General features: G+C 70.9%; 56 protein-coding genes (1 of these 56 cut by a window edge). 35 read left to right on the top strand and 21 right to left on the bottom strand.

What is annotated here, in order from left to right:
- The 5 genes from ACZ3OF_RS34370 to ACZ3OF_RS34350 all read right to left on the bottom strand — a co-directional run.
- A protein-coding gene (locus tag ACZ3OF_RS34370) for a Fur family transcriptional regulator (RefSeq protein WP_361676420.1) crosses the window boundary here: on the bottom strand, positions 1 to 379 show its 5' portion. It extends 59 nt beyond the left edge of the window; 379 of the gene's 438 nt are visible here — the first part of the coding sequence; the start codon lies at positions 377 to 379; its stop codon lies off the left edge, out of view.
- A 66-nt stretch (positions 380 to 445) separates the two neighbouring features.
- Positions 446 to 1,018 carry a heme-binding beta-barrel domain-containing protein gene (locus ACZ3OF_RS34365; protein ID WP_361436856.1) on the bottom strand — a complete coding sequence of 191 codons (573 nt, stop codon included), beginning with the start codon at positions 1,016 to 1,018 and terminating at the stop codon, positions 446 to 448.
- A gap of 226 nt (positions 1,019 to 1,244) precedes the next feature.
- Positions 1,245 to 2,213 carry a hypothetical protein gene (locus tag ACZ3OF_RS34360; RefSeq protein WP_361676417.1) on the bottom strand — a complete coding sequence of 323 codons (969 nt, stop codon included), beginning with the start codon at positions 2,211 to 2,213 and terminating at the stop codon, positions 1,245 to 1,247.
- Positions 2,210 to 2,992, bottom strand: a complete 783-nt coding sequence (locus ACZ3OF_RS34355; protein WP_361676414.1) for a hypothetical protein — start codon at positions 2,990 to 2,992, stop codon at positions 2,210 to 2,212. The genes ACZ3OF_RS34360 and ACZ3OF_RS34355 overlap by 4 nt, the downstream gene beginning before the upstream one ends.
- A gap of 17 nt (positions 2,993 to 3,009) precedes the next feature.
- Positions 3,010 to 3,768 carry a hypothetical protein gene (locus ACZ3OF_RS34350; RefSeq protein ID WP_467308749.1) on the bottom strand — a complete coding sequence of 253 codons (759 nt, stop codon included), beginning with the start codon at positions 3,766 to 3,768 and terminating at the stop codon, positions 3,010 to 3,012.
- A 105-nt stretch (positions 3,769 to 3,873) separates the two neighbouring features.
- Between ACZ3OF_RS34350 and ACZ3OF_RS34345 the strand changes: the two genes are divergently transcribed.
- On the top strand, positions 3,874 to 4,236 hold the full coding sequence (locus ACZ3OF_RS34345; protein WP_137994334.1) for a DsrE family protein: 363 nt from the start codon (positions 3,874 to 3,876) through the stop codon (positions 4,234 to 4,236).
- 12 nt (positions 4,237 to 4,248) lie between these two features.
- On the opposite strand, the gene ACZ3OF_RS34340 is transcribed toward ACZ3OF_RS34345, so the two are convergent.
- The 7 genes from ACZ3OF_RS34340 to ACZ3OF_RS34310 form a co-directional block, all read right to left on the bottom strand.
- Complete coding sequence (locus ACZ3OF_RS34340) at positions 4,249 to 4,512, bottom strand: DUF3099 domain-containing protein (protein WP_361676408.1); 264 nt, start codon at positions 4,510 to 4,512, stop codon at positions 4,249 to 4,251.
- Positions 4,513 to 4,607: 95 nt separating this feature from the next.
- Entirely contained in the window at positions 4,608 to 4,895 is a 288-nt protein-coding gene (locus ACZ3OF_RS34335; RefSeq protein ID WP_361676405.1) for a DUF1416 domain-containing protein, read from the bottom strand.
- Positions 4,896 to 4,929: 34 nt separating this feature from the next.
- Positions 4,930 to 5,769 (bottom strand): sulfurtransferase, encoded by an 840-nt coding sequence (locus tag ACZ3OF_RS34330; RefSeq protein WP_361436838.1) that lies wholly within the window; start codon positions 5,767 to 5,769, stop codon positions 4,930 to 4,932.
- 555 nt (positions 5,770 to 6,324) lie between these two features.
- Positions 6,325 to 7,014: an LmeA family phospholipid-binding protein gene (locus tag ACZ3OF_RS34325; RefSeq protein WP_361676402.1), complete on the bottom strand. Its 690-nt coding sequence runs from the start codon at positions 7,012 to 7,014 to the stop codon at positions 6,325 to 6,327.
- A 79-nt stretch (positions 7,015 to 7,093) separates the two neighbouring features.
- Complete coding sequence (locus tag ACZ3OF_RS34320; protein WP_467308743.1) at positions 7,094 to 8,164, bottom strand: hypothetical protein; 1,071 nt, start codon at positions 8,162 to 8,164, stop codon at positions 7,094 to 7,096.
- 10 nt (positions 8,165 to 8,174) lie between these two features.
- Entirely contained in the window at positions 8,175 to 8,429 is a 255-nt protein-coding gene (locus tag ACZ3OF_RS34315) for a MoaD/ThiS family protein (RefSeq protein WP_315896192.1), read from the bottom strand.
- 45 nt (positions 8,430 to 8,474) lie between these two features.
- Positions 8,475 to 9,278 (bottom strand): alpha/beta hydrolase, encoded by an 804-nt coding sequence (locus ACZ3OF_RS34310; RefSeq protein WP_467308740.1) that lies wholly within the window; start codon positions 9,276 to 9,278, stop codon positions 8,475 to 8,477.
- A gap of 231 nt (positions 9,279 to 9,509) precedes the next feature.
- On the opposite strand from ACZ3OF_RS34310, the gene ACZ3OF_RS34305 reads away from it, so the two are divergent.
- From ACZ3OF_RS34305 to ACZ3OF_RS34285, 5 genes are all read left to right on the top strand, one after another.
- Positions 9,510 to 10,307: a response regulator transcription factor gene (locus ACZ3OF_RS34305; protein ID WP_361676393.1), complete on the top strand. Its 798-nt coding sequence runs from the start codon at positions 9,510 to 9,512 to the stop codon at positions 10,305 to 10,307.
- 24 nt (positions 10,308 to 10,331) lie between these two features.
- Positions 10,332 to 11,357 carry a LacI family DNA-binding transcriptional regulator gene (locus ACZ3OF_RS34300; protein WP_361676390.1) on the top strand — a complete coding sequence of 342 codons (1,026 nt, stop codon included), beginning with the start codon at positions 10,332 to 10,334 and terminating at the stop codon, positions 11,355 to 11,357.
- Between the two features lie 129 nt (positions 11,358 to 11,486).
- The gene (locus ACZ3OF_RS34295) at positions 11,487 to 12,551 is read left to right on the top strand and encodes a S1C family serine protease (protein WP_361676387.1); all 1,065 of its coding nucleotides are present in this window, start codon (positions 11,487 to 11,489) and stop codon (positions 12,549 to 12,551) included.
- Between the two features lie 20 nt (positions 12,552 to 12,571).
- On the top strand, positions 12,572 to 13,297 hold the full coding sequence (locus tag ACZ3OF_RS34290; protein WP_361676384.1) for a response regulator transcription factor: 726 nt from the start codon (positions 12,572 to 12,574) through the stop codon (positions 13,295 to 13,297).
- Positions 13,294 to 14,718, top strand: a complete 1,425-nt coding sequence (locus ACZ3OF_RS34285; protein ID WP_361676381.1) for a sensor histidine kinase — start codon at positions 13,294 to 13,296, stop codon at positions 14,716 to 14,718. The genes ACZ3OF_RS34290 and ACZ3OF_RS34285 overlap by 4 nt, the downstream gene beginning before the upstream one ends.
- Here ACZ3OF_RS34285 and ACZ3OF_RS34280 read toward each other — a convergent pair.
- Complete coding sequence (locus tag ACZ3OF_RS34280) at positions 14,683 to 15,549, bottom strand: phosphatidylinositol-specific phospholipase C (protein ID WP_361676378.1); 867 nt, start codon at positions 15,547 to 15,549, stop codon at positions 14,683 to 14,685. The two genes, ACZ3OF_RS34285 and ACZ3OF_RS34280, sit on opposite strands and share 36 nt — an antisense overlap.
- A 110-nt stretch (positions 15,550 to 15,659) precedes the next feature.
- Entirely contained in the window at positions 15,660 to 17,474 is a 1,815-nt protein-coding gene (locus ACZ3OF_RS34275) for a bifunctional metallophosphatase/5'-nucleotidase (RefSeq protein WP_467308735.1), read from the bottom strand.
- Positions 17,475 to 17,608: 134 nt separating this feature from the next.
- On the opposite strand from ACZ3OF_RS34275, the gene mshD reads away from it, so the two are divergent.
- The 16 genes from mshD to pstB all read left to right on the top strand — a co-directional run bounded on the left by mshD (position 17,609) and on the right by pstB (position 36,128).
- Positions 17,609 to 18,535, top strand: coding sequence for a mycothiol synthase (mshD, locus tag ACZ3OF_RS34270; RefSeq protein WP_361676371.1), 927 nt, complete (start codon positions 17,609 to 17,611; stop codon positions 18,533 to 18,535).
- A 122-nt stretch (positions 18,536 to 18,657) separates the two neighbouring features.
- Positions 18,658 to 19,041 carry a GntR family transcriptional regulator gene (locus tag ACZ3OF_RS34265; protein ID WP_352191354.1) on the top strand — a complete coding sequence of 128 codons (384 nt, stop codon included), beginning with the start codon at positions 18,658 to 18,660 and terminating at the stop codon, positions 19,039 to 19,041.
- On the top strand, positions 19,038 to 19,901 hold the full coding sequence (locus ACZ3OF_RS34260; RefSeq protein ID WP_361676368.1) for an ABC transporter ATP-binding protein: 864 nt from the start codon (positions 19,038 to 19,040) through the stop codon (positions 19,899 to 19,901). Before ACZ3OF_RS34265 ends, ACZ3OF_RS34260 begins: the two co-directional genes overlap by 4 nt.
- Positions 19,898 to 20,866 carry an ABC transporter permease gene (locus tag ACZ3OF_RS34255; RefSeq protein ID WP_361676365.1) on the top strand — a complete coding sequence of 323 codons (969 nt, stop codon included), beginning with the start codon at positions 19,898 to 19,900 and terminating at the stop codon, positions 20,864 to 20,866. Before ACZ3OF_RS34260 ends, ACZ3OF_RS34255 begins: the two co-directional genes overlap by 4 nt.
- Before the next feature lie 482 nt (positions 20,867 to 21,348).
- Positions 21,349 to 23,487: an AfsR/SARP family transcriptional regulator gene (locus tag ACZ3OF_RS34250; RefSeq protein WP_361676362.1), complete on the top strand. Its 2,139-nt coding sequence runs from the start codon at positions 21,349 to 21,351 to the stop codon at positions 23,485 to 23,487.
- 105 nt (positions 23,488 to 23,592) lie between these two features.
- On the top strand, positions 23,593 to 24,951 hold the full coding sequence (locus tag ACZ3OF_RS34245; protein WP_361676359.1) for an iron-containing redox enzyme family protein: 1,359 nt from the start codon (positions 23,593 to 23,595) through the stop codon (positions 24,949 to 24,951).
- A complete protein-coding gene (locus tag ACZ3OF_RS34240; protein ID WP_361676356.1) occupies positions 24,948 to 25,316 on the top strand; it encodes a Rieske (2Fe-2S) protein in 369 nt (122 codons plus the stop codon). Before ACZ3OF_RS34245 ends, ACZ3OF_RS34240 begins: the two co-directional genes overlap by 4 nt.
- Entirely contained in the window at positions 25,313 to 26,422 is a 1,110-nt protein-coding gene (locus ACZ3OF_RS34235) for a 50S ribosomal protein L11 methyltransferase (protein WP_467308729.1), read from the top strand. The genes ACZ3OF_RS34240 and ACZ3OF_RS34235 overlap by 4 nt, the downstream gene beginning before the upstream one ends.
- Entirely contained in the window at positions 26,422 to 27,780 is a 1,359-nt protein-coding gene (locus tag ACZ3OF_RS34230; protein WP_361676350.1) for an APC family permease, read from the top strand. The genes ACZ3OF_RS34235 and ACZ3OF_RS34230 overlap by 1 nt, the downstream gene beginning before the upstream one ends.
- A gap of 312 nt (positions 27,781 to 28,092) precedes the next feature.
- Positions 28,093 to 30,408: an RNA degradosome polyphosphate kinase gene (locus tag ACZ3OF_RS34225; RefSeq protein WP_361676348.1), complete on the top strand. Its 2,316-nt coding sequence runs from the start codon at positions 28,093 to 28,095 to the stop codon at positions 30,406 to 30,408.
- Positions 30,395 to 31,414 (top strand): CHAD domain-containing protein, encoded by a 1,020-nt coding sequence (locus ACZ3OF_RS34220; protein ID WP_361676345.1) that lies wholly within the window; start codon positions 30,395 to 30,397, stop codon positions 31,412 to 31,414. Before ACZ3OF_RS34225 ends, ACZ3OF_RS34220 begins: the two co-directional genes overlap by 14 nt.
- Positions 31,411 to 31,797, top strand: a complete 387-nt coding sequence (locus ACZ3OF_RS34215; protein WP_361676342.1) for an NUDIX hydrolase — start codon at positions 31,411 to 31,413, stop codon at positions 31,795 to 31,797. Before ACZ3OF_RS34220 ends, ACZ3OF_RS34215 begins: the two co-directional genes overlap by 4 nt.
- A gap of 229 nt (positions 31,798 to 32,026) precedes the next feature.
- Positions 32,027 to 33,163: a phosphate ABC transporter substrate-binding protein PstS gene (gene pstS / locus ACZ3OF_RS34210; protein ID WP_361676339.1), complete on the top strand. Its 1,137-nt coding sequence runs from the start codon at positions 32,027 to 32,029 to the stop codon at positions 33,161 to 33,163.
- 108 nt (positions 33,164 to 33,271) lie between these two features.
- Positions 33,272 to 34,249: a phosphate ABC transporter permease subunit PstC gene (gene pstC, locus ACZ3OF_RS34205; protein WP_361436768.1), complete on the top strand. Its 978-nt coding sequence runs from the start codon at positions 33,272 to 33,274 to the stop codon at positions 34,247 to 34,249.
- On the top strand, positions 34,246 to 35,325 hold the full coding sequence (pstA, locus tag ACZ3OF_RS34200; RefSeq protein WP_361676336.1) for a phosphate ABC transporter permease PstA: 1,080 nt from the start codon (positions 34,246 to 34,248) through the stop codon (positions 35,323 to 35,325). The genes pstC and pstA overlap by 4 nt, the downstream gene beginning before the upstream one ends.
- A 26-nt stretch (positions 35,326 to 35,351) precedes the next feature.
- Positions 35,352 to 36,128 carry a phosphate ABC transporter ATP-binding protein PstB gene (gene pstB, locus ACZ3OF_RS34195; RefSeq protein WP_352191341.1) on the top strand — a complete coding sequence of 259 codons (777 nt, stop codon included), beginning with the start codon at positions 35,352 to 35,354 and terminating at the stop codon, positions 36,126 to 36,128.
- A 330-nt stretch (positions 36,129 to 36,458) separates the two neighbouring features.
- Here pstB and ACZ3OF_RS34190 read toward each other — a convergent pair whose 3' ends face one another.
- Positions 36,459 to 37,457 carry an inorganic phosphate transporter gene (locus ACZ3OF_RS34190; protein WP_361676333.1) on the bottom strand — a complete coding sequence of 333 codons (999 nt, stop codon included), beginning with the start codon at positions 37,455 to 37,457 and terminating at the stop codon, positions 36,459 to 36,461.
- Positions 37,458 to 37,463: 6 nt separating this feature from the next.
- Complete coding sequence (locus ACZ3OF_RS34185; RefSeq protein WP_361676330.1) at positions 37,464 to 38,084, bottom strand: DUF47 domain-containing protein; 621 nt, start codon at positions 38,082 to 38,084, stop codon at positions 37,464 to 37,466.
- 193 nt (positions 38,085 to 38,277) lie between these two features.
- Here ACZ3OF_RS34185 and ACZ3OF_RS34180 point away from each other — a divergent pair, with 193 nt between their 5' ends.
- Positions 38,278 to 38,628, top strand: a complete 351-nt coding sequence (locus ACZ3OF_RS34180) for a metal-sensitive transcriptional regulator (RefSeq protein WP_361599185.1) — start codon at positions 38,278 to 38,280, stop codon at positions 38,626 to 38,628.
- Positions 38,629 to 38,661: 33 nt separating this feature from the next.
- Here the strand turns inward: ACZ3OF_RS34180 and ACZ3OF_RS34175 are convergent, their stop codons facing one another.
- The 4 genes from ACZ3OF_RS34175 to ACZ3OF_RS34160 form a co-directional block, all read right to left on the bottom strand.
- Positions 38,662 to 38,844 (bottom strand): hypothetical protein, encoded by a 183-nt coding sequence (locus tag ACZ3OF_RS34175; RefSeq protein ID WP_361676327.1) that lies wholly within the window; start codon positions 38,842 to 38,844, stop codon positions 38,662 to 38,664.
- A 110-nt stretch (positions 38,845 to 38,954) separates the two neighbouring features.
- Positions 38,955 to 39,761 carry an SCO4651 family lipoprotein gene (locus ACZ3OF_RS34170; protein ID WP_361676760.1) on the bottom strand — a complete coding sequence of 269 codons (807 nt, stop codon included), beginning with the start codon at positions 39,759 to 39,761 and terminating at the stop codon, positions 38,955 to 38,957.
- Between the two features lie 365 nt (positions 39,762 to 40,126).
- Positions 40,127 to 40,843 carry a phosphatase PAP2 family protein gene (locus ACZ3OF_RS34165; RefSeq protein ID WP_467308720.1) on the bottom strand — a complete coding sequence of 239 codons (717 nt, stop codon included), beginning with the start codon at positions 40,841 to 40,843 and terminating at the stop codon, positions 40,127 to 40,129.
- 193 nt (positions 40,844 to 41,036) lie between these two features.
- On the bottom strand, positions 41,037 to 42,065 hold the full coding sequence (locus ACZ3OF_RS34160; protein WP_467308718.1) for a C40 family peptidase: 1,029 nt from the start codon (positions 42,063 to 42,065) through the stop codon (positions 41,037 to 41,039).
- A gap of 488 nt (positions 42,066 to 42,553) precedes the next feature.
- Between ACZ3OF_RS34160 and ACZ3OF_RS34155 the strand changes: the two genes are divergently transcribed.
- The 7 genes from ACZ3OF_RS34155 to ACZ3OF_RS34125 all read left to right on the top strand — a co-directional run bounded on the left by ACZ3OF_RS34155 (position 42,554) and on the right by ACZ3OF_RS34125 (position 50,341).
- Complete coding sequence (locus ACZ3OF_RS34155; RefSeq protein ID WP_467308717.1) at positions 42,554 to 42,991, top strand: hypothetical protein; 438 nt, start codon at positions 42,554 to 42,556, stop codon at positions 42,989 to 42,991.
- 278 nt (positions 42,992 to 43,269) lie between these two features.
- Entirely contained in the window at positions 43,270 to 43,578 is a 309-nt protein-coding gene (locus ACZ3OF_RS34150; RefSeq protein WP_260230621.1) for a hypothetical protein, read from the top strand.
- Positions 43,579 to 43,640: 62 nt separating this feature from the next.
- A complete protein-coding gene (locus ACZ3OF_RS34145; RefSeq protein WP_467308793.1) occupies positions 43,641 to 44,480 on the top strand; it encodes a DUF8175 domain-containg protein in 840 nt (279 codons plus the stop codon).
- Between the two features lie 34 nt (positions 44,481 to 44,514).
- On the top strand, positions 44,515 to 45,828 hold the full coding sequence (locus ACZ3OF_RS34140) for a hypothetical protein (RefSeq protein ID WP_467308715.1): 1,314 nt from the start codon (positions 44,515 to 44,517) through the stop codon (positions 45,826 to 45,828).
- Complete coding sequence (locus ACZ3OF_RS34135; RefSeq protein WP_361676312.1) at positions 45,825 to 47,378, top strand: SCO6880 family protein; 1,554 nt, start codon at positions 45,825 to 45,827, stop codon at positions 47,376 to 47,378. Before ACZ3OF_RS34140 ends, ACZ3OF_RS34135 begins: the two co-directional genes overlap by 4 nt.
- A 36-nt stretch (positions 47,379 to 47,414) precedes the next feature.
- A complete protein-coding gene (locus ACZ3OF_RS34130) occupies positions 47,415 to 48,818 on the top strand; it encodes an ATP-binding protein (RefSeq protein ID WP_361676309.1) in 1,404 nt (467 codons plus the stop codon).
- Positions 48,819 to 48,820: 2 nt separating this feature from the next.
- Positions 48,821 to 50,341 carry a type VI secretion protein gene (locus ACZ3OF_RS34125; protein ID WP_467308712.1) on the top strand — a complete coding sequence of 507 codons (1,521 nt, stop codon included), beginning with the start codon at positions 48,821 to 48,823 and terminating at the stop codon, positions 50,339 to 50,341.
- A gap of 53 nt (positions 50,342 to 50,394) precedes the next feature.
- On the opposite strand, the gene ACZ3OF_RS34120 is transcribed toward ACZ3OF_RS34125, so the two are convergent.
- Positions 50,395 to 50,955 carry a GNAT family N-acetyltransferase gene (locus tag ACZ3OF_RS34120; protein ID WP_361676305.1) on the bottom strand — a complete coding sequence of 187 codons (561 nt, stop codon included), beginning with the start codon at positions 50,953 to 50,955 and terminating at the stop codon, positions 50,395 to 50,397.
- A gap of 134 nt (positions 50,956 to 51,089) precedes the next feature.
- Between ACZ3OF_RS34120 and ACZ3OF_RS34115 the strand changes: the two genes are divergently transcribed.
- From ACZ3OF_RS34115 to ACZ3OF_RS34095, 5 genes are all read left to right on the top strand, one after another.
- The gene (locus tag ACZ3OF_RS34115; RefSeq protein WP_361676302.1) at positions 51,090 to 52,010 is read left to right on the top strand and encodes an ABC transporter ATP-binding protein; all 921 of its coding nucleotides are present in this window, start codon (positions 51,090 to 51,092) and stop codon (positions 52,008 to 52,010) included.
- Positions 52,007 to 52,834 (top strand): ABC transporter permease, encoded by an 828-nt coding sequence (locus ACZ3OF_RS34110; protein ID WP_361676299.1) that lies wholly within the window; start codon positions 52,007 to 52,009, stop codon positions 52,832 to 52,834. The genes ACZ3OF_RS34115 and ACZ3OF_RS34110 overlap by 4 nt, the downstream gene beginning before the upstream one ends.
- Positions 52,835 to 52,861: 27 nt before the next feature.
- On the top strand, positions 52,862 to 54,115 hold the full coding sequence (locus ACZ3OF_RS34105) for a sensor histidine kinase (RefSeq protein WP_467308791.1): 1,254 nt from the start codon (positions 52,862 to 52,864) through the stop codon (positions 54,113 to 54,115).
- A complete protein-coding gene (locus ACZ3OF_RS34100) occupies positions 54,112 to 54,780 on the top strand; it encodes a response regulator transcription factor (RefSeq protein ID WP_361676296.1) in 669 nt (222 codons plus the stop codon). The genes ACZ3OF_RS34105 and ACZ3OF_RS34100 overlap by 4 nt, the downstream gene beginning before the upstream one ends.
- Positions 54,781 to 54,957: 177 nt before the next feature.
- Positions 54,958 to 55,497 carry an RICIN domain-containing protein gene (locus ACZ3OF_RS34095; RefSeq protein ID WP_361676293.1) on the top strand — a complete coding sequence of 180 codons (540 nt, stop codon included), beginning with the start codon at positions 54,958 to 54,960 and terminating at the stop codon, positions 55,495 to 55,497.
- Positions 55,498 to 56,008: the final 511 nt, after the last annotated feature.

Below are 56,008 nucleotides of genomic sequence, written 5' to 3'. Positions count from 1 at the left end.
AGTGCTTCATGTCCGTGTCGAAGCCGAAGGTCTCGCGCAGCTTCCCGGTGAACTCGGCGGCCACGTCCACATCCGCCTCGATGACCTCCGTACAGTCCCGGCAGACCAGGTGGAGGTGGTGGTGCCGGTCGGCGAGGTGGTACGTCGGCGCCCCGTGCCCGAGATGGGCGTGCGACACCAGCCCGAGCTCCTCCAGGAGCTCCAGGGTCCGGTACACGGTGGAGATGTTCACACCGGAGGCCGTCTTGCGGACCTCGCCCAGGATGTCGTCGGGCGTCGCGTGCTCCAGCGTGTCCACTGCCTCCAGGACAAGCTGGCGCTGAGGCGTCAGCCGATAGCCGCGCTGCCGCAGGTCGCTCTTCCAGTCGGTGCTCACCACGCCCCCCAGTGTAGGAGGGCGTGGGCGCACACGGCTGGGTCTCGTGAGCCCTGCTCGAAAGATGGCCTACTTGAAGAAGGCGATGCCGTCGTCCGGCAGGTCGCCGAGGTTGCGCGCCATCTCCGCGACCTCCTCGGGCGTCACGACCTTCTTCAGGTGCGCGGACATGTACGGGCGGAGCGGGACCTCGGGGGTCGCCTTCTCGCCCACCCACATCAGGTCGCCCTTGACGTAGCCGTAGAGCCGCTTGCCACCGCTGTACGCGCCGGCCGCCGCCGTACGGGCCACGGCGTCCGTCACCAGGTCGATCTGCGGCTTCTTGTCGGCGAGCTCGCCGTACCAGATCTCCACGATGCCCTGGTCGCGGACCATGACGGTCTCGACCTTGCGGTCCTTGTCGATCCGCCAGTAGCCGCTCTCGCTCTCCAGCGGGCGGACCTGGTTGCCCTCGTTGTCCAGGACCCACGAGTGCGAGTGGTACTCGATGAAGTCACGGCCGTCGTGGCTGAAGGTCACGGACTGACCGAAGTTGCACTTCTCGGCGCCGGGGAAGTCGGCGACGCCCGCGCCTTCCCACGTTCCGAGGAGGAACGCGAGGGGGACGAGGTCCGGGTTGAGGTCGGACGGGATCTCGATCATGAGCAGCTCTGTCGTTCCGTAGAGGTGATTAGCGCTGGCCCTGGTACAGCTTCTTCACGGCCAGACCGGTGAACGCGAGCACGGCGACGCAGACCAGGGCCAGGAGGACTTCGAAGAAGATGATCACGGGTGCTCCTCGAATGAGCGGTGAAGGCAGAACGGGCCGGACCCCAGCTTAGTCTGCGGGGGACCGGCCCTCTCTGTGAGGTGGGTCAGGCTGCCGGGATCAGCCCAGGAGCTGGTTCTGGAGGGCCACGGTCTGCTGGAACGGGACCGCCAGGGCCTCTCCCTTCCGGGACTGGGTGATCAGCGCCAGGGTGTCGCCGGCCTGGATGTACGCCCAGCGGGTCTGGTCGGCGTTCTGCGGCAGCTCGATGTGGGCGTACAGGACCGTGTACGGGACGCTGATGTCCGTCGGGAAGTCGCCGTCGATCTGGACCCCCTCGATCCCATCGAGGAGCGGGCCGGTGGTCGCTCCGGCCTGCACGGCGTCGTCCTTGAAGGCCTCGGCGAAGGCCACGGAGTTGAACCGCAGCAGATGGATCCGGGTCGTGGTCCCGTCCGGCATGGTCCAGCCCCGGGCCGCGATGTGCCGCAGCGCGGATTCCTTCAGCGGCTCCGACAGCTCGGTCCTGTCGTCCTTCCGGTACTGGGACAGGAACTGGTCCACGCTGACCCAGCCGCCGTTCAGCTTCGGGTCGGGCGTGGCGCCCGCGGGCGCGGGCAGGAGGAGTCTGCGCAGGTCGGCGTGGTGGATCTCGCCGTCGTTGCCGTCGGTGAAGGGCCGCGGCGCGTCGGCCGGGAGCGCGGGGAGGCTGAGCTCCGGGTACGCCCAGCGGCCGTCGCTCTCGGTCGCGAGACCGGGCACGTCGGTGCGCTCCATGGAGGTGATCCCGAGGGCGGTCCCGGTCCCGATCCCGCCGAAGACGAGCACTGCGGCGGTCCAGCGGGCGACGGCCAGGAGGAGCGGCTTACGGGAGGCCTTGACCTTGGGTTCCTCGGCGGGCTGCGCGGGCGCCTCGGCCGGCGCGGGTTCCCCGGCCCGCTCGGCGGATTCCGGCTGCTCAGCGGATTCCGGCTGCTCGGCCGCCTCGGCCGGCCGCACCGGCTCCGCCTGCGCAAGCGGCTCGACCGCCTCGACCGCCTCGGACGGCTCAGGAAGCGTCACGGCCTTGTCCGTCGTCTGCTCGGTCATACGTACTCCCCCGGGGACTTGATGTGGTCCAGCTGCTTCTGCACCAGCTTGGCGACCGCGGACCTGTCGAAGGGCTTGCTGCCGGCGACGGTGACCGTGACCTCGACCTCGGAGTCGTACGCCGTGCAGTGCATCTCCTCCAGCTGCCGGGACTTCTCCGCCTTGGTCAGGTCCTTGTCCTCGGGAACCATGAAACAGGCGGAGTTCTTGTGCCCGCCGATCTTCGGCCCCTTGGGGAACTCGAAGAGCTCGAAGAGGTCCTTGCGGAGTTCGAACATCGCGCGGATCTGCTTCTTGTCCTTCATCTGCGTGATGCGGACGGACACCACGGTCTCGCTGTCCTCCGCGGCGAAGGAACGGACCGCGATGCCCTTGATGCCGACCTTCTCGACCCGCTTCTCGTACTCGCGCCGCTTCTTGCCGGAGAGCCCCTTGCCCTCCTGCTTCATCAGCGCGAGGGCCTCCTTGTCGCTCAGCTCGCCGTCGTTCCCGTACGACTCGATGTCGGGACCGAGCGTGTAGCCCTCGGGCACCGGCAGCAGCAGCTTGCTGAGCGGGGTGGACGCCTTGCCGCGCGCCGCGCTCAGGGCGGCGGGGTCCTTGTCCCACTGCGTCGCCTCGGCCTCCTCCCAGGCGACCGTCGGCGCGCTGCGGTCGGCGGACTCGACGGTGACGGCGGTGTAGGTGACGCCGCCACCGATCGCCCCGAGGACGAGCACGGCCGGCAGGACGACCGTCAGCAGCTTGCGCCCACGGCCGGGCTTCGTCGGCTCGGTCACGGTGTTCAGGTCCTCGCTCACAGGCGCCCCAGCTGCTGCTCGGCGACCGAACTGATGTCCTTCGCGGAGATCTTCTTGGTGTCGGCGATGAAGATCGCGACCATGATGTCGCCGCGGTGGAAGTACGCCCTGGCCTCGTACATGTCGAGGTAGCCGGCCTTCCGTTTCACCGGGAACACGTAGTAGTGCCCGTTGGCGGAGCCCTTGATCGGCTCGCCCTCGGAGCGGGCGTAGTCGTCGTCGGGCATGTACGCCATCTGGTCCTCGGCGTGTTCCTGCGCGCCGAGGGTGTCGGTGGAGCGGTACTGGACCAGCCGGATCTCCGTCACCCGGTACTTGCCCGTCTGCCACGACGTGCTCGCGATGCGCCGGACACCGGCGCTCAGCTGCTCGTTCAGCGCCGGACCCGGCCCCGTGAACTCACGGGCGTACGTGGACACCGGCACCCAGCCGTCGCTGAGGTTCGAGAACTCCGTCTTCTTCGCACCCACCGGGCGCGACAGCAGCAGCTTGCGAAGATCGCCGTCCGTCTTGACCTTGCGGTCCTCGGAGGACGGCAGAGGCGCGGCCCGCTGCCCCTTCGGGAGCGGCTTCGGGTAGGCGAGACCGGGCTGGTTCAGGGCGGGCAGGGCTGTCGGCTCCCGCTCGGCCTGGACGCCGTAGCCCACGGCGGTACCGCCGACGAGGCCGAGAACGGCGGCGACGGCGATGAGGCCGACCGTCCGCCCGGTTCTGCGCCGACGCGGCACGGCGGCGCCTTCTTCTGTGTGTTCCAAGGGGGTCCCCCCACGAGACCTGAAGCGAGGATTCCGTTATCCGCGCACAGGGCTGACACGTGAGAGGTGCATGAGGTTGCAGAGGTCCGCATTACAGTTCGGTGTATGGCGAAGAAGCTCGTGATCAAGGTGACCGCCGGGGCCGACGCCCCCGAACGCTGCTCCCAGGCCTTCACCGTGGCGGCCGTCGCCGTCGCCAGTGGGGTCGAGGTCTCGCTCTGGCTGACGGGCGAGTCGTCGTGGTTCGCGCTCCCGGGCCGCGCGGCGGAGTTCGAACTCCCGCACGCCGCGCCGCTCCCCGACCTCATCGACTCGATCCTGGCGGCGGGGCGGATCACGCTCTGCACGCAGTGCGCGGCCCGCCGCGAGATCACGGAGAAGGACGTCCTGGAGGGCGTCCGCATCGCCGGCGCCCAGGTCTTCGTCCAGGAAGCCATGACGGACGGCACGCAGGCCCTCGTCTACTGAGGCGGGCGGCGGTCAGCGTTCGCGGCGCTTCTTGCCGTCGAGCTCGTCCCACCATTCGTCCGACTGGGGGTCCCCGGACGGGTCGTCCCACCAGCGGTCCTCGGGTCCCCGCCGGTTCGCGATCATCGCGGCGACCGGCGGGATGAGCATGGCGACCACGCACATCCCGATGGCGACAGGCATGGAGAACAGCCGCACGACGGCCCAGGCGCCCACGAAGAGCAGCAGGCAGCCGCCCATCAGCCAGAAGTAGACGTGTCGACGACGCGCGTACATATCTTCAGAGTAAGACCGAAGGGCCGTGCCTCAAGTTCTGGAAAGCGTCCAACCCCCAGGAGGCACGGCCCTTCGGCCGGTTCAGCGGTGCGGTGTCAGACCGCGATGGCGACCTCGGCGAGGCCACCGTGCTGGGCCACGACCTGACGGTCGGCCGTGCCGCCCGGGATCAGGGCGCGGACGGTCCAGGTGCCCTCGGCCGCGTAGAAACGGAACTGGCCGGTGGCGGAGGTCGGGACCTCGGCCGTGAATTCGCCGGTCGAGTCCAGGAGGCGGACGTAACCGGTGACGGGCTCGCCGTCCTTGGTCACGAAGCCCTGGATGGTGGTCTCACCGGGCTTGATCGTCGAGGCGTCGGGGCCGCCGGGCTGCGCTCCACACATGTCTCTGTCCTTAGGTCCGTACGTCCGGGTGGTCTTACTTGTTGGCGCCGAGCTCGATCGGCACGCCGACGAGGGAGCCGTACTCGGTCCACGAGCCGTCGTAGTTCTTGACGTTCTCGACACCGAGCAGCTCGTGCAGCACGAACCAGGTCAGCGCGGAACGCTCACCGATGCGGCAGTAGGCGATGGTGTCCTTCGCCAGGTCGACCTGCTCGTCCTCGTAGAGGGCCTTGAGCTCGTCGTCCGACTTGAAGGTGCCGTCGTCGTTGGCGTTCTTCGACCACGGGATGTTGCGGGCGCTCGGCACGTGGCCGGGGCGCTGCGACTGCTCCTGCGGGAGGTGGGCCGGGGCGAGCAGCTTGCCGGAGAACTCGTCGGGCGAACGCACGTCGACGAGGTTCTGGGCGCCGATCGCGGACACGACGTCGTCGCGGAAGGCGCGGATGGAGGTGTCCTGGGCCTTGGCCTTGTACTCGGTGGCCGGGCGGGTCGGGACCTCGGCGACGAGGTCGCGGGAGTCGAGCTCCCACTTCTTGCGGCCGCCGTCGAGGAGCTTCACGTCCTGGTGGCCGTAGAGCTTGAAGTACCAGTAGGCGTAGGAGGCGAACCAGTTGTTGTTGCCGCCGTAGAGGACGACCGTGGTGTCGTTCGCGATGCCCTTGGCCGAGAGGAGCTTCTCGAAGCCCTCCTGGTCGATGAAGTCGCGGCGGACCGGGTCCTGCAGGTCCTTGGTCCAGTCGATCCGGATCGCGTTGCGGATGTGGTTCTTCTCGTACGCGGAGGTGTCCTCGTCGACCTCGACGACGGCCACCTGCGGGTTGTCGAGGTTCGCCTCGACCCAGTCGGCGTCTACCAGGACGTCGCTGCGGCTCATGCTGTTCTCCTCCGGGGCAGTGTTCGGCGGTGTGGTGCGGGTGCTGCGGTGTCGCGCGGGGGGTTGCGGGTACGCGTCAGCGCCACGTACGGGCTACACGGGGGTGGCCCCGACCGGGGGTCGGAAGGGCCTGAGGAATACGGGACTCGGGGGCCCGCTCAGACGGAGCGACAGAGCATGGCGGCGATGCGGCACAGGTCTACTGCCCGCCGCTTCGTGAGATCCGCCTGTCGCTTCATGCCCACGATCGTAGGGACGGACAGGCGGCCGTGTCACCGGTGTGTCGTATTTTGAGACGCGATCGTCCGAGATGCGAGACGAGATCGCGGAGAAACCGGGCGCCGCCGGGGTCGGGGGCGGGGCCGGGAGGGGATTTTTCTACGAGTCGGACGGTGCCGTCTCACCATGTGGCCGGGGTGCTGTCCAGATGGGCAGCCCCGGCCCCGGGGCGCGGCCCCGCCGCCCCCGATCGCCGCCGCGTGGCCCGCCGCGAGCCCGGTCGCCGTCGCGTGGCCCCGCCGCGAGCCCGGTCGCCCGCAGGCGCCGCGCGCGGTCTCAGCCCGCCAGGACCACGTCCGTGCCCGTCACGCCGATCGCCACGCCGTCCTCGCGCGCCTCGACCTTCTCCAGCTTCATGCCCTGAGGCAGCCCGCCGATCTCGCGGTCGAAGTCGGTGCGCTTGCGGATCAGGGACTCCAGGCCCGGGATGCCCTCGCCCGGGACCTCGTCGGCGCGGACGCGGATCGTGTCGCCGTCGACCAGGGTCACCGAGGAGACGACGCTGCGGGTGACCGTGCGGCCCAGGATCTCGACCCCGCCGGTGACCTTCACCTTGCCGTCGCCGCCGTAGGCGATCTGCACGTCACGGTCGGAGGCCGCCATCAGGTCGGCGTACGAGATCAGGGCCGTACCGCTCGCGGTGCGCGCGCGGGCGCCCTCGAAGTCGCCCTCGACCGTCACGTCGTGGAGCGCGGCGGTCATCTCGCTGATCCGGACCTTCCGGCCGCCGGCCGTGGCCTCGACGCCGGTCAGCGTCACGTCGACCTCGTCGAACCGCTTGTCCATGGCCTGGGTCAGGAACGGGAAGCCCTTGATGTCGACCTCCGTCGAGCCGGCCCGCGCGGGGCCGAGCCGCACGCGGTCGGCGGCCTCGGACTCGGCGTAGGAGACCGCGAGACGGTCCACTCCCACGAAGATCCCGCCGAGCACGACGGCCACGATCAGCAATACCCGCAGTGCCCGCATGAGCTGCCAGCCCCCCACAAACTTGTCCGGCCCCCGACAGCAAGATCGACGCGTCGCGGGGCCGGATGGTTCCCCCGGGTCAGGCGAGCGCGCGTCCCAGCAGGTAGACGGCGGGGGCGGCGGCGGTCAGCGGGAGGGCGACACCGGCGGTCATGTGCACGAACCGCGAGGGGTAGTCGTAGCTCGCGACGCGCAGGCCGATGAGCGCGCAGACTCCGGCGGCGAGGCCGAGCAGAGCCCCGGAGTTCCCCAGGTCGGTGAACCCGCCGGCCGCGATCCCGGCGCCCGCGGCGGCCAGCAGCGCCACGACGACGGAGGCCGGGCCGGGCAGCGGGAGGGCGCGGGCGACGGTGGCGGCGGCGACGGCGAGGCCGCCGACGACCACGGCGTCGGGCGCGGCGCCGAGGTGTCCGGTGGCGACGATCGTCAGCGCGGCCGAGGCGACGGTGGCCATCAGGCCGTACATGCGCTCGTCGGGGTCGGCGTGGCTGCGGAGCTGGAGGACGAGGGTGAGGAGCACCCAGACGCCGAGGGTGCCGATGATCGCGGCGGGCGCGTTCTCGCGGCCGGCGGCGAGCAGGGCGACGTCGGCGGCCAGGCCGCCGGCGAAGGCGAGGGCGATGCCCTGGCGGGCCGGCCACATGCCGTTGAGCCGGAACCAGCCGGCGGCGGTGACGGCCTGGAGCAGGACGAGCGGGACGAGCAGTCCGTACGAGCCGAGTGCGGCGCCGCCGGCGAGCAGGACGCCGAGGACGGCGGTGAGGGCGGCGGGCTGGATCCCGGGCGCGATGATCGGCGACCGGCCCTCGGCCCTGGCGCGCTGGGCGTCGGTGAGGCGGGTGTGGCCGGAGGTGGTGGGCGCGGAGTACACGGCCGTCGGTTCGCCCTGGACGGCGGGGGCGGCCGGCGTCTCGTCCGGCAGCGGGTGGGCCGCGGTCGCGGGCTGCGGGGGCAGGTAGGCGGTGTCGTACGCCGTCGGCTGCTGTACGGGCTGGACCACCGGCTGGTACTGCGTGTCCCAGGTCTGGCCCTGCCACGTCTGCGTGACCTGCGGGTCCTGGTACCCGTACTGCTGCTCCCCGCCGTACTGCCGCCCGCCCGCGTACGGGTCGTGGCCCTGGTCGTACGGCTGCTGCTGATCGCTGCTCATGCTGTGCGGTTCACCCTCCTGCGAACGGCGGGAGCACCTCGACCGTGCCGCCCTCGGCAAGGCGTACGGTCTCATGCGCGCGGGTCCCGACGGGGTCACCGTCGATGAGGAACGAACACCTCTGGAGTACGCGGACCAGCTCACCCGGGTGCTTCGCACGGGCGGCGTCCAGTGCCTCGGCCAGGTTCTCGGCGGTGTACGGCTCCTCGGCGACACCGGCGGCGGCCTTGGCCGCGGCCCAGTAGCGGATCGTTCCCGCTGCCATAGCGGCGCTCCCTTCGTTCGTGTGCGCGCCGGTGTCCATGATGGGCTATCGGCGGGTGAGCCAGTCCCCCAGACGGTGCAGCAGCTCCTCGCCGGCGGCGTTCTCTGCGTGGCCCATGCCGCGCTCCAGCCACAGCTCGCACGCGCCCGCCTCCGCCAGCATCCGCGGGTGGTCGACGGGGAAGTACGGGTCGCGGTCGCCGTGCACGATCAGCAGCGGGGTCGGCGCGATCAGCGGGACGGCCTCCACGGGCGAGAGCGGTACGGGGTCCCAGTCCTGGTGGTGGATCCGCGTCCGGAGCCCGTAGCGGCCGACGAGGCGGCCCACGGGGCGGGTGATCACCCAGTGGACGCGGCGCATCGAGGGCGTCCCCCGGTAGTACCAGCGGGCAGGGGCGCTGACGGCCGCGACCGCGTCGGTGTGGCCGCCGGTGTCGCGGTCCAGGGCCGCGTGGCGCAGGACGATCGAGCCGCCCATGGAGAAGCCGACGGTCGCCACGCGCGCGTGGCCGAGTTCCCGGGCCCAGTGCACGGCCGCGGAGAGGTCGAGGACCTCGCGGTCGCCGACGGTGGAGAGACCACCCGAACGGCCGTGCCCGCGGAAGGAGAATGTGACGACGGCCGCGTGCTCGGCGAGCGCCTCGGCGGCGCGGCGGACGGCGGGCCGGTCGGCCGACCCGGTGAACCCGTGGGCCAGGACGACGGCCGTGTCGGTGACACCCCGCGTACACGGTTCGTAAACAGCCTCGATACGGACACCGTCGGCGGTGAGCAAAGTGGCACGCTGGGGACGGGACGTGATCGAGGAGACATCCACGATGTGAAATCGGCCCTCTGCGTCGGAACTCATGTGGGCTATTCTGCTTGCCAGAGGATCCGGGCAACGCAGCCCCCGGGTCCTTTTGCGTTTTCCGACCGTTGTTACGGACGGATGAACAAAAGCTCTCAGGGCGCGAGAGTCAGTAGTGAGCAAGTGCCGCAGTAGTCCTCGCAGGGACCGAGGAGGAACCGACGTCATGGACGATCGAACCGAGCACGACCGACCGAAGACCCAGTCGACGACCCGGGCAGGTGTGGTGCGATGAGTTCACTGCTGCTCCTGACCAACGCACTCCAGCCGTCGACCGAGGTGCTCCCCGCGCTCGGCCTGCTGCTGCACAACGTGCGGGTGGCCCCCGCCGAGGGCCCCGCGCTCGTGGACACCCCCGGCGCGGACGTCATCCTCGTCGACGGCCGTCGTGACCTCCCGCAGGTGCGCAGCCTCTGTCAGCTGCTCCGCTCGACGGGGCCCGGCTGCCCGCTGATCCTCGTCGTCACGGAGGGCGGTCTGGCGGCCGTCACCGCCGACTGGGGCATCGACGACGTGCTGCTCGACACCGCGGGTCCGGCCGAGGTCGAGGCGCGGCTGCGGCTGGCCATGGGGCGGCAGCAGATCGTGGCCGACGACTCCCCGATGGAGATCCGCAACGGCGATCTCTCGGTGGACGAGGCGACGTACAGCGCCAAGCTGAAGGGCCGGGTCCTGGACCTGACCTTCAAGGAGTTCGAGCTGCTCAAGTACCTCGCGCAGCACCCGGGCCGGGTCTTCACGCGCGCCCAGCTCCTCCAGGAGGTCTGGGGGTACGACTACTTCGGTGGCACCCGTACGGTCGACGTCCACGTACGGCGACTTCGCGCCAAGCTCGGCCCCGAGCACGAGTCGCTGATCGGCACCGTCCGTAACGTCGGCTACCGCTTCGTCACGCCTGAGAAGGTGGAGCGGGCGGCCGAGGAGGCGCGGGCGAAGGAAGAGGCCCGGGTCAAGGGCGCCGCGCGTGAGGTCACCCCATCGGAGGACAGGAACGTGGCGGAAGCCACAGTGCGACCTGCCGGTAGGTAGGTCACCCCGCGTAGACTGCCGCGCGTGGCCAAGGTGACGCGGGATGACGTAGCGCGACTGGCGGGTACTTCGACCGCGGTCGTGAGTTACGTCATCAACAACGGACCCCGGCCGGTTGCCCCGGCCACGCGCGAGCGTGTACTCGCCGCCATCAAGGAGCTGGGCTACCGCCCCGACCGGGTGGCGCAGGCGATGGCGTCGCGGCGCACGGACCTCATAGGCATGATCGTCCCGGACGCGCGCCAGCCGTTCTTCGGCGAGATGGCGCACGCGGTCGAGCAGGCCGCCGCCGAGCGCGGCAAGATGGTCCTCGTCGGCAATTCGGACTATCGCGACGAGCGCGAGGTCCACTACCTCCGCGCGTTCCTCGGGATGCGGGTCTCCGGTCTGATCCTGGTCAGCCAGGGCATGAGCGAGCGGGCCGCGAGCGAGATCGAGGCCTGGGACGCGCGCGTGGTGCTGCTGCACGAGCGGCCCGAGGCGCTGGACGACGTGGCCGTCGTCACGGACGACATCGGCGGAGCGCAGCTCGCCACCCGCCACCTTCTGGAGCACGGGCACCCGTATGTGGCGTGTCTCGGCGGTGTCCCGAACACCCCGGCGGTCGGCGACCCGGTCGCAGACCACGAGGAGGGCTGGCGGCGGGCCATGCTGGAGGCCGGTCACTCCATCGAGGGACGGCTCTTCCAGGCCCCGTACAACCGCTACGACGCCTACCAGGTCGCGCTGAAGCTGCTCTCCGGACCGGACCGGCCGCCGGCGATCTTCTGCTCGACCGACGACCAGGCCTTCGGTGTGCTGCGGGCGGCCCGCGAGCTGCGGATCGACGTGCCGACGGAGCTGGCGGTGGCGGGCTTCGACGACGTGAAGGAAGCGGCGCTGACGGATCCGCCGCTGACGACGATCTCCTCGGACCGGCCGGCGATGGCCCGGGCGGCGGTGGACCTCGTCCTGGACGACTCGCTGCGGGTGGTGGGGTCGAAGCGCGAGCGGGTGAAGCAGTTCCCGTCGGCGCTGGTGATCCGCCGCTCCTGCGGCTGCCACGGCTGACAGACGCCCGCACGGAGCTCCGGAGCGCCTTCGACCCCCAGGCGCCTTTATATCGGGCATACAGGCTTCTGTCGGGCTTCTCAGGCCGTCCTCAGGGAGCTCTCATGTACGGCTCCGAGAGTCTCTCCCATGACGGACCACCAGCAGCCCCAGCAGCCGTACCACCCGCCGCAGCCCCCGAGGCCGCCGTACGACCCGCCGCAGCCCGTCACCACGGAGCCGGGTACGACGATCTGGCCGTCCTGGGGCCACGTACCGCCGACGGTCACTCCCCCGGCCCCGCCCGCGCCCGCCGCGGCCGCGCCCCTTCCGCACCGGCGCGCCAAGCGCGGCGTCGGTCTCCTCGCCGCCGTGGCGATCGCCGCGGCGGCAGTCGGCGGCGGCACCGCGACCCTGGTGCAGCAGCTGACCGCGGACGACGCCCCGACCGCCTCAGGCGTCAGCGGGACGAACGTCTCCGCGAGCAGCAAGGGCACGGTCGCCGGGGTGGCCCAGGCCGTCTCGCCGTCGATCGTGGAGATCTCCGCGTCCTCGTCCTCCGGCAAGTCCACCGGCTCCGGCGTGATCATCACCGGCGACGGCGAGATCGTCACCAACAACCACGTGATCTCCGGCGCATCCTCGATCAGCGTGCAGCTGTCGAACGGCAGGACGTACGAGGCGAAGGTCGTCGGGACCGACCCGGACAAGGACCTCGCGCTGATCAAGCTGGAGGGCGCGTCCGGGCTGAAGACGGCCACGCTCGGGAACTCCGACGACGTGAGGGTCGGCGACGAGGTCGTGGCGATCGGCTCCCCCGAGGGCCTGACCGGCACGGTCACCAGCGGCATCGTCTCCGCGCTCGACCGCGATGTGACGGTGGCCAAGGACGACGGCCAGGACCAGCAGCGGCAGCAGCAGTACGACCCGCGGCAGGGCTGGCCCTTCGAGTTCGGCGGGCAGGAGTTCAACGGCGACACCGGCTCGTCGAAGACGACGTACAAGGCGATCCAGACGGACGCCTCGCTCAATCCGGGGAATTCCGGTGGCGCGCTGATCAATATGAACGGCGAGATCATCGGGATCAATTCGGCGATGTACTCGCCGAGTTCTTCGAACGGTTCTTCGGCCGGCAGTGTCGGTCTCGGATTCGCCATCCCGGTGAACACGCTCAAGGCCGACCTGGACGAGCTCCGGGACGGCGGCACGAACTGAACGCGTGCGAGGCTGGCCCCATGACTGGCCCGGTGAATGAAGGCGACCGCATCCTCATCGTCGACGACGAGCCCGCCGTACGGGAGGCGCTGCGGCGCAGTCTCGCCTTCGAGGGGTACGGGACCGAGGAGGCCGTCGACGGGGTCGACGCGCTCGCCCGGATGGAGTCGTACGCCCCCGATCTCGTCGTGCTCGACGTGCAGATGCCCCGGATGGACGGGCTGACGGCGGCGCGCCGGATCCGGGCGTCCGGCTCGACCGTGCCGATCCTGATGCTGACGGCGCGGGACACGGTCGGCGACCGGGTGACGGGGCTCGACGCGGGCGCCGACGACTATCTGGTGAAGCCCTTCGAGCTGGACGAGCTGTTCGCCCGGATCCGGGCGCTGCTGCGGCGCAGCTCGTACGCGAGCGCCGCCGAGACGGCGCCCGAGGGCGATGTCCTGAGCTTCGGGGATCTGCGGATGGACCTGGCGACCCGCGAGGTGACGCGGGCCGGCCGGGCGGTGGAGCTCACGCGGACGGAGTTCACGCTCCTGGAGATGTTCCTGGCGCATCCGCGCCAGGTGCTGACGCGCGAGCAGATCCTCAAGGCGGTCTGGGGCTTCGACTTCGAGCCGAGTTCGAACTCGCTCGACGTGTACGTGATGTATCTGCGGCGGAAGACGGAGGCGGGCGGCGAGCCGCGCCTCGTGCACACGGTGCGGGGCGTGGGGTACGTCCTGCGCGGTGGAGGTCCCGAGTGAGCGGTCCCGTGGTGTGGTTCCGGTCGCGGCCGCTGCGCTCCCGGCTCGCGCTGCTGACGGCGACGGCGGTCGCGGTGGCGGTCGCGGCGGTGTCGCTGGCGTGCTGGTTCGTGACACGGGCCCAACTGGAGGCGGAGCTCGACTCCTCGCTGCGCAGCAGCCGGCTCGACGCCGGTTCGGTGCAGGCGCTGCTCGCGACGTGCCGGGAGCAGAGCGAGGCGCCGGTGCCGACGGCCGGTACGTACACGGTGCAGATCATCCTGACGAACGGGACGGTCTGCACCTCCGGGGCGTCCCCGGTGCCGGCGCAGGCGAGCGACCTGGCGGTGGCGCGCGGGCAGTTGCCGTTCACGCTGCACACGACGAAGGCCGACGACGGCACCGAGATGCGGGTCTACACCTACTCGGTGCAGCAGGGCCCGGTCGGGCTCGGGGTGTCGGTGGCCCGTCCGCTGTCCGAGATCGACAACTCGATGGGCACGCTCGGCTGGGTGCTGCTCCTGGTCTCCGGGATCGGTGTCGTCGGCGCGGGCGCGGCGGGTCTCTGGGTGGCGCGGACCGGGCTCGAACCGGTCGACCGGCTGACGGGCGCGGTGGAGCACGTGGCGGCGACGGAGGACCTGACGGTACGGATCCCGGTCGAGGGCGAGGACGAGATCGCGCGTCTCTCGCGCTCCTTCAACGCGATGACGGCGGCGCTCGCGGTCTCCCGGGACCGGCAGGCGCAGCTCATCGCGGACGCGGGCCATGAGCTGCGGACGCCGCTGACCTCGCTGCGTACCAACATCGAGCTGCTCGCCCGCAGCGAGGAGACGGGCCGTGCGCTGCCGCCCGACGACCGGCGGGCGCTGATGGCGTCGGTGAAGGCGCAGATGACGGAGCTGGCGGCGCTGATCGGCGACCTCCAGGAACTGGCGCGCCCGGACGCGGCGGAGCCGGGCCCGCTGGAGGTCGTACCGCTGCACACGATCCTGCGGTCGGCGCTGGACCGGGCGCGGCTGCGAGGTCCCGAGCTGACCTTCGTCACGGATCTGGCGCCCTGGTACGTCCGGGCGGAGCCGGCGGGTCTCGAGCGCGCGCTGGTGAACGTCCTGGACAACGCGGTGAAGTTCTCGCCCGCGCGCGGGACGGTCGAGGTGACCCTGATGCGGGGCGAGCTGACCGTCCGCGACCACGGCCCGGGCATCGCGCCGGAGGAACTCCCCCATGTCTTCGACCGCTTCTGGCGCTCCCCCTCGGCCCGCAGCCTGCCCGGCTCGGGCCTGGGTCTGTCGATCGTGGCCCGCACGGTCCACCAGGCGGGCGGCACGGTGACCCTGACGGCGGCGGAGGGCGGCGGCACGACGGCGACCCTGCGTCTGCCGGGCGCGCCGACGCCCCCGCCGTCAGTTGTGGCGGAGGAGGGATTCGACCAGGCCTGAGCGGGTGTTCGGGTAGTCCATGGCGACGATGCCGAGGCCCTTCCAGGTGTTCGCCGTGGTGTCCAGGAAGCCGTGGACGCGGGGGTTGAGGTTGTCGGAGTTCCAGCGGGGCGGCAGGGACGCGGACGTGCTGACGAAGTTGATGTACAGCTTGCCGGGCTGTTCGACGGCCTTGCGGAAGTGGGCCTCGATCTTGGGGTACTTCGCGTTCGGCAGGGCGTTCCAGTCGTCCTGGATCGCGATGGCACCGCCGTCCCACCACTTGAGGCCGGGCAGGCCGCCGTTGTCGGCGATGAGGACGACCTTGCCGCGGGCCTCGCCGAGGGCGGGGAGCGTGTCGCCGATGCGGAACAGCGAACGCCAGCCGCGGTTGTCGAGGTAGTCGTCGAAGATCGCGCGGAACGTGGCGTCGGAGTCCGAGGAGTACTCCTGCTTGACGCGCATCAGGACGGTCTCGGAGGGGTGGGCGGCCAGGAAGTCGCGGCAGGCGATGAGGACGTCGCCGAACATCATGTTCTGGAACGAGGGGCCGTGGTGGATGGCGAAGGAGCCGCCGGTGACCCGGCAGCGGATGTCGAAGAACCTGATTCCGGAGGCGAGCTGCTGCGCGAGGGTGGTGTTCTGGCACTCGGACCAGAGGCCGCCGAAGCGGGCGCCAGAGTCGTGGGTGCCGGGGATGGTGAGCTTCTGGAGCGGGGTGGGGTCGCCGTGGCCGGCCATCCAGTCCTGGAGCCCGAGGGCTCCTCGGGTGCGCGCCGGGGCGGGCGCGGCTCCGATGAGGACGGTGGCGCCGGCTGCCGCGGCTCCCGCGAGAAAGCGTCGTCGGTCCATGCGCGGAGTATGACGCGTACACGACAATCTGCGCCAGACTCCGGTGCACGCGAAAGGGGCGGCGGACCGTCGCAACGGTCCGCCGCCCCCTGGGCGTCGCTGTCGCGGTGCTACTTCACGACCGTGATCCGGCCCGTCGCCGGCGGGACCAGCGGCGCGCTCGCGGAGGAGTGGGCCGTCAGGTAGGCGGTGAACATGTCCAGGTCGGACGCGCCGACCAGCTTGTTCTTGTGCTCCTTCAGGACGGCGAAGCCGTCACCGCCCCCGGCCAGGAACTCGTTCATCGCGACCCGGTAGGTCTTCGACGGGTCGATCGCCTCGCCGTTGAGCTTCACCGAGGACGTCACGATCCGGTCGGCGCCGGTCTTCGTCATGTCCAGGGTGTACGTGAAGCCCTTCGAGACCTGGAGGATCTTCGGGGCCGCCTGGTTCGGGCCGCTCACCTGCTGCTGGAGCGTGGTGATCAGCTGGGCGCCGGTCAGGTCGACCGCCGTCATCATGTTGGTGAACGGCTGGACCGTGTACGCCTCGCCGTAGGTCACCACGCCGTCGCCCTCGGCGCCGGACGCCTTGTGGACCAGCGGCGCGCGGACACCGCCCGGGTTCATCAGGGCCAGCTGCGCGCCGCCCTTGTCGGCCGGGGCCATGCCCTCGAGCTGCGCGTCGGCGATCAGGTTGCCCAGCGGCTTCTCGGGCGCGTCGAAGGGGTTGTCGACGTCACCGGAGATGTAGCCGACCGGACGGCTCGCGATCGGCGCGGCGAGCGTCTTCCAGCGGTCGATCAGCCGGGTCATGTCCTCGGCCTTCGCCACGTCACGGGTGACGACGTGGTTCGCGGAGGAGACGGCGGTCCGGACGATGTCCTTGGACCGGCGGTCGTAGGTCAGCGTCGTGTCGGTGTACAGCTTGCCGAAGGAGGCCGCCGAGGTGACCGTGCGCGGCTTGCCGGACGGGTCCGGGATGGTGCACGCGTACGCCTGGTGGGTGTGGCCCGTGACCAGCGCGTCGACCTGCGGGCTGACCTTCTTCGCGATGTCCACGATCGGGCCCGAGATGCCGTCGCCGGGGCCGGGGCTGTCGCAGTTGTAGTTGTACGAACCCGAGGCCGGCGCACCGCCCTCGTGCAGCAGGGCGACGATGGACTTGACGCCCTTGCGCTCCAGGACCTTGGTGTACTTGTTGATCGCCTCGATCTCGTCGCCGAACTTCAGGCCCTTGATGCCCTCGGCCGAGACGATGTCGGCGGTGCCCTCCAGGGTGACGCCGATGAAGCCGACCTTGACGCCGTTGCGCTCCCAGATGACGTACGGGTCGAGGATCGGACGGCCGGTCTTCTCGTCCGTCACGTTGGCCGCGAGGTAGGGGAAGCGCGCCCCCTTGAACTCCTTGCCCTCTTCGAAACAGCCGGCGGTCGGGTGACAGCCACCGTTCTGGATACGGGCGAGCTCGCGCGCGCCCTCGTCGAACTCGTGGTTGCCGACGGAGCTGACGTCGAGCTTCAGCCGGTTCAGCGCCTCGATGGTCGGCTCGTCGTGGAAGAGCCCGGAGACCAGCGGGGAGGCACCGATCATGTCGCCGGCGGCGGCGGTGACGGAGTACGGGTTGCCCTTGCGGGCCTCGCGCAGGTGCGTCGCCAGGTACTCGACGCCACCGGCGTCGATGGTCCTGGTCGTGCCGTCCTCGTTGGTGTGGGTGACCCGGCCGGCCGAGCCCGTGGGCGGCTCCAGGTTCCCGTGCAGGTCGTTGAAGGAGAGGAGCTGCACGTCGACGTAGCGCCCGTAGCCGTAGCCACGGTCGTCCTGCCCGCCCTTCGTCCCCGAGGCGCCCGCGGGCAGCGCGGCAACGAGGGCGCCGACGGTGGCGAGCCCCGCACCGACGGCGAGTATCCGCCCCGCCGTCCTCTTCTTCTTCGGTGTCGCTGCCATCTCTCCCCTTGTCCCCGCGCCCCTGCGAGCGGCGCCTGTCGACTGCTGACGTACCGGGCGCAGCCTAGAGTCAACGCGCGTAGCGCAACAGGGGGTACCGGGTTACAACTAGGTTGATTCCGTAGGCTCGGGGCATGACTCCTGACGCGGCACCGGCCCTCGAACCCGGCCGGCAGATCCACACTCTCGACGAGCTCTCCCCCGAGCAGGTGACCGACGTCCTCGACCTGCTGGAGGCGACCGACCGCGCCGACGGCGTCCACGCCGTGTCCGAGCAGGGGCGGCTGTATCTGCGGCACGGCCGGCGCGAGGGGGTGCGGCACTTCCTGCTCACCGTCGGCACGCAGCTCTACGGCTACGCGCAGCTGGAGGACACCGACCCGGTCGAGGCCCCGGCCGCCGAGCTCGTCGTCCACCCCTCGCACCGCGGCCGCGGCCACGGGCGGGCGCTCGGGACGGCGCTGCTCGCCGCCTCGGGCAAGCGGCTGCGGGTCTGGGCGCACGGCGGGAAGTCCGCGGCCCGGCATCTGGCCCAGGTGCTCGGCCTGACCCTGTTCCGCGAACTGCGCCAGCTGCGCCGCCCCTTGGTGCCGCTCGACATCCCCGAGCCGGCGCTGCCCGAGGGAGTCACGGTCCGCACCTTCGTCCCCGGCCAGGACGACACGGCCTGGCTCGCGGTCAACGCGGCGGCCTTCGCCCACCACCCCGAACAGGGCTCGCTCGCCCAGCGCGACCTCGACGACCGGTTCGCCGAGCCGTGGTTCGACCCCAAGGGCTTCTTCCTCGCGGAGAAGGAGGGCAGGCTGGTCGGCTTCCACTGGACGAAGACCCACGCCGAGGAGCAGCTCGGCGAGGTGTACGTGGTGGGGATCCTGCCGGAGGCGCAGGGCACCGGTCTCGGCAAGGCGCTCACCGCGATCGGGCTGCGGCACCTGGCGGCGCAGGGGCTGCCGACGGCGATGCTGTACGTGGACGCGGACAACACGGCGGCGGTGACGGTGTACGAGCGGCTGGGCTTCGTCACGCACGAGGTGGACCTGATGTACCGCACGGAATCCTGAGCACGGTCGCGTACGGCTGACCAGAGGCTGAACACACCTGGAAGAAGGGGGCGGTTGACACCGCCCCCTCTCTTGCACCACCCTTTCACTACTTGATTAGTGAAAGGGTGGTGAGAGGGAACGTGCTCGAGTACCGCATCGACCGGCGCAGCGGCGTCGCCACCTACGTCCAGATCGTCCAGCAGACCAAACAGGCCCTGCGCATGGGCGTTCTGGAACCGGGCGACCGGTTGCCCACCGCGCGCGAGGTCGTGGAGGCGACGGCCATCAATCCGAACACGGTCCTCAAGGCCTACCGCGAACTGGAACGCGAAGGGCTCGTCGAGGCCCGCCGCGGCCTCGGCACCTTCGTCCGCGCGACGCTCGGGACCGGGCCGGCGGACTCGCCCCTGCGGGGCGAACTCGCCGACTGGGCGCGCCGTGCGCGGGAGGAAGGCCTGGAGCGCGAGGACGTGGCCGCGCTCTTCACATCCGTACTGAAGGAATTCTTCGAGGGGGACGCATGACCAGCGGAACGGTCCTGAGCACCGAGGGCCTGGGCAAACAGTACGGAGGACGGGGGCTCGGACCGGGACGGGGACCCGGCCGGGCAGGCGGCTGGGCGCTGCGGGAGTGCACCTTCGCGCTCCCCGCCGGCCGCGTCTGCGCGCTCGTCGGCCCCAACGGCGCCGGCAAGTCGACCCTCCTCGCCCTCGCGGCCGGACTGCTCCGGCCCACCGAGGGCTCGGTCCGGGCACCCGCGCGCGAACACCTCGCGTACGTCGCCCAGGAGAAGCCGCTCTACCCGCAGCTCACCGTCGCCGAGACGCTGCGGATGGGCCGCGAGCTCAACCCGGACCGCTGGGACCGGGCCGTGGCCGAGCGGGTCACCGGCGGGCTCGACCCCGCCGCCCGCGTCCGCAGTCTCTCCGGCGGCCAGCGCACCCGTGTCGCCCTCGCCCTGGCCCTCGGCAAGCGGCCCGAACTGCTGCTCCTCGACGAGCCGATGGCCGACCTCGACCCGCTGGCCCGCCGGCAGCTCATGGGCATCCTGATGGCGGACGCCGCCGAACGCGGCACGACGGTCGTCATGTCCTCGCACATCCTCACCGAGCTGGAGGGCGCCTGCGACCACCTGATCCTCGTCGACGGCGGCCGCGTCCGCCTCGACGGCGCGATCGACGAACTCCTCGCCGCGCACGCCGTGCTCCGCGGCCCGGTCGCGGACCTCGCCCCGCACACCGTCGTCGAGTCCCGCACGACGGGCCGCCACCTCACGGCCCTGATCCGCCGTGAGGGCCGGGTCGAAGGCCCCTGGCAGACCACCACCCCGTCCCTGGAGGACCTCGTCCTCGCCCACCTCCGCGCCGAAGGAGCCTCCGCATGAGCACCCTCTCGCTGAAGGGTCCGCACTGGGTGACGGTCCGCCAGCACCGTCGCACGCTCCTGTTCGCGGGTGCGGGGGTGGTCCTGGCCCTCGCCCTCATCGCCGGACTGCGGCTCTGGGACGCCCTGACCCCGGACAGATACATGGAGGACGGGTACGCGGTCCCCGCCGACGACAACCGGGGGTACAGCCTCCTGCGCCTGGCCATGGAGTACACCGACAGCGGCATGGTCCTCCTCCCCGCCCTCGTCGGGGCCTTCGTCGCGGGTCCGCTGATCGCCCGCGAGCTGGAGAGCGGCACGTACCGGCTCGCGCTCACCCAGTCCGTCACCCCCGTGCGGTGGTTCCGCGCGAAGCTCGTGACCGCGGCAGTAGCGGCGCTCGCGGTCACCCTCGCCCTCATGGCGATCTACCGGATCGGTTGGGGCCGGGTCTCGAACACCTACCAGCTGCACTGGGCGGACCGCGGTCCGTACGAGGCGACCGGAACCGTCCTCGTCGCGTACGTCCTGCTGGCCGTCGCCGTAGGCGCGCTCCTCGGGCAGCTGATCCGCCGCACGGTGGTCGCGATGGCCGCGACCGGTCTGGTCACCGGTCTGATCCCGGCCGCACTCGGCGCCCTGCGCTGGGACTTCCTGCCGGTACGGACCATCACGGGCCCGCCGGTGGTCGACGGCACCATGCTGATGATGCCCGAGGACGGCCTGATCATGGAACAGGGCCTGCTGGACTCCACGGGCGCGCGGGTGCCCGGCTGGTTCTGCGATCCCGAGACGGTCCCGACCTCCATGTGCCGCGTCGACGTGACCGTCACCGCCGAGTACCTCGACTACCACCCCGAGTCCCACTTCTGGCCCACCCAGCTCATCGAGACCGGCATCGTCGTCGCCCTCGCCGCCCTCACGCTCCTCGTCGCGTTCCGGGTTCTGCGCAGGCGCCACCCGTCGTCACCCACAGCGGACTGACGCGGCGGACGAGCCCGGACGGAGAGACGACGGAGCCGCCCGAACGGAGACCTGTGCGAACTCTCTCGGCCAAGGGACGTGATTGAGCCACCCCGTGGGGCCGCCGACGACGGCGGCCCCACTGCCTCATTGTCTTGGTTGATGGCGAGTTGCCTCGGCGAACGTGCCGCCTTGCCGGTGGCACGTTCGCCAGTGCGCCGCCTATCACCGATATTCGGTGGGATGCAACCACGGCCGAGTGTCAGCTTTTGGCAGTGCGTCAGGCGAACTAGCGTGCTTCACATCCGCGGTCGCATCCTGCTTCGCGCATGTGCGCCGTCCACGGGTACACGGGGGAAGGATCTGCGTCATGCAGTGGTGCACCACGAGGCCTGAGCGAGGACACCGGCCGTTCCAGGAGCATCCCGACACCGCGAGGACCGCCTCCTGATCCACCGGTCAACGTTCCCAGTCGTCGACGCCCGGTCCTGGAGTGACAGCACATGCCCGAACCGACGCACCGCCTTGCCCTGCACCTGCTCGGCCCCCTCCGCATCTGGCGGGGCGACCGGGAACTCACCGTCGGCCCGCCCAAACAGCGGGCCGTCCTCGCGCTCCTCGCCGGCCGGCGCGGCACCGTGGTCAGCCGCGCGCAGATCGTGGACGCCCTCTGGGGCACCGACGCACCGGCCTCGGCCGCCAACGCCGTGCACACCTATGTCGCCGCGCTGCGCCGGACCCTCGAACCGGACCGCGGCAGCCGGGAGTCCGGCGCGTTCATCGTCTCCCGCACCGGCGGCTACGAGCTGCGCGTACCCGCCGACGCCGTCGACTCCACCGTCTTCGTCCGCCGCTACGAGGAGGCACGGCAGCTGGTCTCCTCGGGCGATGCCCCGGCCGCCTTCGAGCGGTTCGAGTCGGCGCTCGGCCTGTGGCACGGCGAGGCACTCAGCGGCATCCCCGGACCGTACGCCGCCCTCGAACGCACCCGGCTGCGCGAGCTGCGGTTCGCCGCGACCGAAGGCTGGATCGCCGGGCTGATCGCCGCCGACCGCCTCGACGCCGCGATCGTCGCCTCCTCCGAGGCCATCGCCCAGGAGCCGCTGCGCGAACGGCTGCGCCACCTCCACATGCTGGCCCTGTCCCGGTGCGGCCGGCAGGCCCACGCCATCCAGGCGTACGACGAGGCACGGACCCTCCTGCGCGAGGAGCTGGGCATCGACCCCGGCCAGGAACTGCGCGAGCTGTACGAGCGGATACTGGCGGGCGAAGTCGCCGCCGGGACCCCCCGCGCGACGGCGACCGCGCCTCAGGCCTCCTCAGCGCCCTGGCCGTCCGTCTCGCCCTGGCCGTCCATCTCGTCCCGGCCGTCCAGGTCGCCCCGCGCCACCCGGCCGGCCCCGCTCCGGACGTACACGCTCAGGCCCTCCCCGCACCGGCCCCCCTCGCTCCTGGCGCCCCGCCCGGAGAGCCCGACCGCGCTCGCACGGCGGAATCCCCTTTCCCCGCACGGCGGCCTCCCGTTGAACCAGCTCCCCGCCACCGCCCGGGTCTTCCTGGGCCGCGAACCGGAACTCCGGCAGGCCGGACAGAAACTCGACCAGGACACCTCGTGCGGAAGTACGGCCCCGATCCTCACCGTCGACGGGCCCGCCGGTGTCGGCAAGACCGCGTTCGCCCTGGAACTCGCCCATGAACACGCCGGCATGTTTCCCGACGGCCAGCTGTACATCGACTTACGGGGTACGGGCGACAGCGGCACCCGTACCGCCTCCGACGCACTCGCCCGGCTCCTCCAGGGGCTCGGTGTCGAACACGACCGTCTGCCCCACGACCTCGAAGGGCGCGCCACCCTCTACCGCACCCTCATGCACGGCAGGCGCATGCTGCTCCTCCTCGACGACGCGGCCGACGCGGACCAGCTGCGCCCGCTCGTCCCGCCCGGCCCCTCGGCCGTGATCGTCACCAGCCGCCGTCTCCAACGCGGCCTCGTCGCCCGCGAGGGCGCCCAGCGCATCGGACTGCGCCCGCTGGACCGGCAGACCGCCGCCGACCTCTTCGTCGCCCTCCTCGGACCCGAGCGGCTGGCCGGGCAGCGGGCCATGGTGGAGCGCCTCGCCGAGTACTGCGGCCGGCTCCCGCTGGGCATCAGGATCGCCGCCGGGACCATGGCCGCCAACCCGCACCTGTGCCCGAAGGAGCTGGCGGAGCGGTACGAGAACCCGTGGACGCGGCTCGACCACCTGAGCGTCGAGGGCGACGGCGAGGCCAGCGTGCGCCACGCGCTGGAGGCCAGCTATCTGTCCCTCTCCCCCGAGACGGCCCGGCTCTTCCGGGCCCTCGGCAGGTCCGGGGCCGGGAGGGGCGGGCCGGCGGACACGATCGGACCCGCGGACGCGGCCGCCTTCACGGACGGCGACCCGACGGCGGCCCGCCGCAGGCTCGACGCCCTGGCCGACGTGGGCCTGCTGGAGCGCAGCGGCTCCGACGCGTACCGCTTCGACGAACTCGTCGGCATCTACGCGTCCGAGCGCGCGGCCGCCGCCGACCGGGCCACCGCCCGCTCGACGCTCCTGCTCACCCCGATCCACGACGACGGGTTCCCGGGCTGCTGCCTCCCGGACGCCCTCGCCCGGCACTGAAGAACGTGAGCCGGACACTCTTCAGTGCTTCTTCAGACCCCCCTGCGCACAATCGCCTGCGTCACCACGACTGTCGCTGTGCAGTAACGGAGGGGCACGACCACGATGACCACGAGCACCAGCCCGGAAAGCGCCTTCGGCAACCTGACCGAGGAGAGCGTCCGGTACAGCCGCTTCTCACAGTTCCGCTCGACCAGCGGACCGTTCATCAAGGACAACCCGTACCACCGTCCCCTGAACCCTGAGCGCATCGCGGGGATCGACTGGAGCACACCCCTCGTCGAGGAGACCTTCGCCTCCGACCGGAGCCTGCTCGCGAACCGCCTGCTGATGAACGTCTACGAGAGCGACGCGCTGTTCCTGCCCGCCGCCGGGCTGCGGAAGTACGAGGACGACTTCAACGCCTTCTACCACTCCGAGAGCCGGCTCTCCGGCGAGCGGATCCGCCCCGAGGCGGAACGGTTCGCCTTCGGCTTCCTCGACGACTCCGTCGGCGTCACGGGCCAGTGGGACGAAGACACCCTCCGCGCCCATCTGCGCCGCTCCGTCGACCTGGCCAACAGCCCCGGCAGCCGCCCGGTCTTCGACGCGATCCGCGCCGCCAAGTCGCCCAGGACCGCCGCCGGCACCCAGATCGTCCAGATGGCGCTGGACGGCCTCACCGAGGCCACCGCCATGTCGCAGAACCTGGGCGGCGCCTTCGGACCGGAGCAGAGCGAACTCTTCAAGATCTTCGTCGACGAGTTCGGCTACGGCGTCTTCCCGGCCAAGCACAGCACGCTGTTCATGGAGCTCTGCTCCAGCGTCGGCATGGCCACCACCTCGCACCACTACTGGTTCTTCTACCTGCCCAGCTCGATCGCGATCAACAACTACTTCTACTGGGCGACCCGCAACCGCACCGGCTTCTTCCGCTACATCGGCGCGATGGCCTTCCTGGAGGCGACCTTCGCCGCCTGGTTCGGCGACCTCACCAAGGTCTTCCGCGACGTGTACGGCAAGGACGTCGACACCCGCTACTGCGACGAGCACGCCCACATCGACCAGCACCACGGCCGGATGGCCATCGACGACCTGCTCATCCCGCTCGCCCTCAAGCACGGCCCCGTCGCCGTCAAGGGCCTGCTCCAGGGCGTCGAGGAGATCCAGCTGCTCGACCGCCTCGCGGGCGCCGACCTGCTCGCCCAGCTCACCTGGGACCCGGCGCTCTCCGACGCCCCGTCGAAGACCGACGCACCGGCCGCCGAGGTTGTGGAGCTCGACAGCGACAGCGCCTTCGACACCCAGGTCGCCCCCGTCGACACCCGTCTGCACGTCCGCGGCGGCGAGGCCCTGCTCTACACGTCCGCCACCGGCGACCCGCTGCGCGTGCCGCAGGGCAAGTCCGTCGTCGTCCCGGCCGGCCGGCTCTACGGTGTCCGGGCCGAGTCCCGTACCCAGCTCGCCACCGGACCGGCCGCGTGAGCGCCCGTACGCAGGGGGCGGCGGCCGCACCCGCACAGTCCCGCGCACGGGCGGAGTTCGACCGCACCGAGCACAACGCGCTCGTCGCCGGCGACGACATCTACTTCGTCATGGAACGCGACAACGCCGTCCACGTCCTGAGCAGCCGCTGCCCGCACCGCGGCGGCCCGCTCCACCTCGGTGACGTCGAGGACGGCAGGCTCCGCTGCCCCTGGCACGGCGGCCTGTTCCCGGTCGACCGGCTCTGTGACCGCTCGCACCCCGCCGTACGCGTCGGACACACCGTCACCGTGTATCTCCCCGCCGGAGATGAGACGCCCGTCCCCATCCACACCATGGTCCGAGCAGGAGTGAACGCGGCATGACCCTCACAGCCACGGAAGACACCCCCCTCGGCCTGGTCGCCCCCCGCCGGCCCGCGGGCGTGGCCGACCCCTGCCAGACCCTGCTCGCGCTCGGCGAGGAGGCCATGGCGCAACGGCAGTACGAGCGCGCCTACGACCTGTTCAGTGCCGCGGCCCGCTGCGACGCCGACGGGGACGGCGATCGCTACCGGCGTCAGATCAACCGCGCCGTCCGCGCCCTCGTCCCCCGCTGGCACTTCGGCATGATGAACGACACCGAGCGCAACCAGGCCTACGCCAAGGCGATCCAGCAGGTCGTCGGTGACGGCCAGCTGGTCCTCGACATCGGCACCGGCGGCGGCCTCCTCGCGCTGCTCGCCGCACGCTCGGGCGCGCAGCGGGTCGTCACCGTCGAGGCCGTCGACGTCGTCGCCGCCACGGCCCGCGAGATCGTCCGGCAGAACGGGCACGACGACGTCGTCACCGTCGTCTCCGGCCTCTCCACCGACCTGCGCGTCGGCGTGGACCTGCCGCGCCGGGCCGACGTCCTGGTCACCGAGATCTTCGACTGCGCGCTGCTCGGCGAGTTCGCCGTACCCGCGCTGAGGCACGCCCGGCGGGAGCTGCTCGCCCCCGGCGCGACCGTCCTGCCCCGCTCCGGCCGCCTCTTCGCCCAGTTCGTGGAGAGCCCCGAGCTGCACTCGCTCAACCACGTCGGCGAGGTCGAGGGCTTCGACTTCAGCCCCTTCGCCTCGCTCACCTCGCTCGAGTACTTCTCCACCACCCTCACCAACTACCGGCACCGCCCGCTCACCGACCCGGTGGAGATCTTCCACTTCGACTTCGCCGAGGACATCGAACCGACCGCACGGCACTTCGACGTCACTCCGCTGGAGAACGGCGCCGCGCATGCCGTCGTGATGTGGTTCGAACTCGACCTGGCCGAGGGCATCACGCTCTCCAACAGCCCTTCGGACACCGGCTCCCACTGGAAACAAGCCATTCAGACCCTTCCGGAGCCCTGGCGGCTGAAGAAGGACTCCCCACTCGGGTTCCGTGCCGCGCATGATGGCCAGCGCGTGCTGGTCGGCCCCGCGAGCAAGGTCCCACACACCCAGGTGAGGTAATGGCAGTCACGAATGAGGGACAGACGTCCGAGGAGCACAAGCCGAGCACCGGCCAACCCGGCTCCACGAAAACCACTCCGGAAGCGTCGAGTTCGGAACTCCACAAGACCCTGACCGTCCCCCGAGGCGTCGGTGTCGCCACCGGAATGATCATCGGGAGCGGCCTCCTCGTCCTGCCGGGCCTCGCCTACGACCAGGTCGGCACCAGCGCCGTGTACGCCTGGCTCTCGGCGGCCGTCGTGGTCCTTCCGCTCCTCGTCGTCTTCGCGCGGCTCGGAGCCCGCTACCCGACCGCCGGAGGCGTCCAGGGCTTCGCCCAGGCCGCGTTCGGCGCGCCCGGCTCCACCGCCGCGGGCGTCATCCTCATCGGCGCCTGCGCGTTCGGCGGGGCGGCGATGGCGATCAGCGGCGGCAACTACGTCGCCGCGCTCCTCGGCAACACCGGAGCCGGCGGCTGGGTGGCCCTCGGCTACCTGGTCGTCATCGGCCTGCTCCAGGCGGCCGGTTCCCGGCTGGCCGGCGGCATCCAGTCGGCCGTCACCATCGGCCTGCTGCTGCTCCTCGCCCTGGTCGCCTTCGCCCCCGCGATGGTGGACTCGGGCTCCCTGCACGGCGACGTGGCCCCGCCGACCGAGTGGCTGGCCGCACTCCCCGCCGTGGGCCTGGTGTTCTTCGCGTTCACCGGCTGGGAGCTGGTCTCGTCCACCGCCGAGGAGTACCGCAACCCGAAGCGGGACTTCCCGCTCGTCATCGGCATCACCTTCGTCGTCGTCGTCGCGCTCTACCTGGGCATCTCCCTCGCCGTCCAGCTCGTCGTCGCACCCGACGACCCGCTGCTCTCCGAGGCGCCCGTGGTCGCCGTCCTGGAGCAGGTCCTCGGCGACGCGAGCGGCCGGATCGCGGCCGCACTGGGCGCGGCGATCATCTTCGCGACCCTGATGGGCGGCACCTGGGCGACCTCCCGGATCGTCTTCGCGACCGCCCGGGACGGCCTGCTGCCGGCCACCCTGGCCCGCGTCGACGCCCGCTCCGGCGCGCCCCGGCCCGCCGTGCTCCTCTCGGTGCTGATGTTCGGCGCCGTGGTGATCGTCGAGGCGTTCGACCTGATCAGCCTGACGATGGTCTTCCAGCTGTCGACGGTGAACTTCGTCATCGGATACGCGATCGCGGTGCTCAGCTACGCCAAGCTGTACACCCGCCCCTCGCAGCGGCTCCTCGCACTGGTCGCCGGGGCACCCGTCGTGGCGATGCTGGCCGGCTTCGGCTGGGTGCTGCTCTACCCGGCGGCCCTGCTGGCCTTCGCGGTCCTGATCCACAGGACCAGACGGCGCGGGGCGCGGACCGAGGCGAACGTCTGACGACGGACGGACGCCACCGCAAGCCGAGAGAACACCGAAGGGCCGGGCCGTCGCCCGGCCCTTCGGCTTGCCACCAGCCGTTTCGCCGTGTTACGTCTCACCCGTCGCCCCCTGATCTCGTACCGGCACACGTTGCGCATGGATTCCCGCACGTCATGTCGTCGTTACCGGCCATTCAGACGCGCTTGCGACGCTCACGCAATGAAGCCCGTCGTGCCCGCGACCACCAACGCGCTCCCCAAAGGGAGACTCCCCGCGCCCACGGCCCGCTCCGACGCGCCCGACCACCCCTTCGCGCGGAAGAATGGGGCCATGAGCAAGCAGCCCGCCGAGGTCCCGGTCCAGCCGTCCGCGAAGAACGCCAAGACGTCTCCCAAGACGCCCGCGAAGCCGTCCGCGAAAAGCACCCGGAACGACGAGCCGACCACGCGGCAGAACCCGCAGCCGACGGTCGGTTCCATAGCCGCGCACCGCCCCCACACCGTCAACGCGGAGCGGGGCTCCGGCCTCGACCCCGACCTGGACGCCGACCTCGACGCGTACGAGGACGACGGCATCGGCGGCGAACTTCCCCAGGGCCGCTTCCTCGACCGGGAGCGCAGCTGGCTCGCGTTCAACGAACGCGTCCTCGAACTGGCCGAGGACCCGAACACCCCCCTCCTCGAACGGGCTAACTTCCTCGCGATCTTCGCGTCGAACCTCGACGAGTTCTTCATGGTGCGCGTCGCCGGCCTCAAGCGCCGCATCGCCACCGGCGTCGCCACCCGCTCCGCCTCCGGACTGCAGCCCCGCGAGGTCCTGGAGCTGATCTGGACCCGCTCGCGCGAACTCATGGCCCGGCACGCCGCCTGCTACCAGCAGGACGTCGCCCCGGCCCTCGCCGACGAGGGCATCCACCTGATCCGCTGGCCCGAGCTGACCGAGAAGGAACAGGCGCGCCTCTTCACCCTGTTCCGGCAGCAGATCTTCCCGGTCCTCACCCCGCTGGCCGTGGACCCCGCGCACCCCTTCCCGTACATCTCCGGCCTCTCCCTGAACCTGGCCGTGGTCGTACGCAACCCGGTCAGCGGCCACCGCCACTTCGCCCGCGTCAAGGTGCCCCCGCTGCTCTCCCGCTTCCTGGAGGCCTCCCCGGAGCGGTACGTCCCGCTGGAGGACGTCATCGCGGCGCACCTGGAGGAGCTCTTCCCCGGCATGGAGGTCCTGGCCCACCACATGTTCCGGGTGACCCGGAACGAGGACCTGGAGGTCGAGGAGGACGACGCCGAGAACCTGCTCCAGGCCCTGGAGAAGGAACTGCTGCGCCGCCGGTTCGGCCCGCCGGTCCGCCTCGAGGTCGAGGAGTCCATCGACCCGTACGTCCTCGATCTGCTCGTCCGCGAGCTGAAGGTCTCCGACGCCGAGGTCTACCCGCTGCCCGGCCCGCTCGACCTCACCGGCCTCTTCGGGATCGCCTCCCTCGACCGGCCCGAGCTGAAGTACCCCAAGTTCGTCGCCGGCACCCACCGGGACCTCGCCGAGGTCGAGTCGGCCTCCGCGCCCGACATCTTCATGGCCCTGCGCGAACGGGACGTGCTGCTGCACCACCCGTACGACTCGTTCTCCACCTCCGTCCAGGCCTTCCTGGAACAGGCCGCGGCCGACCCGGACGTCCTCGCGATCAAGCAGACGCTCTACCGGACCTCCGGCAAGTCCCCGATCGTCGACGCGCTGATCGACGCCGCCGAGAGCGGCAAGCAGGTCCTCGTCCTCGTCGAGATCAAGGCCCGCTTCGACGAGCAGGCCAACATCAAGTGGGCGCGCAAGCTGGAGGAGGCCGGCTGCCACGTCGTCTACGGCCTCGTCGGCCTGAAGACGCACTGCAAGCTGTCGCTCGTGGTCCGGCAGGAGGGCGACGTCCTGCGCCGGTACTCGCACGTCGGCACCGGCAACTACCACCCCAAGACGGCCCGTCTCTACGAGGACCTCGGCCTGCTCACCGCCGACCCGCAGGTCGGCGCGGACCTCTCCGACCTGTTCAACCGGCTCTCCGGCTACTCCCGCCGCGAGACCTACCGCCGGCTCCTCACCGCCCCGAAGTCCCTGCGGGACGGGCTGGTCTCCCGGATTCACCAGGAGATCGCCCACCACCGCGCCGGACGCCCGGCCTACGTCCGGATCAAGGTCAACTCGATGGTCGACGAGGCCGTCATCGACGCCTGCTACCGGGCCTCGCAGGCGGGCGTCCCGGTCGACATCTGGGTCCGCGGCATCTGCGCGATCCGCCCGGGCGTCGCCGGGCTCTCCGAGAACATCCGGGTCCGCTCGATCCTCGGCCGCTTCCTCGAACACTCCCGGGTCTTCGCCTTCGGCAACGGCGGCGAACCCGAGGTCTGGCTGGGCAGCGCCGACATGATGCACCGGAACCTCGACCGGCGTATCGAGGCCCTGGTACGGGTCTCCGACCCCGCCCACCGAGCGGCCCTGAGCCGGCTCCTGGAGACCGGAATGTCCGACACCACCTCCTCCTGGCACCTGGGCCCGGACGGGAACTGGACGCGGCACGCGACCGACGCCGACGGCCAGCCCCTGCGGCATGTGCAGGAGATGCTCATCGACGCGCGGAGGCGCCGGCGTGCACAACCCTGACCCCCTTTCCGCCACCGCGGGCGTCACGGCGGGAGAGATCCTCTCCCCCTACCTCCAGGCGCGGGCCGGAGACTTCCTGCGCGCCCTGCGCCTGCACACGGAGAGCGGCGCGGACACCGCCGGCGCGGAGGAGGCCGCCCGGTCCCTGCGCGCCGCCGCCCGCCGCATCGGCGGAACGCTGCACACCTTCCGCCCGCTCCTCGACGCCCCCTGGGCCGACCAGCTGCGCACGGAGCTGGCCTGGCTCTCCGGGACGCTCGCCCTGGAGCACGCCTGCACCGCCCGGCTCATCCGGCTCGTGGACGCGCTGTCCCGCCTGTCGAACGGCGGGCACGGCGCCGGCGGGCCGGGCTCCGGGGGCCCCGTGCCCGCGGCGCGCGGCGCCGACAGCGCCGGTCTCACGGTCGGCGCCGCCCGGGCCGGCGCCCTGCTCGAACGCCAGCTCACCCTGGCCCGTACGCGCGCCCACTCGGCCGCCCTCCAGGCGCTGGGCTCCTCCCGCTTCCACGCGGTCGCGGACGCGGTCGCGCTCCTCGCCTCCGAGGTACCGCTCGGGCCCGCGGGGGCGGCCCAGGCGATCGAGGTCCTCGACGCCCCGGCCGCGGTCGTCGAGCGCCGCCTGCTGGACGCGGTCTCCGTCCTGCCGCTGGCCCGCGCGGCCCATCCGTACAACGCCGAAGCACTCGGCCTCGCGGCCGGCGAGGCCCAGGACGCGCCCTGGCACCAGACCCGGCTGCTGCTGCGACTGCACCGGTACGCCTGCGAGGTCCTGCACGGCGACACCACCCGCGACCCGGTCCTCGACGAGGCCGGCCGGGCGCTGAACCGCCACCGCGACGCCTCCGAGGCGGCCGCGGCGGCCTCGGCGGCAGCCCGCACCCCCCGTATCGCCCCGGCCACCGCGTACGCGCTGGGGGTCCTCCACGCGGACCAGCGCCACGAGGTCGAAGCCTCCCGCTTCGCCTTCCAGCGCGCCTGGCAGCACACCACGGCCCCCGTCCCGTGATCCGGGCGGCGGGGTGCGTCCTGTGGCGCCGCGCTCGCTCGGGCCGGGGCATCGAGATCGCCCTGGTCCACCGCCCCAAGTACGACGACTGGTCGCATCCGAAGGGGAAGCTGAAGCGCGGCGAGTCCGTCGAGGAGTGCGCGCTGCGGGAGGTACGGGAGGAGACGGGCCAGTCCTGCGTCCTGGGCGACCGCCTCCCGTCGGCCCGCTACTGGGCGAACGGGCAGCCGAAGGAGGTCACGTACTGGTCGGCCCGCGCCCTCGGCGGCACGTTCACCCCGTCGAAGGAGGTCGACCGCGTGGAGTGGCTGCCGCCGGCGGACGCCCGGGCCCGCCTCACCCAGCCCAGGGACAGAGAGCTCCTGGACGCACTCGTGGCCTGAAACCGCCCCTCGGCCCGCCCCGCCCTGACGAGCGGCACCGCACCGCGCCTTCCGGCACGGTTCACTTTCCGTTCACCCACCCCCGTCGACCGCTTCACCTGTTCTGCCTAATTTCGGTCGTACAAGGTGCAGAGGCACAGCGCTGCACCCGCTACCCCGACACACGCCGCCGTACAACGTTCAGGACATCCGGTCCGCGGCTGGCGGCTTCTGGAAGGAACACCCGAAAGTGAAGCTTTCGCGCATGAACGGGCTTCGCGCCTCTGCGATCGGTGCCCTCGTCGTTTCCGGCGCCCTCGTCCTCTCGGCGTGTGGCTCGGACAACAACACCGGTACCCCCGCGGACGGCGACAAGACCTCGGCCGCCGCGTCGAACATCAAGTGCGACGGCGCCAAGGGCCAGCTCCTCGCCGCGGGCTCGTCCGCGCAGAAGAACGCCATGGACCTGTGGGTCAAGAACTTCCAGGCCGCCTGCTCCGGCGTCGAGGTGAACTACCAGGCCATCGGCTCCGGCGGCGGTATCACCAAGTTCAACCAGGGCCAGGTCGCCTTCGCGGGCTCCGACTCCGCCCTGAAGGAGGAAGAGGTCGCCGAGTCGGCGAAGATCTGCAAGACCGGCAAGGGCATCAACCTCCCGATGGTCGGTGGCCCCGTCGCCATCGGCTACAAGCTGGACGGCGTGGACAACCTGGTCCTGGACGCCTCCACGATCGCCAAGATCTTCAACACCGACATCAAGAAGTGGAACGACCCGGCGATCGCCAAGCTGAACCCGGGCGTCAAGCTGCCGGACACCAACATCCAGGCGTTCCACCGCTCCGACGAGTCGGGTACCACCCAGAACCTGGGCAAGTACCTCTCCGAGGCCGCCGCCGCCGACTGGAAGCACGACCCGAAGACGAAGTCGTGGCCCGCCCCGGGTGGCCAGGCCGCCAACGGCTCCTCCGGTGTCGCCACCGCGGTCAAGGACGCCGAGGGCTCCATCGGCTACTTCGAGCTCTCCTACGCCACGGCCAACAAGATCTCCACCGTCAAGCTGAACACCGGCGCCTCCGCCCCGGTCGAGGCCACCCCGGAGAACGCCTCCAAGGCCATCGCCGCCGCGAAGGTCAAGGGCACCGGCTCCGACATGGCCCTCTCCCTCGACTACGCCACCAAGGCCGAGGGCGCCTACCCGCTGATCCTCGTCACCTACGAGATCGCCTGCGACAAGGGCAACAAGGCGGAGACCCTGCCGACCCTGAAGGCGTTCCTCAACTACACCGTCAGCGAGGAGGGCCAGAAGGTCCTCTCCGACGCCGGCTACGCCCCGCTCCCGGCCGACATCGCGACCAAGGTCCGCGAGATCGTCCCGACCCTGTCCTGATCCCCGGCCGGGTCCGGTCCGTCGCCCAGCGTGACGGACCGGCCCCGGCATCCGGTGCACCGCCGCCAGGAGCCGTACGCAGTACGTCTCCGCAGACCGGAGAGACCGATGGTTACGACAACCACACCACCCATACGAAACAGCCGGCGTGCGAAGAGCGCGTCCCGCCCGGGCGACCGGGTCTTCCTCGGACTGTCCCGGGGATCCGGCATCACCCTCCTGGTGATCATGGCCGCCATCGCCGGCTTCCTCACCTACCGCGCCGTCCTCGCGGTCTCCAAGGACTCCACGAACTTCTTCACCACCTTCGAGTGGAACCCCGCGGGCGACCCGCCGGTCTTCGGCATCGCGGTCCTCGCCTTCGGCACGGTCGTCTCGTCGATCATCGCCATGGTCATCGCCGTGCCGGTCGCGATCGGCATCGCGCTGTTCATCTCGCACTACGCCCCGCGCAAGCTGGCCAAGCCGCTCGCGTACGTGGTCGACCTGCTCGCCGCCGTGCCCAGCATCATCTACGGCCTCTGGGGCGCGATCTTCCTGGTCCCGTACCTGGCCGGCCTGAACCTCTGGCTCGACCAGTACCTGGGCTGGACGTACATCTTCGACAAGTCCAGCGACGGCGTCGCCCGCTCCCTCTTCACCGTGGGCATCCTCCTGGCGATCATGATCCTGCCGATCATCACCAACGTGACCCGCGAGGTCTTCCTCCAGGTCCCGAAGATGCACGAAGAGGCCGCCCTCGCCCTCGGCGCCACGCGCTGGGAGGTCATCCGGATGTCGGTCCTCCCCTTCGGGCGCTCGGGCATCATCTCCGCCTCGATGCTCGGCCTCGGCCGCGCGCTCGGCGAGACGATGGCCGTGGCCGTCGTCCTCTCCCCCAGCTTCCTCATCTCGGGTCACCTGCTCGACCCGGGCGGCGGCACCTTCGCCCAGAACATCGCCGCGAAGTTCAACGAGGCCAACGAGTTCGGCCGTGACGCGCTGATCGCCTCCGGCCTGGTCCTCTTCGTCATCACCCTGCTGGTCAACGGCGCGGCCCGATGGATCATCGCCCGCCGCAAGGAGTACTCGGGGGCCAACGCATGAGCCACCACGCCATACAGGATCGGCCGCCCGTGAAGAGCGCCGTCAAGCACGACCCGCTCCAGCACGCCCGGCTCCCCCGCTGGACCCCGTTCGCCACCGCCATAGGGTCGATCGCCGCCGCTGTCGGCCTCGGTCTCGCGGCCGGCTGGCACAGCCGCATCCAGTGGGGCCTGATCGCCGCACTGTTCTTCGTCCTCGGGACGTACGCGATCACCACCAAGGTCGAAGGCAGCCGCCAGGCCAAGGACCGGGTCGCGACCAGCCTCGTCTGGGTCTGCTTCATCCTGGCCGTCATCCCGCTGCTCTCCCTCGCCTGGGTCACGATCAGCAAGGGCATGGAAGTCCTCGACCCGTACTTCCTCTCGCACTCGATGAACGGCGTCCTCGACGCCGAGGCGGGCGGCGGTGTCTACCACGCGCTGCTCGGCACGATCGAGCAGGTCCTCATCGCGACCCTGATCGCCGCGCCGATCGGCCTGCTGACCGCGGTCTACCTCGTCGAGTACGGCGGCGGAAAGCTCGCCCAGGCCGTCACCTTCTTCGTCGACGTCATGACGGGCATCCCGTCGATCGTCGCGGGTCTGTTCATCCTCGCCACCTGGAATCTGATGCTGGGCTTCGGGCCCTCCGGATTCGCCGGCGCGATGGCCCTCGCGATCCTGATGATGCCGGTCGTCGTCCGCTCCACCGAAGAGATGCTCAAGCTCGTCCCCAACGAGCTGCGCGAGGCCTCCCTCGCACTCGGCATCCCGAAGTGGCGCACGATCCTGAAGGTGGTCCTGCCCACCGCGATCGGCGGCATCACCACGGGCGTCATGCTCGCGGTGGCCCGCATCACCGGTGAGACGGCCCCGATCCTGCTCCTCGTGTTCGGTACGAAGCTGATCAACCCGAACCCCTTCGAAGGCGCCCAGTCCTCGCTGCCGCTCTACGTGTACGAGCAGTACGCGGTCGGCACCGACGCCGCCGTGGCCCGCGCCTGGGCCGCCGCGCTCGTCCTGATCGCCTTCGTCATGATCCTCAACCTGGTGGCCCGCGGCATCGCCCGCTGGAAGGCCCCCAAGACCAGCCGCTGACGCGGCGACCCTGGAAGTGAATTGATATGGCCAAGCGAATCGACGTCAGCGGCCTCTCCGCGTACTACGGCGCCCACAAGGCGATCGACGACATCTCCATGACGGTCGAGCCCCGCTCGGTGACGGCCTTCATCGGCCCCTCCGGCTGCGGCAAGTCCACGTTCCTGCGCACCCTGAACCGTATGCACGAGGTCACCCCCGGTGGCCGCGTCGAGGGCAAGGTCCTCCTGGACGACCAGGACCTGTACGGCGCCGGTGTCGACCCGGTCGCCGTGCGCCGCACGGTCGGCATGGTGTTCCAGCGTCCGAACCCCTTCCCCACCATGTCGATCTTCGACAACGTGGCGGCGGGTCTGCGGCTGAACGGCTCGTACAAGAAGTCCCAGCTCAACGACATCGTCGAGCGTTCCCTCAAGGGCGCGAACCTCTGGAACGAGGTCAAGGACCGCCTGAACAAGCCGGGCTCCGGCCTCTCCGGCGGTCAGCAGCAGCGACTGTGCATCGCCCGCGCCATCGCGGTCGAGCCCGACGTCCTGCTGATGGACGAGCCCTGCTCGGCCCTCGACCCGATCTCGACGCTCGCGATCGAGGACCTGATCGGCGAGCTGAAGGAGCGCTTCACGATCGTCATCGTGACGCACAACATGCAGCAGGCCGCCCGTGTCTCGGACCGCACGGCGTTCTTCAACCTGGCGGCCGTGGGCCAGCCGGGCAAGCTGATCGAGCTGGACGACACCGAGCGCATCTTCTCCAACCCGAGCGTCCAGGCGACCGAGGACTACATCTCCGGCCGCTTCGGATAGCCCACAGACCATGCGGCCCAGCCGCGTGGCGTCCTGCGGTGCTGCATGGCGGTGCCACCGCAGACGAAAGGGCCCGGCTCCCCTACAGGGGAGCCGGGCCCGACCATTTCCGTGACGTTCCTCCGGGAGGGGGCACAACCCCGGGGGCCTGTGCCCGTTCAGGACCGCCCACCCCAGGGCCCGTACCCCAGCCGTTCCGGCCCTCAGCCGAAGAACAGCTGCACCACGTAGAAACTCAGCGCCGCGACGATCGCCGCCGCCGGCATCGTGATACCGCATCCCCCGGGGGATAACCCCCGGACCCCCAGCAGCACCCCGGCGTTCCGGCCCTCAGCCGAAGAACAGCTGCACCACGTAGAAACTCAGCGCCGCGACGATCGCCGCCGCCGGCATCGTGATGAACCACCCCAGGACGATGTTCTTCGCGACACCCCAGCGGACCGCGTTCACCCGCTTCGTCGCGCCCACGCCCATGATCGCGGACGTGATCACATGCGTCGTCGAGATCGGCGCGTGGAACAGGAACGCCGAGCCGAACATGATCGACGCACCCGTCGTCTCCGCCGCGAACCCCTGCGGCGGGTCCAGCTCGATGATCTTCCGGCCGAGCGTCCGCATGATCCGCCAGCCACCCGCGTACGTACCCAGCGAGAGCATCACGGCACAAGCGATCTTGACCCAGACCGGGATGTCGTCGCCCGACTGCTGCACGTCGGCGATGACCAGGGCCATCACCACGATGCCCATCGTCTTCTGGGCGTCCTGCAGGCCATGGCCCAGCGCCATGCCCGCGGCCGACACCGTCTGCGCGATACGGAAACCGCGCTTCGCCTTGTGCGGATTGGCCTTGCGGAACATCCACATGATCGCGCACATGACCAGGTAGCCGGCGATCAGACCGACCACCGGCGAGATGAACATCGGGATGACGACCTTGTCGAGCACGCCACCCCAGATGACCTCCGTACCGCCGGCCAGCGCCGCGCCCACCATGCCGCCGAACAGCGCGTGCGAGGAGGAGGACGGCAGGCCGAAGTACCAGGTGACCAGGTTCCAGATGATCGCGCCGACGAGCGCGGCGAAGAGGATCCCCATCCCCTTGTCGCCGTGCGGCGTCTCGATCAGGCCCTCACTGACGGTCTTGGCGACACCGCTGCCGAGGAACGCGCCGGCGAGGTTCATCACCGCCGCCATCGCCAGGGCCGCCCGCGGGGTCAGCGCCCGGGTCGAGACCGAGGTGGCGATGGCGTTCGCCGAGTCGTGAAACCCATTGGTATACGTAAAACCGAGCGCGACACCGATGGTCACGATCAGCGCGAAGGTGTCCACGAAGCCTCAGGACTCCTTGACCGCGATGGTCTCCACCGTGTTGGCCACGTGCTCGAACGCGTCGGCCGCCTCCTCCAGCACATCCACGATCTGCTTGAGCTTGAGGACCTCGATGGCGTCGTACTTGCCGTTGAAGAGGTGGGCGAGCAGCTTGCGGTGGATCTGGTCGGCCTGGTTCTCGAGCCGGTTGATCTCGATCCAGTACTCGGTGAGGTTGTCCATCGTCCGCAGGTGCGGCATCGCCTCGGCGGTCAGCTCCGCCGCGCGGGCCAGCACCTCGATCTGCTGCTCGACACCCTTGGGGAGTTCCTCGATGTTGTAGAGGACGACCAGGTCGACGGCCTCCTCCATGAAGTCCATGATGTCGTCGAGGGAGGACGCGAGGTTGTAGATGTCCTCGCGGTCGAACGGCGTGATGAACGAGGAGTTGAGCTGGTGGAAGATGGCGTGGGTCGCGTCGTCACCGGCGTGTTCCGCTGCCCGCATCCGCTCCGCGATCTCGGCCCGGGCGGAAGGCTCCGCTCCGAGCAGTTCCATCAGGAGTTTCGAGCCCGTGACGATGTTGTCCGCGGACGCGGCAAACATGTCATAGAAGCTCGTCTCCCTGGGGGTCAGACGAAATCGCACGTGGGGTCCTCGGGGTGCTGGGTTTCGGTCAGGCTGATGCTAGGCGCATCATCCGGCCACGGCTAACCGGCGTCCCTTCAGTGTCGCCCATCAGGCACAGTGATCTGCACGGGCCCCCGCCCGGATCGGCGGGGATCGGTACCATATACCCACGAGGGGTATACACACCCTTTCTGGACAACGGGAGGACGCGATGACGACCACCGAGGCGGCCGAGGTCACCCCCGACATTGCCGCACCCGGCACCGACCACGACCACGGCGTGCACGGCTACCACAAGCAGAAGGACGAGCACCTCAAGCGGCTGCGCCGGATCGAGGGCCAGATCCGCGGTCTGCAGCGGATGGTCGACGAGGACACGTACTGCATCGACATACTCACTCAGGTCTCCGCGTCCACGAAGGCCCTGCAGTCCTTCGCGCTCCAGCTCCTCGAGGAGCACCTGCGGCACTGCGTCGCCGACGCCGCGACCAAGGGCGGCGACGAGATCGACGCGAAGGTCGAGGAGGCCACGAAGGCCATCGCGCGGATGCTGCGCACCTGAGGACCCGGGGCCGCCGACGACGGCCCCGGTCGGTCAGCAACGGTCCGACCGCTCCGTCGCGACCCTCAGCACCTCGTCGATCCGGTCCGCGCTGAGCCGCTCCCCGTCGGCGGCCGACGCCGCGATGATCAGCTCACCGCAGAGTTCGATCTCGGCGAGAGCGACGCAGTCCTGGTCAGTGGGCACTGTCGCGGTACTGGGCGGAGCCACGCGCATTCACCTCTTCCTGCCGGCGTCGGTCTCCCAGCGTAGGGAGCGCGCCACGCACCGCGCATGACTCGTCCGGACCATTTGGGAATGGCCTGCGGGTGGCTTCCCGCCGCCCCTTACACCTTGATCTTTCCGGCGTAGATGTCCTTGCGGTGCGGCAACCGCACGTCGACGGGGGTGCCGAACCCGTAGAGCAGGGTGGTCGACGCGACCGCGACCGTACGCCCCTGGTTGGCGAAGGTGAACTGGTGGCGGACCTTGCGCAGCCGCCCTTCCGCGTCCAGATAGGCGTCGAAGGGGACGGTGTCGTCGGCGAACCCTTTCGCCGCGGCGGCGAGCGCACCGCGCACCTGCGGAGAGGCGGCCCTGGCGGCCACCGCGATGTCCGCGACGCCGCGGTAGTGGCTGACTTTCGACCCTGCCAGATCGACCTCGCCGACGTAGGTCACCTGCTGCGCGCCGCGCAGAAGCTCGGCCGCGGCCGCCGGGTCCGTCGCCCCGCCGGTGATGAGGTTGCCGTCGTCGAGGGCGGTGGTGTCGACACGGACCCACTTGTCGGCCGGGACGCCGGCGCCGCGGTTCTTCATGTAGAGCGCGCCGGGGGCGAGAAGTTCGGTGATGGGCCGGTGCTCGCTGGCTCCGGCGGCGTCGTTGGGCAGAACGACCCGGAGGCTGCCGGTGCGCCGGCGGAAGTCGTAACCGCCCTCGCCCCGGATGGTCACGCGCGTCCCGCCGGCCGCCATCTCCATGCTCGTACTCGCTTTGGAGGTACCGGCCCGAGCCAGCGCCTCGGCCGCGCCCCGTACGGTCTTCGTCGGGTCCCCGCCGGGTTTGGCGTCCACGGAACCGGAGCATCCACCGGCCATCAGGGCCGCGGCGACGGCCCACGCACCTCCCCGACGCCCGTACCGCTGCACCACCATCGCCTGCCAACCCCCAACGCCGTACCGCTGCTTGTCCGGGACCCGCCCGATCCGCATAACGACGGCCTGGACGACCCGTCACGCGCAGTACGGTGGAACCGTGCACGAGCAGTCCCCGCATCACACGACCACGACCGAACGAGGCTCCTTCGCGGTCGCCCGCTGCAGCTGCGGCTGGAGGGGCCCGGCGCGAAGATCCCGGGACAAGGCGCGTACCGACGCGACGTCGCACACGGCGGACGAGCGGAAGCCGGCGTAGCCGGACGCCGGGCCGCACGGGCGGCATGCACGGCGACCCGGCCAGGACGACTTACCCGGCCGGGTCGTGACGAGCGACTGGAACGACGTACGCGTCCCGGGACGGCCTAGGCGGCCAGATCGTTCTCCCCGGAGCCCGGCCCCAGCCGGGGCTCGGGGATGCCGAGGGTCTCGGGCAGCGAGGACCGCTCACCGGCGCGCCGGGAACGGACCAGCCGGGCGCCGTGCTTCGAGCGGGCGATCGCCGAGACCAGAGGGGTCAGCAGGGCGTGGGCGAGGGGCGCGAGCAGCAGCGCCACCGCCGTACCGAGCGCGAACCCGCCGATGACGTCGGACGGGTAGTGGACTCCCATGTAGACCCGGCAGAAGCCCTCGGCGAAGGCGAGACCGATGGCGGCGAAACCGAGCTTGCGGTGGGCGACGAAGATCCCGACGGCGATCGCCATCGCCAGGGTGGCGTGGTCGGACACAAAGGAGAAGTCGGTCTTGCCGTCTACGAGCACCTCGAGGCCCTGGTGGTCCTTGAACGGCCGGGGACGCTCGACGAAGCCCCGGATCGGGACGTTGACGAGCACGGCGACGGCGGCGGCCAGCGGGGCCCAGACGAGCGCGGCGACGGCGGAGACGGAGTCGGTGAGGGTGCCGCGGCGGCGGACGCTCCACCAGCACCAGAGCCCGACGAGGACGAGGGCGAGCATGATCCCGTACTCGCCGACGAAGCCCATGACACGGTCGAGCCAGGGCGGGGCTTCCCGCGCCAGCCCGTTGATGTCGTAGAGCAGGCTGACATCGGGGTTCGAACCGTCCGATGCGAGTCCAGCCATCTGCTGCGGCCCCTTGCCTTGTCACGTGAGTCGACCGTGAGCGGTCGGATCAGGGAACGAACCGCCTGAGGCGTGCGTTCCGCTCTTCCTCGACGATCACCCTGACGTTACCGAAGAGTGACGCGTCGTCGCTGCTCAGGGCCTGTGCTTAACGGAGAGTTCCGGCCATGGCCGCTGCCCGGCCGACGGAATGTCAGGTCTGCGGCAGGTGCGTCGGCAGAGCCGCCGCGCCGTCCTTGGTCACCCGGGTCGCACCAAAATAGTCAGGCGTATCGATCTTGTCGAAACGGATGACCGCACCGGTACGCGGCGCGTCGATCATGTAGCCGCCGCCGACGTAGATGCCGACGTGCCTGATGGCACGGGAGTTCGTCAGGTCGTCGGAGAAGAAGACCAGGTCACCGGGGAGCAGCTCGTCGCGGGAGGGGTGAGGTCCGGCGTTGTACTGGTCGTTGGCGACACGCGGCAGCTCGATCCCGACACTGCGGTACGCGGCCTGGGTCAGCCCGGAGCAGTCGAATCGGCCATTTTGAGCCGCGGTCCCGGTTCCGCCCCAGAGATAGAGCGTCCCGAGCTTCTGCTGCGCGTAGTAGATCGCCGCGGCGGCCTGCCGTGAGGGTTCGACGCGGCCGACGGGCCGGGCGAAGCTCTTCTCCAGCGACCTGATGATGCGTACGTAGTTCTGCGTCTCGCTGATCCGCGGCACGCCGCCGGACTTGATGACCCGGTAGGCGCCCGCGTTGTACGCGGCGAGCATGTTGTTCGTCGCGTCGCCCGGCACGTCCTTCACATAGCCGGCGAGTTCGCAGTCGTACGAGGCGGCGGAGGGGATCGCGTCCTTGGGATCCCACACGTCCCGGTCGCCGTCCCCGTCCCCGTCGATGCCGTGGCCCGCCCAGGTGCCGGGGATGAACTGGGCGATGCCCATGGCGTTGGCGGGCGAGACGACCCTCGGGTTCCAGCCGCTCTCCTGGTAGAGCTGGGCGGCCAGCAGGGCCGGGTTGATGGCGGGGCAGAGGTTCCCCCACTGCTGCACCAGCCCCTGGTACGCGGCGGGCACGGCGCCCTTGGCAAGCCCCACGGTGCCGTTCCTGGCGTTCCCGGCGCCCCCGAAGAGACCTGCGGCGGCGGCGTACGTCCCGACGACGAGCAGCGCGACGAAGCTCAGGCACACGCCGAAGACCCCACCGGCCACCAGCCACGCCCTGCGCGCCTTACGCACCGTCAACCACCCCTGGGGTCTTGGCAGTCCATCGAGCGACAAGTCTAGGTGCGCCACCCGCCCCCGGGGTGGGCGGGCTGTTACCCGTTTCGGACAAAGTCCTGCAACCCCGGCCGGTAACGGAGGCGTCTCTCGTCGCGTCGAACAGCAGGATCCGGCCACACAGGGGGACGATCATGAGCCACGGCACGAACCATCTGACACGGGTGACACGGCTGGCGGTCATCGCCCTGACCGCCACGCTGGCGACGGGCCTGCTGACGGGCTGCGGCCCGGACGACGGCAGCGAGGCAGGCGCACCGGGCGCATCCGGAGCCCCGAGCGCGGCCCCGACCCGAACGACACCGCCGGCCCGGAGCCCGGAGCCGACCCGAACGGCGCCGCCGGCCCGAAGCGCGACGCCGACACCCACCGCGCCCCCCACCCGCACGGCATCCCCCTCCCGCCCCGCGCGAGCCCTGACGTGCGATCAACTCCGCCACGCGCGCGTGCAGACCGCACTCGTGAAGCTGCCCGACTACCCGCGCGCGACGATGCGGCTCACCGACGGCCACTGGGAGGACGAGGACGGCGTCCAGGTCGACCTCCAGCCCCAGTGCGCGATCGGGCACATCGTGGGGGACGGCGCGGCGGACGCCGTGGGCGTCGTGAAGATCACCACGCCGGGAACGGGCCGCTACTACACGCTCGTCGTCTGGCGGAACGACCACGGAACGCCGGCGCCCTTCGCCACCGAGTCCCTCGGCGACCGCACCCCGGTGGTCTCCCTTGCGGTGACCCCGCCCGCCGTGACCGTCGTCCACCGCACGCGCCGCGACGGCGAGCCTCTGGCGGTCACCACGCTGACCCGTACGGCCGTCTACCGCGTGGCGGGGGCCGGTCTCCACGAAGTCAGCCACGTCGACACCCCGTACGCGGGCGGCTGACGGCCACACCTCGGGCCGTGTACGCGGCCTGAGGTGTAACAACGACAGTCATTGCTCGGAGTCACCCTCCGTGATACACAGAGTGACCATACACTTCTTCGCATAGAAACCGGCCACGCCGTCGCAGGTCAAGACGGTCGGATCGGTCAAGTGTGCGGGGATCGGGTAAAGAGAGCCGTCAAGCCGTCACACGCGAGCGGTTTCATCAGCGAAGATAGGGCGATGACCCATGCCATCAGGCAGGGGCGACGAACTACCCAACAGGGGCGGTGAGTTACATGTACCTGGCGGCCGAAGAAGGCGACATCACCACCATCATCGGTGGAATCGCCCCGAACTGGGGGCCTTTCGGGAGCCTGGGCAACGAGGCCAAGGTGATGATCGAGGTCGTGATGGCCGTGGCCATCCTGCTGTGCCTCGGCATCGCCATCTGGGGAGCGGCCAAGCAGCGCATCGGCGCGACCGCACTCCGGGACACGTTCAGCGCCGAGCAGGGCAAGGGCCTGATCGTGGCCGGCCTGACCGGCGTCTTCATCATCGGGTCGCTGGGGACTCTGTTCACGATCGTGTACGGGATGGCCGTCTAACCACCGAGGTCGGTTCCTTTCCTGATGTCCAGTCACCACACGGTTGAGAGGGCGTGCTTGCCATGAGCCTCGGCGACGACAACGACGGCTTCGGCGGCGGCGGCTCGGGCCAGACCCGCACGCGTCTCCCGGAGGGCGGCACCGGCGACCCCTACGACGGCACCCGCCGGCCCCCGGCCCGCAGCTCGCGCTCGCTCATCACGGTGGTGGGCGTGGTGGTCCTCCTGATCGCCGCGATCGCCTTCGCGAACAGAGGCGGCGGCAAGACCGACACGGACAACACCTCGGGCACATCGCCCGCCGCGGGCAACCGGAACCCCACCTCGGCCACGGGAGTCCGCCCGGTCACGGGCAAGAACGGCCAGATCCCGACGGGGTTCGCACGGGACGAGCAGGGCGCGCAGAGCGCGGCGTCGAACTATGCGGTGGCGCTGGGTTCTGACGGGATGTTCAACACCGAGCGCCGGCGCGCCATCGTGAGCGCCATCGCCGATCCTGGCGCGCTCAATCAGCTTCAGGCCGGATTCGACGCGGACTACTCACAGGACTTCCTGACGCAGATCGGGCTCGGCCCGGACGGAAGTGCACCCGCCGGGGCCACGTTCGTCAGCCGCACGGTTCCCGCCGGGGCGAAGGTGACGAGCTACTCCCCCGAGGCGGCGGACGTCGAGGTCTGGTGTGTCGGACTGTTCGGCCTCACGGGCGAGTCGTCCACCAAGCCGGTGACCAACGGCTGGTTCACGGTGACTCTGAAGCTCAAGTGGAGCAATTCGGACTGGAAGGTCCTGTCGACGACTCAGAAGACGGGCCCCACCCCGGTCAACGGGGACAACCCGGTCTCCGGCTCGGAGGAGATCGCCGACGCGGTCAAGGGATTCGGGGGATTCACGTATGCCCGCTAACCAACCGCGCAGCGGCCGTACTGTCCTGTCAATCATGGTGGCTGCCCAGGCTGCGATGCTCGGACTGGCATCCCGGGCAACCGCGGCTCCCACGCCCACCCCGACTCCCAGCTCGACGCCGTCGCCCGGCGCAAGCAGCGACCCGTGCGAGCTCATCGCGGGACCGGCCCGTGAGTACTGCACCAACGGCGAAACCAACGGCGGCAGCCGAACCGCCCCCGACCCCACCGCCGCCCTGGACCCCCTCTCCTCCCTCGCCCGCGGCTGCGCCGACGCCGCCGTCGCCACCATCGACTACCTCTCCGGCGCCGTCAAAGAGACCGCCGACGTCGACTTCACCAACCTCGAGTTCCTCGGCCGCTACGCCATCGTCTTCGCCGCCGCCACCTTCCTCACCCTCCTCCTCTGGCTCCTCGCCGTCGCCAAGCGAGCCATCCGCGGCGTCCCCCTCACCACCGCCATCTCCGAGGCCATCGGCTTCCTCTGGCTGACCGTCCTCGCCTCCGCCTTCACCCCGCTCATCCTCTACACCGTCGTCAACGCCACCGACGCCGTCACCGAAGTCATCGCCTCCGGCACCGGTCAACAGACCGACGTCTTCTTCGGCAGCTTCAAGGAAGCCCTCCAGAAGGGCGACCAGATCGGCGGCGGGCCGATCATGCTGATCATCGTCTCCCTCGTCAGCATCCTCGCCGCCGGCGTCCTCTACCTCGAGCTCTTCCTGCGCGCCGTCATGCTCTACGTCGGCGCCCTCCTCGGCGTCGTCGTCTACTCCGGCCTCGTCGACAAGAACATGTGGGGCCACGTCCGCCGCTGGGCCGGCATCATGATCGCGATCATCCTCGTGAAGCCGGTCATCGTCATCGTCCTCGGCCTCGCCGGAGCGCTCTCCTCCGGCACCGGACCCGATTCCTTCTCAGCCGTCGTCTCCGGCCTCGCGATCATCCTGCTCGCCATCTTCGCCTCCGCGATGATCTACCGCTTCGTCCCCGGCTTCGGCGACGAGATCGTCGCCTCCCGCAACAACCGCGTCCACCGCGCCGGCGAGAACGCCGCCGCCGCCGTCATCTCCTCCCCCGCCTCCCTCGTCTCCCAGGGCATCAAGACCCACAGCACCCGCGACAGCGGCGGCGGCGGAAACCAGAACAGCGGTGGCGCCCCGCGCCCCGCCAACCCGCTCTCCGGCGGCGTCGCCGCCCACAGCAGTCGCGGCAGCTCCGGGGGCGCCGGGGGCGGCGGCGGATCTGTCCCCTCCGCCGCACCCCCGCCGCGTAGCAGCAGCCCCACATCAGGCACCCCGCACAGCAGCCGCAACAACACAGGAAGCACTGGAGGTGGAGGGCGTTGACGACCCAGTCCCAGCCGGTCACGCCCCGCCGCACGTATCTCATCGGCCGTGCCCGGCCGAACGCGATCGTCGGCAAGAACCGCGAAACCGGCGAGATCGCCCTGATCATCGCCGGCGCGTTCCTCGGCATGATGAGCGGACTCCTCGTCCCCGCCCTCACCCTGCGGATCGTGCTGCTCGTCGGCTTCCCCGTCCTGGCGCTCGCCGCCGTGTACGTCCCGTACAAGCACCGGACCTTCTACAAATGGTTCGAGATCAACCGCAGTTACAAGCGGTCCCTCAAGCGCGGCACCGCCTACCGCTCCACCGCCGCCGAGGCCGGCACCCGGATCGACGGCCGCGAGGTCGAGGTCGGCCCGCCGCCCGGCATCGGCCGCATCAACTGGCTCTCCGCGCCCTTCGGCCCCGACGAGATCGCCGTCCTCCTCCACGCCGACCGCCGCACCGTCACCGCCGCCATCGAGATCGAGGGCCCCGGCGTCGGCCTGCGCGACAGCGAGGACCAGGAAGCCCTGGTGGACCGTTTCGGCACCCTCCTCAAGCACGTCGCCAACGGAGACGGCTTCGTCACCCGCCTCCAGATGCTCGCCCGCACCCTCCCCGCCGACCCCGACGCCCACGCCAAGGACGTCGCCCAGCGCGGCGACCCCCAGGCCCCCGGCTGGCTCCAGGACTCGTACGAGCAGCTCCAGTCGATGGTCTCCACCTCCAGCGAGCAGCACCGCGCCTACCTCGTGGCCTGCATGCACTACACCCGCGAGCTCGCCGCCGAGGCCAACGCCATGGCCCGCGCCGCCCGCCACACCTCCGGCGCCCGCAAGCTCGACCGCGACGCCGGCCTCGCCGTCGTCATGGCCCGCGAGCTGACCGACATCTGCGCCCGCCTCGCCGAGGCCGACATCCGCGTACGGCAGCCCCTCGGCCAGTCCCGGGCCGCCTCCCTCGTGCACTCCATGTACGACCCGGACCACCCCATCGACCACATCCAGGCCATGACGAAACGAAACGCTTGGCCCGCCGAACTCGACGCCATGGAGCCCACCTACCTCCAGGCCAAGACCCGCGAGTCCTCCACCCGTGCCCCCTGGTGCCACGCCACGGCCTGGGTGAAGGAATGGCCGATGACCCCCGTCGGCGTCAACTTCCTCGCCCCGCTCCTCGTCCACACCCCGGACGTGATCCGTACGGTCGCCGTGACCATGGACCTCGAACCCACCGAGGTCGCCATCGAGCGCATGCTCACCGAGAAGACCAACGACGAGGCCGAGGCCTCCCGCCAGGCCAAGATGAACCGCACGGTCGACCCGCGCGACATCGCCGCGCACGGCCGGCTCGACCAGCGGGGTGAAGATCTCGCCAGCGGCGCGGCGGGCGTCAACCTCGTCGGGTACATCACTGTGTCGTCGCGCTCGCCCGAAGCCCTGGCCAGGGACAAGCGCACGATCAGGGCCTCCGCCGGCAAGTCGTATCTGAAGCTGGAGTGGTGCGACCGCGAGCACCACCGGGCCTTTGTGAACACCCTGCCGTTCGCGACCGGCATCCGCCGCTAGAGCCGCCAGCCGCCAGCCGCTAAGGGGCCCGCCCACATGCGAGATCCACTCTCCGCCCTCACAGAAGCCTTCACCTCCTTCCTCTTCGGGAAGGTGGAGACGACCCGTCTCCCCGTCCGCACCTCGACCGGCCAGGCCCAGGCCGTCTACCTGCCGACGGCCGCCCCCGGCCTCGGCGACTCCGGCGTGATCATCGGCCGCGAGGTCTACAGCGGCAAGGGCTACATCTACGACCCGTTCCAGCTGTACGGTCAGCAGCTCCCGGCCCCCCACTGGCTCGTCCTCGGCGAGTCCGGCAACGGCAAGTCCGCGCTCGAGAAGACGTACGTCCTGCGCCAGCTGCGCTTCCGCGACCGCCAGGTCGTCGTCCTCGACGCCCAGGGCGAGGACGGCGTCGGCGAATGGAACCTCATCGCGCAGGAGCTGGGGATAACTCCCATCCGCCTCGACCCGATGGTCGCCGTCGACGCCGGCATCCGGCTCAACCCGCTCGACCCGTCGATCACCACGACCGGACAGCTGGCCCTGCTCCGTACGATCATCGAGGTCGCGATGGGCCACGGCCTCGACGAGCGCTCCGGCTTCGCGCTCAAGGTCGCCCACGCGTTCGTCAACGAGCACATCACCGACCGCCAGCCCATCCTGACCGACATCGTCGAACAACTCCGCCACCCGAAGGCGGAGTCGGCGGAGGCGATGAACGTCGACATAGACGATGTACGCGCCTGGGGCCTGGACGTCGCGCTCGTCCTCGACCGACTGGTCGACGGCGACCTGCGCGGCATGTTCGACGGGCCGACCACGGTCGGCATCGACCTCGACGCGCCGCTGATCGTCTTCGACCTGTCCCACATCGACCGCAACTCCATCGCCATGCCGATCCTCATGGCGATCGTCGGCGTGTGGCTGGAGCACACCTGGATCCGCCCCGACCGGAAGAAGCGCATCTTCCTGGTCGAGGAGGCCTGGCACATCATCAACAGCCCGTTCGTGGCGCAGCTGTTCCAGCGGCTGCTCAAGTTCGGCCGCAGGCTCGGCCTGTCCTTCGTCGCCGTCGTGCACCACCTCTCCGACGTCGTCGACGGCGCGGCGGCCCGGGAGGCCGCGGCGATCCTCAAGATGGCCTCCACCCGGACCATTTATGCCCAGAAAGCCGACGAGGCGAGGGCGACGGGACGGGTACTCGGCCTGCCACGGTGGGCGGTCGAGATCATCCCGACGCTCACACCCGGCATCGCGGTCTGGGACGTCAACGGCAATGTGCAGGTGGTCAAACACCTCATCACCGAGAAGGAACGGCCGCTCGTCTACACCGACCGCGCCATGACGGAGTCGTCGGTCGACCCGGCCGTCGACCCGGAGCTGGAGTGGGAGACGGAACAGCGCGCCGCCCTCATGGAGCAGCAGCTGAACGATCCCTCCCGGTCGACGGTGGCGTGAGGATGGCGAAGGGGCCGCAGGAGCGGCAGCAGGGCGGGGTCCCGGACGGGCTGGTACTGGCCCTGGTCGGCGTCCCCGTCGGCCTGACGGTGCTTGCGTGGACGGCGACCGGCCTGGCAGCGCTGCTGGCGAAGGGCGCCTGGCCGGAAGGGGTCACGTTCACCCGGACCCCGATGGCCGTCCGCTCCCTGCTCGGCCGGCCGCAGGACCTGGCGGCCGCGTGGCCCGACACCCCGGCGGGCGAGCTGTCGGGGTACGGCCTGTTCTGGGGCCTGCTCATCGGCGAACTGATGGTGCTGGTGGTCCTCACGGTGTTCGTGGTGGGGACGCTGGCCCGCTGGAGAACGGTACGGGCGGGCCGGCGCGGTGGCACGTACGGGGCGAGGCGTACGGCGGAGGAGGAGGTCGTGGGCGGCGGTGCGCACGCGCCGAGCGTGTACGGGGACCAGCCGCCCGCTCCTCGCAGGCCCCTGGAAGAGGTACCTCCGACCCCGACCCCGGTTCCGTCCCCGGTCCCGGCCCCGGGTCCCTCCTCGGCTCCGTCCCCGGTCCCTGCCCCGGTGGCTTCCCCGGTCCCTGCCCCGGCGCCCGCCCCGCCCTCCTTCGGCATCGTGTACGGCACCCCCGCCGTCCGTCGTCCCACCGCCGTCCAGGCCGTCCTGGACGCCGAGGGCCCCGTCCTCGTCGTCACCTCCGACCCCACCGTCTGGGCCGACACCAAGGACGCCCGCGGCAAGCTCGGCCCCGTCCTCGTCTACGACCCCTGCCACCTCTGCGACACCCCCGCCCGCCTCCACTGGTCCCCGTCCGCCGGCTGCGAGGACCCGGCCACGGCACAGGAACGGGCGGTCGCCCTCCTCGCCCCCGTACGCCCGCCGTCCCGTCTGGACGCCGCGGTGGCCGACACCGCCGAAACGCTCCTGCGCTGCTGGCTGCACGCCGCCGCCCTGGACGACCGCCCCTTCAAGCAGGTCCACCGCTGGGCCCAGGGCACGGGCGCCCACGAACCCGTACGGATCCTCCGCACGCACCCCAAGGCCGCCTCGGGACACGCCGGCCTCCTGGAGTCCGCGCTCACCGCGCACCCGGAACGGCGCGAGATCGCCCAGGAGTTGACGGCCAGGGCGCTCTCCTCGCTCTCCTCGGTCCACATCAGGGAGGCCTGCACCCCGAATCGAACTGATTCGCTGACGCTGGAATCATTCGCCGCCGAAGGGGGCACCCTCTATGTGGTCGGTGAGACGATCGAGGACCCGCGCACCCGCCCCGGCGCGATGCCCCTGCTCACCGCCCTCACCGCAAGCGTGGTCGAGCACGGCCGCCGCATGGCCGCACGGTCAACCGACGGTCGGCTCGACCCACCAATGACCCTGGTCCTCGACGACGTCGCCGCCGTGGCTCCCCTTCCCCTGCTGCCGGAGCTGCTGGCGGGCGGCCAGGACCAGGGCCTGCCTACCCTGGTCCTGCTCCGCTCCCAGGAACAGGCCCGCGCCCGCTGGCCGGAGCCCCTGCCCCAGGCCTGACGGCCGGACCCCCGCGGCCGGCCCAGCCGGGCGGCCGGACTCCCGCCCCGGCGTCAGGCGTCCGTCCGCCTGATCTCGTACTCCACCTCGTGCGCGGAATCGTCGCCCGGCACCGCCACCCGATCCCCCGTCGCCACGAACCCGAACCTCCGGTAGAAGGCCGCGGCCCGCGCGTTGTCCTCGTGCACGTACAGCCGGACCCGCCGCACCGCGGGCTCCGGCAGCGACCAGGACCACTCCACACCGGCCCGGAACAGCGCGTCGATCACACCCGTGCCCCGCGCCTCCGGCCGTACGTACACGCCCACGATGTGCGTCTGGTCGACCTTCGCCGCCTCGCCGAACCGCACCTCGTCCGACGGCCGCTCCACCAGCACCGAGATCGTGCCCACCCAGCTCCCGTCCGGCGCCTCGGCCACGAACTGACGGGCACTCGTCCCGCTCTCGGACGCGCCCTCCGCCCGCTCCTGCCAGAACGAGTCGGGACGGGCGGCGGCGGCCTCGGGGGTGTCCAGGAAGGCGATCTTCGCCACCGGGTCCTGGAGGGCGGCGAGCCGGATCTCCCGGGTCTTCTCCCATTCGTCGGCGCGGATGACACGTATCAAGTAGTCCATGACGGTGATCCTCGCCGCCGCTCACCGCCACGGACAAGCTCTTTCTCCCCGTCGTACCCCGGTACTACGTCACACGCCCCGCTCCCGCCCACGGTCGGACGATCCGCCGCCGCCCGCTCCGTAGCGTCGTGGACATGATCGAAGCTCACGCACTCACCAAGCGGTACGGCGACAGGACCGTCGTCCAGGACCTCAGCTTCACCGTCCGGCCCGGCGCGGTCACCGGCTTCCTCGGCCCCAACGGCGCCGGCAAGTCCACCACCCTGCGGATGCTCCTCGGCCTGGACGCCCCCACCCGCGGCCGCTCCACCATCGGCGGCCGCGCGTACGCCGCGCACCCCGCACCCCTCACCCAGGTCGGCGCGCTCCTCGAAGCCCGCTCGATCCACCCCGGCCGCTCCGCCCACCACCACCTCATGGCCCTCGCCCACACCCACGGCATCCCGCGCTCCCGCGTCGAGCACGTCCTCGGCCTGACCGGCCTCACCGAGGTCGCCCGCCGCCGCGTGAAGGGCTTCTCCCTCGGCATGGGCCAGCGACTCGGCATCGCCGCCGCGCTCCTCGGCGACCCGGAGACGGTCGTCCTCGACGAGCCCGTGAACGGCCTCGACCCCGAGGGCGTGCTGTGGATCCGCAACCTCCTCAAGTCCCTCGCCGCCGAGGGCCGTACGGTCCTGGTCTCCTCCCACCTGATGAGCGAGATGGCCCTGACCGCCGACCACCTCGTCGTCATCGGCAAGGGCCGGCTCCTCGCGGACACCACCGTCGACGCACTCGTACGGGAGTCCGGCGGCGCCTCGGTCAAGGTCGTCACCCCCGACGCGGACCGCCTCGGCGCCCTCCTCCCGCAGGCCCGGATCGTCACCGAGGCGACCGACCCCCTCGGGGCCACCGACACCCTCCGCGTCACCGGCGTCGAAGCCGCGGACATCGGCCGCGCGGCCGCCGCCCACGGCGTACCGCTCTTCGAACTCACCCCCGAGACCGCCTCCCTGGAGCAGGCGTTCATGGACCTCACCCACGACTCGGTCGAATACCAGGGAGCAGCATCATGACCACGACAACAGCGCCGTCCGCCGCGCCCACCACCGACGCCCGCGTCACCGCCGCCGCGACGTACCGCGTCACCCCCGCCCGCGTCCTGCGCTCGGAATGGCACAAGCTGGGGACGGTCCGCTCCACCTGGATCACCGTCCTCACCTCCGTCGCCTTCCTCCTCGGCGTCGGCATCCTCATGGGCGCCACCTACACCTCCGACGGCGGCGACTCCGACGTCGACACCGTCGTCCTCACCCTCTACGGCTCCCAGCTCGGCGCGATCTGCCTCGCCGTCCTCGGCATCCTGGTCACGGCGGGCGAGTACGCGACCGGCCTGATCAGGGCCTCGCTCACCGCCGTACCGCACCGGACACCCGTCCTCTGGGCGAAGGCCACCGTCTACACGGCCACCGTCTTCACCGTCTCCTTCGTGACCGCCCTGGTCACCTTCCTCACCGCCCAGATCTTCCTCTCCGACACCGACCAGGCCGCCTCCCTCACCGACGACGGAGTCCTGGCGGCCATCGCGGGCAACGCCGCCGGCGTCACCCTCCTCGGCCTCGTCGCCCTCGGACTCGGCGCCGCGCTGCGCTCGGTGCCGGGCGGCATCGGGGCCTTCGTCGGCGGGGTCCTGATCCTGCCGGAGGTCCTCGGCATGCTCCCGTACGACGCGGTGGAGACCGCTGTCAGGTACTTCCCCACCCAGGCCGCGGGCGCCCTCGGCTCCGCCGACCCGATGCCCCACGCGGCCTCCCCGGGCGGCGCGTTGCTCGCCCTGTGCCTGTGGGCGGCCGCGGCTCTGATCGTCCCGGCGATGTTGCTGAAGCGCCGAGACGTCTAGCCCCCGACGTACGAGGATGAACGCGTGATCACGGAGAAGCAGTCCGGAACGGAACCCGGAGCGGTACAGGCAGCCGCGGAGGAACCCCTCAGCCGGCACATCCAGAGCCTGACCCGGCGCGTACGGGCCTTCGACACCCGCCGCCCCGGGACCTGGGACGGGCTGCTCACCGCCTTCTGGACGGTCGCGGCCCTGATCGACGCCATGGGCGGCTGGCGGAACGCCGCCCCGAACCCCTCCGTACCCAGCTGGCTGGTCCTCGCCATGAGCCTGGCCTTCGCGCTCCCGCTTCTGTGGCGGCGCCGCCGGCCGATGGCCGTCCTCGCGGTGATGGCCTGCGTCTCCCTCGTCAGCAACGGGACCGGCGCCTTCCTCCAGGCCGGCCTCCTCCAGCTCGTCGTCGTCTTCCACATCGCGCTCCGCCTCCCCCTGCGCACCCTCCCGTGGACGCTCGCCCTGCTCGCCCCGCCCCTGCTCCTGGGGGCGGTCCGCCACCCTCAGGGCAGCTGGGACCAGCAGGTCGTCCCCGCCCTGTGGGCGTACGCGATGGTCGCCCTGCTCGGCATCGCGGTCCGCTCCCGCAAGGACCACACGGCCGCCCTCGTCGACCGGGCCCGCCGCCTAGAGATCGAGCGCGACCAGCAGGCGCAGCTCGCGGCGGCGGCCGAACGCACCCGGATCGCCCGCGAGATGCACGACATCATCGGCCACAATCTCTCCGTCATCACGGGCCTCGCCGACGGCGGCAGGTACGCGGCCGCCAAGAACCCGGAGCGCGCCGCCGAGGCCCTCGACGCCATCGGCACGACGAGCCGCCAGGCACTCGCCGAACTCCGCCGCCTGCTGCGCGGCGAGGCCGTACGCGACCCCCAGCCCACCCTTGACGACCTGGACGCCCTGCTCGCCGGCGTACGGACCGCGGGCCTTCCCGTACGCCTGGAGACCCACGGGGACACCCCGCCCCTGGCGACGGGCGCGCAGCTGGCGGTCTACCGCATCGTCCAGGAGGCCCTGACGAACACCCTCAAACACGCGGGCCCTGGCGCCGAGGCGACGGTACTCCTCGCGTACACCCCGGAGGAGTCGACGGTGGAGATCACGGACACCGGCAGATCGACCGGTACGGGAACCACCGGCACTGGAACCACCGGCACGGGCCAGGGAGTCACGGGTATGCGCGAGCGCGCCTCGCTCTACGACGGCACGCTCGAAGCGGGCCCGCTGCCGGACGGCGGCTGGCGGGTCCGGCTCCGACTCCCCCTGGAGGACTCCCCCTCGTGACGACGGTGCTGATCGCGGACGACCAGGCGATGCAACGCTTCGGCTTCCGCATGCTGCTGGAGAGCCAGGACGACATGACGGTCGTCGGCGAGGCACCGAACGGTACCGAGGCGATCCGCCTGGTCGACCGGTACCGCCCCGACGTCGTCCTGATGGACATCCGGATGCCGGGCCTCGACGGCATCGAGGCCACGCGCCGCATCGTCGCCACGGGCGCCCGCACCCGCGTCCTGATCGTCACCACGTTCGACCTCGACGAGTACGCCTACGAGGGCCTGCGCGCCGGCGCCAGCGGCTTCCTGGTCAAGGACGCCCAGCCGGAGGAGCTCCTCGCCGGCATCCGCGCGGTGGCGAGCGGGGACGCGGTGGTGGCCCCCAGCCTGACGCGCCGCCTCCTGGACGCGTACATCCACCACCTCCCGCTCACCCCGGGCCCACCCCGCGCGGACCCCCGCCTCACGGCCCTCACGGACCGCGAACGCGAGATCCTCACGGTCATCGCCCAGGGCTGGACGAACACGGAGATCGCCGCACGCCTCCACCTGGCGGAGTCGACGGTGAAGACCCATGTGAGCCGCATCCTCGCGAAGACGGGAGCGAGGGACCGCGTCCAGGCGGTCATCCTGGCGTACGACACCCAGCTGGTCGCCCCGGACCGCGGCTAGTCGGTCGGCACGGCCCTGAGCACCTCCGGCGACGCAACGAAGCAGAAAGAGCGGAGGAGGACGTTCCGATTCATGGCATCAACTCGCTTTCGGGAGCGCTGAGTTGATGCGGATACTTATGCGATCATGACAATGATTTCCGGCCACGGGCCGGAGCCTTACTGATTGCAGAGGACCATGAAGTTCAACCCGATCACCCGCGCCCGCCGCGGACTGCTCGTTCTTGCCGCGTCCCTCGGCCTCGTCCTGGGCATCTCGGCCGTGCCGGCCCAGGCCGCGCCGACCGTCCACTACCTGTCCAAGGTCGAGATCCGCCTGAACCACTCCGGCCAGTGCCTCGAGGTGGCGGACTGGAGCACGGCGAACGGCGCGGCCGTCCGCCAGTGGCCCTGCACCGGTGGCGCCAACCAGCAGTGGTACCGCGTCTACCTGTCCAACACGCCCTCCGACGCGTACTACTACAAGAACGCCAACAGCGGCAAGTGCCTGGAAATCGGCGGCTGGGGGCGCAACAACGGTGCGACCGCCAACCAGTGGGACTGTCACTTCGGCCTCAACCAGCTGTTCCTGAGCTCCACCAGACTCGTCACGGACCCCGCCTACGTCTGGAACAAGTGCCTGGAAATCGGCGGCTGGAGCACGCAGCCGGGCGCCCGCGCGGGGCTGTGGGACTGCCACGGCGGCGCCAACCAGAGCGTCAGCATGCGCCTCCTGTAAGCCCCCGGGTGGGCGCCGGGCACCTGCCGGCGCCCACCCGCTCCCGTGACCGTCAGGCCACGGTCTTCTCCGGCTCTGACCGATCACCCGAACACCGCGCCCCGCACGAGGGATTCCTTCGTGCGGGGCGCAGTGCTGTGTCCGTGCGGGGTACGACCGTGGGGAACATGACCGCCTCGACCGCCTGGACGCCCTGTCCGGACGCCCTGTGCGGACACCTTGCAGGCCGGCCGACGCTCGGGCACTGCTCCGGCCGATCCGCCGCCTTGTCCCCGCCCTGGACGAGGCCCACGGGTTCACCGGTCCTGCGGTGACCGCGCTGATCGCCGAGTACCGCAAGCCTGCACGCGAACCCTCCGGTTCACAGCCCGCCCCACATCCGCGGTCGGACCACCGCCTCAGGGCGAAAGTCCATGAACGCAAAAATGCCTCAACCCCCGGACAAGGTCCGGGGGTTGAGGCTAAAAATTGTTCGGCGGCGTCCTACTCTCCCACAGGGTCCCCCCTGCAG

It is taken from the genome of Streptomyces sp. NPDC022552 (assembly GCF_055561875.1).
Note: the sequence above shows the minus strand (reverse complement) of the source record. Positions and strands in the feature narration are given on the sequence as shown.

Bases quoted from the DNA above. Each gene is read 5' to 3' on its own strand.
- ACZ3OF_RS34295 (WP_361676387.1), top strand. From the start codon at position 11,487: ATGACGGACCACCAGCAGCCCCAGCAGCCGTACCACCCGCCGCAGCCC.
- ACZ3OF_RS34360 (WP_361676417.1), bottom strand. From the start codon at position 2,213: ATGACCGAGCAGACGACGGACAAGGCCGTGACGCTTCCTGAGCCGTCC.
- ACZ3OF_RS34255 (WP_361676365.1), top strand. From the start codon at position 19,898: ATGAGCACCCTCTCGCTGAAGGGTCCGCACTGGGTGACGGTCCGCCAG.
- ACZ3OF_RS34165 (WP_467308720.1), bottom strand. From the start codon at position 40,843: ATGGCTGGACTCGCATCGGACGGTTCGAACCCCGATGTCAGCCTGCTC.
- ACZ3OF_RS34280 (WP_361676378.1), bottom strand. From the start codon at position 15,549: ATGGACCGACGACGCTTTCTCGCGGGAGCCGCGGCAGCCGGCGCCACC.
- ACZ3OF_RS34305 (WP_361676393.1), top strand. From the start codon at position 9,510: ATGAGTTCACTGCTGCTCCTGACCAACGCACTCCAGCCGTCGACCGAG.
- ACZ3OF_RS34275 (WP_467308735.1), bottom strand. From the start codon at position 17,474: ATGGCAGCGACACCGAAGAAGAAGAGGACGGCGGGGCGGATACTCGCC.
- ACZ3OF_RS34325 (WP_361676402.1), bottom strand. From the start codon at position 7,014: ATGCGGGCACTGCGGGTATTGCTGATCGTGGCCGTCGTGCTCGGCGGG.
- ACZ3OF_RS34145 (WP_467308793.1), top strand. From the start codon at position 43,641: ATGAGCCTCGGCGACGACAACGACGGCTTCGGCGGCGGCGGCTCGGGC.
- ACZ3OF_RS34320 (WP_467308743.1), bottom strand. From the start codon at position 8,164: ATGAGCAGCGATCAGCAGCAGCCGTACGACCAGGGCCACGACCCGTAC.
- ACZ3OF_RS34235 (WP_467308729.1), top strand. From the start codon at position 25,313: ATGACCCTCACAGCCACGGAAGACACCCCCCTCGGCCTGGTCGCCCCC.
- ACZ3OF_RS34310 (WP_467308740.1), bottom strand. From the start codon at position 9,278: ATGAGTTCCGACGCAGAGGGCCGATTTCACATCGTGGATGTCTCCTCG.
- ACZ3OF_RS34245 (WP_361676359.1), top strand. From the start codon at position 23,593: ATGACCACGAGCACCAGCCCGGAAAGCGCCTTCGGCAACCTGACCGAG.
- pstA (WP_361676336.1), top strand. From the start codon at position 34,246: ATGAGCCACCACGCCATACAGGATCGGCCGCCCGTGAAGAGCGCCGTC.
- ACZ3OF_RS34120 (WP_361676305.1), bottom strand. From the start codon at position 50,955: ATGGACTACTTGATACGTGTCATCCGCGCCGACGAATGGGAGAAGACC.
- ACZ3OF_RS34130 (WP_361676309.1), top strand. From the start codon at position 47,415: ATGCGAGATCCACTCTCCGCCCTCACAGAAGCCTTCACCTCCTTCCTC.
- ACZ3OF_RS34095 (WP_361676293.1), top strand. From the start codon at position 54,958: ATGAAGTTCAACCCGATCACCCGCGCCCGCCGCGGACTGCTCGTTCTT.
- ACZ3OF_RS34230 (WP_361676350.1), top strand. From the start codon at position 26,422: ATGGCAGTCACGAATGAGGGACAGACGTCCGAGGAGCACAAGCCGAGC.
- ACZ3OF_RS34365 (WP_361436856.1), bottom strand. From the start codon at position 1,018: ATGATCGAGATCCCGTCCGACCTCAACCCGGACCTCGTCCCCCTCGCG.
- ACZ3OF_RS34250 (WP_361676362.1), top strand. From the start codon at position 21,349: ATGCCCGAACCGACGCACCGCCTTGCCCTGCACCTGCTCGGCCCCCTC.
- mshD (WP_361676371.1), top strand. From the start codon at position 17,609: ATGACTCCTGACGCGGCACCGGCCCTCGAACCCGGCCGGCAGATCCAC.
- ACZ3OF_RS34340 (WP_361676408.1), bottom strand. From the start codon at position 4,512: ATGTACGCGCGTCGTCGACACGTCTACTTCTGGCTGATGGGCGGCTGC.
- pstB (WP_352191341.1), top strand. From the start codon at position 35,352: ATGGCCAAGCGAATCGACGTCAGCGGCCTCTCCGCGTACTACGGCGCC.
- ACZ3OF_RS34345 (WP_137994334.1), top strand. From the start codon at position 3,874: ATGGCGAAGAAGCTCGTGATCAAGGTGACCGCCGGGGCCGACGCCCCC.
- ACZ3OF_RS34125 (WP_467308712.1), top strand. From the start codon at position 48,821: ATGGCGAAGGGGCCGCAGGAGCGGCAGCAGGGCGGGGTCCCGGACGGG.
- ACZ3OF_RS34330 (WP_361436838.1), bottom strand. From the start codon at position 5,769: ATGAGCCGCAGCGACGTCCTGGTAGACGCCGACTGGGTCGAGGCGAAC.
- ACZ3OF_RS34335 (WP_361676405.1), bottom strand. From the start codon at position 4,895: ATGTGTGGAGCGCAGCCCGGCGGCCCCGACGCCTCGACGATCAAGCCC.
- ACZ3OF_RS34180 (WP_361599185.1), top strand. From the start codon at position 38,278: ATGACGACCACCGAGGCGGCCGAGGTCACCCCCGACATTGCCGCACCC.
- ACZ3OF_RS34140 (WP_467308715.1), top strand. From the start codon at position 44,515: ATGGTGGCTGCCCAGGCTGCGATGCTCGGACTGGCATCCCGGGCAACC.
- ACZ3OF_RS34290 (WP_361676384.1), top strand. From the start codon at position 12,572: ATGACTGGCCCGGTGAATGAAGGCGACCGCATCCTCATCGTCGACGAC.
- pstC (WP_361436768.1), top strand. From the start codon at position 33,272: ATGGTTACGACAACCACACCACCCATACGAAACAGCCGGCGTGCGAAG.
- ACZ3OF_RS34110 (WP_361676299.1), top strand. From the start codon at position 52,007: ATGACCACGACAACAGCGCCGTCCGCCGCGCCCACCACCGACGCCCGC.
- ACZ3OF_RS34175 (WP_361676327.1), bottom strand. From the start codon at position 38,844: ATGCGCGTGGCTCCGCCCAGTACCGCGACAGTGCCCACTGACCAGGAC.
- ACZ3OF_RS34150 (WP_260230621.1), top strand. From the start codon at position 43,270: ATGTACCTGGCGGCCGAAGAAGGCGACATCACCACCATCATCGGTGGA.
- ACZ3OF_RS34260 (WP_361676368.1), top strand. From the start codon at position 19,038: ATGACCAGCGGAACGGTCCTGAGCACCGAGGGCCTGGGCAAACAGTAC.
- ACZ3OF_RS34170 (WP_361676760.1), bottom strand. From the start codon at position 39,761: ATGGTGGTGCAGCGGTACGGGCGTCGGGGAGGTGCGTGGGCCGTCGCC.
- ACZ3OF_RS34315 (WP_315896192.1), bottom strand. From the start codon at position 8,429: ATGGCAGCGGGAACGATCCGCTACTGGGCCGCGGCCAAGGCCGCCGCC.
- ACZ3OF_RS34115 (WP_361676302.1), top strand. From the start codon at position 51,090: ATGATCGAAGCTCACGCACTCACCAAGCGGTACGGCGACAGGACCGTC.
- ACZ3OF_RS34225 (WP_361676348.1), top strand. From the start codon at position 28,093: ATGAGCAAGCAGCCCGCCGAGGTCCCGGTCCAGCCGTCCGCGAAGAAC.